General features: G+C 43.1%; 43 protein-coding genes. 25 read left to right on the forward strand and 18 right to left on the reverse strand.

Annotated elements, in window-relative coordinates:
• Window positions 1-144: 144 nt before the first annotated feature.
• The gene (locus AAE02nite_RS24180) at window positions 145-1470 is read right to left on the reverse strand and encodes an inositol-3-phosphate synthase (RefSeq protein ID WP_146904669.1); all 1326 of its coding nucleotides are present in this window, start codon (window positions 1468-1470) and stop codon (window positions 145-147) included.
• A gap of 442 nt (window positions 1471-1912) precedes the next feature.
• Entirely contained in the window at window positions 1913-2515 is a 603-nt protein-coding gene (locus AAE02nite_RS24185; RefSeq protein WP_146904672.1) for a histidine phosphatase family protein, read from the reverse strand.
• A gap of 301 nt (window positions 2516-2816) precedes the next feature.
• Here AAE02nite_RS24185 and AAE02nite_RS24190 point away from each other — a divergent pair, with 301 nt between their 5' ends.
• A complete protein-coding gene (locus tag AAE02nite_RS24190) occupies window positions 2817-3926 on the forward strand; it encodes a polysaccharide pyruvyl transferase family protein (protein ID WP_218033551.1) in 1110 nt (369 codons plus the stop codon).
• A complete protein-coding gene (locus AAE02nite_RS24195) occupies window positions 3923-5308 on the forward strand; it encodes a Coenzyme F420 hydrogenase/dehydrogenase, beta subunit C-terminal domain (RefSeq protein ID WP_218033552.1) in 1386 nt (461 codons plus the stop codon). Before AAE02nite_RS24190 ends, AAE02nite_RS24195 begins: the two co-directional genes overlap by 4 nt.
• 55 nt (window positions 5309-5363) lie before the next feature.
• Here the strand turns inward: AAE02nite_RS24195 and AAE02nite_RS24200 are convergent, their stop codons facing one another.
• The 3 genes from AAE02nite_RS24200 to AAE02nite_RS26905 form a co-directional block, all read right to left on the reverse strand.
• Entirely contained in the window at window positions 5364-6317 is a 954-nt protein-coding gene (locus tag AAE02nite_RS24200) for a glycosyltransferase family 9 protein (protein WP_146904675.1), read from the reverse strand.
• Window positions 6318-6382: 65 nt separating this feature from the next.
• A complete protein-coding gene (locus AAE02nite_RS24205; RefSeq protein WP_146904678.1) occupies window positions 6383-7267 on the reverse strand; it encodes a glycoside hydrolase 5 family protein in 885 nt (294 codons plus the stop codon).
• 369 nt (window positions 7268-7636) lie between these two features.
• Window positions 7637-7762 carry a hypothetical protein gene (locus tag AAE02nite_RS26905; RefSeq protein WP_262713479.1) on the reverse strand — a complete coding sequence of 42 codons (126 nt, stop codon included), beginning with the start codon at window positions 7760-7762 and terminating at the stop codon, window positions 7637-7639.
• Window positions 7763-8324: 562 nt separating this feature from the next.
• Between AAE02nite_RS26905 and AAE02nite_RS26445 the strand changes: the two genes are divergently transcribed.
• From AAE02nite_RS26445 to AAE02nite_RS24220, 4 genes are all read left to right on the forward strand, one after another.
• Window positions 8325-8501, forward strand: coding sequence for a hypothetical protein (locus AAE02nite_RS26445; RefSeq protein ID WP_170252684.1), 177 nt, complete (start codon window positions 8325-8327; stop codon window positions 8499-8501).
• A 77-nt stretch (window positions 8502-8578) separates the two neighbouring features.
• Complete coding sequence (locus tag AAE02nite_RS24210; RefSeq protein ID WP_146904681.1) at window positions 8579-8767, forward strand: hypothetical protein; 189 nt, start codon at window positions 8579-8581, stop codon at window positions 8765-8767.
• Window positions 8768-9040: 273 nt separating this feature from the next.
• Window positions 9041-10207 (forward strand): HlyD family secretion protein, encoded by a 1167-nt coding sequence (locus tag AAE02nite_RS24215; protein ID WP_146904684.1) that lies wholly within the window; start codon window positions 9041-9043, stop codon window positions 10205-10207.
• A 100-nt stretch (window positions 10208-10307) separates the two neighbouring features.
• Window positions 10308-12500 carry a peptidase domain-containing ABC transporter gene (locus AAE02nite_RS24220; RefSeq protein WP_146904688.1) on the forward strand — a complete coding sequence of 731 codons (2193 nt, stop codon included), beginning with the start codon at window positions 10308-10310 and terminating at the stop codon, window positions 12498-12500.
• A 470-nt stretch (window positions 12501-12970) separates the two neighbouring features.
• Here the strand turns inward: AAE02nite_RS24220 and AAE02nite_RS24225 are convergent, their stop codons facing one another.
• Window positions 12971-14116 carry a glycoside hydrolase family 88/105 protein gene (locus AAE02nite_RS24225; protein WP_146904692.1) on the reverse strand — a complete coding sequence of 382 codons (1146 nt, stop codon included), beginning with the start codon at window positions 14114-14116 and terminating at the stop codon, window positions 12971-12973.
• Between the two features lie 757 nt (window positions 14117-14873).
• Between AAE02nite_RS24225 and AAE02nite_RS24230 the strand changes: the two genes are divergently transcribed.
• Window positions 14874-15158 (forward strand): hypothetical protein, encoded by a 285-nt coding sequence (locus AAE02nite_RS24230; protein WP_146904695.1) that lies wholly within the window; start codon window positions 14874-14876, stop codon window positions 15156-15158.
• A 178-nt stretch (window positions 15159-15336) separates the two neighbouring features.
• On the opposite strand, the gene AAE02nite_RS24235 is transcribed toward AAE02nite_RS24230, so the two are convergent.
• The 6 genes from AAE02nite_RS24235 to AAE02nite_RS24260 form a co-directional block, all read right to left on the reverse strand.
• Complete coding sequence (locus AAE02nite_RS24235; protein WP_218033553.1) at window positions 15337-16203, reverse strand: rhamnogalacturonan acetylesterase; 867 nt, start codon at window positions 16201-16203, stop codon at window positions 15337-15339.
• Between the two features lie 258 nt (window positions 16204-16461).
• Window positions 16462-17181: a rhamnogalacturonan acetylesterase gene (locus AAE02nite_RS24240; protein ID WP_246151239.1), complete on the reverse strand. Its 720-nt coding sequence runs from the start codon at window positions 17179-17181 to the stop codon at window positions 16462-16464.
• Window positions 17182-17267: 86 nt separating this feature from the next.
• On the reverse strand, window positions 17268-19124 hold the full coding sequence (locus AAE02nite_RS24245) for a rhamnogalacturonan lyase (RefSeq protein ID WP_146904701.1): 1857 nt from the start codon (window positions 19122-19124) through the stop codon (window positions 17268-17270).
• A 70-nt stretch (window positions 19125-19194) separates the two neighbouring features.
• Complete coding sequence (locus AAE02nite_RS24250; RefSeq protein WP_146904704.1) at window positions 19195-20034, reverse strand: sulfurtransferase; 840 nt, start codon at window positions 20032-20034, stop codon at window positions 19195-19197.
• Window positions 20035-20202: 168 nt separating this feature from the next.
• On the reverse strand, window positions 20203-20967 hold the full coding sequence (map, locus tag AAE02nite_RS24255) for a type I methionyl aminopeptidase (RefSeq protein WP_146904707.1): 765 nt from the start codon (window positions 20965-20967) through the stop codon (window positions 20203-20205).
• A 10-nt stretch (window positions 20968-20977) separates the two neighbouring features.
• Window positions 20978-21502, reverse strand: coding sequence for a DUF7935 family protein (locus AAE02nite_RS24260; RefSeq protein WP_146904710.1), 525 nt, complete (start codon window positions 21500-21502; stop codon window positions 20978-20980).
• Between the two features lie 146 nt (window positions 21503-21648).
• On the opposite strand from AAE02nite_RS24260, the gene AAE02nite_RS24265 reads away from it, so the two are divergent.
• A complete protein-coding gene (locus AAE02nite_RS24265) occupies window positions 21649-22002 on the forward strand; it encodes a HesB/IscA family protein (protein ID WP_146904713.1) in 354 nt (117 codons plus the stop codon).
• A 570-nt stretch (window positions 22003-22572) separates the two neighbouring features.
• Here AAE02nite_RS24265 and AAE02nite_RS24270 read toward each other — a convergent pair.
• Both AAE02nite_RS24270 and AAE02nite_RS24275 read right to left on the reverse strand, forming a co-directional pair.
• Window positions 22573-23880 carry an ABC transporter permease gene (locus tag AAE02nite_RS24270; RefSeq protein WP_146904716.1) on the reverse strand — a complete coding sequence of 436 codons (1308 nt, stop codon included), beginning with the start codon at window positions 23878-23880 and terminating at the stop codon, window positions 22573-22575.
• A 153-nt stretch (window positions 23881-24033) separates the two neighbouring features.
• On the reverse strand, window positions 24034-25248 hold the full coding sequence (locus AAE02nite_RS24275) for an ABC transporter permease (protein ID WP_146904719.1): 1215 nt from the start codon (window positions 25246-25248) through the stop codon (window positions 24034-24036).
• Between the two features lie 56 nt (window positions 25249-25304).
• Here AAE02nite_RS24275 and AAE02nite_RS24280 point away from each other — a divergent pair, with 56 nt between their 5' ends.
• From AAE02nite_RS24280 to AAE02nite_RS24290, 3 genes are all read left to right on the forward strand, one after another.
• On the forward strand, window positions 25305-26540 hold the full coding sequence (locus AAE02nite_RS24280; RefSeq protein WP_146904722.1) for an exo-beta-N-acetylmuramidase NamZ family protein: 1236 nt from the start codon (window positions 25305-25307) through the stop codon (window positions 26538-26540).
• A 6-nt stretch (window positions 26541-26546) separates the two neighbouring features.
• Entirely contained in the window at window positions 26547-27473 is a 927-nt protein-coding gene (gene fmt / locus AAE02nite_RS24285; RefSeq protein WP_246151240.1) for a methionyl-tRNA formyltransferase, read from the forward strand.
• 323 nt (window positions 27474-27796) lie between these two features.
• Entirely contained in the window at window positions 27797-28285 is a 489-nt protein-coding gene (locus tag AAE02nite_RS24290) for a dihydrofolate reductase (RefSeq protein WP_146904725.1), read from the forward strand.
• A gap of 274 nt (window positions 28286-28559) precedes the next feature.
• On the opposite strand, the gene AAE02nite_RS24295 is transcribed toward AAE02nite_RS24290, so the two are convergent.
• Window positions 28560-29444, reverse strand: coding sequence for an alpha/beta hydrolase fold domain-containing protein (locus AAE02nite_RS24295; RefSeq protein ID WP_146904728.1), 885 nt, complete (start codon window positions 29442-29444; stop codon window positions 28560-28562).
• Between the two features lie 156 nt (window positions 29445-29600).
• On the opposite strand from AAE02nite_RS24295, the gene AAE02nite_RS24300 reads away from it, so the two are divergent.
• The 4 genes from AAE02nite_RS24300 to AAE02nite_RS24315 all read left to right on the forward strand — a co-directional run bounded on the left by AAE02nite_RS24300 (window position 29601) and on the right by AAE02nite_RS24315 (window position 35115).
• Window positions 29601-30926, forward strand: coding sequence for a hypothetical protein (locus AAE02nite_RS24300; protein ID WP_218033554.1), 1326 nt, complete (start codon window positions 29601-29603; stop codon window positions 30924-30926).
• 1 nt (window position 30927) lies between these two features.
• Entirely contained in the window at window positions 30928-31647 is a 720-nt protein-coding gene (locus AAE02nite_RS24305) for a DUF6320 domain-containing protein (RefSeq protein WP_146904731.1), read from the forward strand.
• Between the two features lie 184 nt (window positions 31648-31831).
• Window positions 31832-34111, forward strand: a complete 2280-nt coding sequence (locus AAE02nite_RS24310; RefSeq protein WP_146904734.1) for a glycosyltransferase family 4 protein — start codon at window positions 31832-31834, stop codon at window positions 34109-34111.
• A complete protein-coding gene (locus AAE02nite_RS24315; RefSeq protein WP_146904737.1) occupies window positions 34108-35115 on the forward strand; it encodes a glycosyltransferase family 4 protein in 1008 nt (335 codons plus the stop codon). The genes AAE02nite_RS24310 and AAE02nite_RS24315 overlap by 4 nt, the downstream gene beginning before the upstream one ends.
• Here AAE02nite_RS24315 and AAE02nite_RS24320 read toward each other — a convergent pair.
• Window positions 35104-36576: a glycoside hydrolase family 130 protein gene (locus AAE02nite_RS24320; protein WP_146904742.1), complete on the reverse strand. Its 1473-nt coding sequence runs from the start codon at window positions 36574-36576 to the stop codon at window positions 35104-35106. The genes AAE02nite_RS24315 and AAE02nite_RS24320 overlap by 12 nt on opposite strands.
• A gap of 480 nt (window positions 36577-37056) precedes the next feature.
• Between AAE02nite_RS24320 and AAE02nite_RS24325 the strand changes: the two genes are divergently transcribed.
• A complete protein-coding gene (locus AAE02nite_RS24325; protein ID WP_146904745.1) occupies window positions 37057-37254 on the forward strand; it encodes a cold-shock protein in 198 nt (65 codons plus the stop codon).
• Between the two features lie 112 nt (window positions 37255-37366).
• A complete protein-coding gene (locus tag AAE02nite_RS24330; RefSeq protein WP_146904748.1) occupies window positions 37367-37594 on the forward strand; it encodes a hypothetical protein in 228 nt (75 codons plus the stop codon).
• A gap of 60 nt (window positions 37595-37654) precedes the next feature.
• On the opposite strand, the gene AAE02nite_RS24335 is transcribed toward AAE02nite_RS24330, so the two are convergent.
• Together AAE02nite_RS24335 and AAE02nite_RS24340 are read right to left on the reverse strand one after the other, a co-directional pair.
• Window positions 37655-38722 carry a response regulator gene (locus AAE02nite_RS24335; protein WP_146904751.1) on the reverse strand — a complete coding sequence of 356 codons (1068 nt, stop codon included), beginning with the start codon at window positions 38720-38722 and terminating at the stop codon, window positions 37655-37657.
• On the reverse strand, window positions 38719-39906 hold the full coding sequence (locus AAE02nite_RS24340) for a PAS domain-containing sensor histidine kinase (protein ID WP_146904754.1): 1188 nt from the start codon (window positions 39904-39906) through the stop codon (window positions 38719-38721). Before AAE02nite_RS24340 ends, AAE02nite_RS24335 begins: the two co-directional genes overlap by 4 nt.
• Before the next feature lie 383 nt (window positions 39907-40289).
• Between AAE02nite_RS24340 and AAE02nite_RS24345 the strand changes: the two genes are divergently transcribed.
• From AAE02nite_RS24345 to AAE02nite_RS24380, 8 genes are all read left to right on the forward strand, one after another.
• Window positions 40290-40928, forward strand: a complete 639-nt coding sequence (locus AAE02nite_RS24345) for a YceI family protein (RefSeq protein WP_146904759.1) — start codon at window positions 40290-40292, stop codon at window positions 40926-40928.
• 304 nt (window positions 40929-41232) lie between these two features.
• On the forward strand, window positions 41233-41550 hold the full coding sequence (locus AAE02nite_RS24350; protein WP_146904762.1) for a hypothetical protein: 318 nt from the start codon (window positions 41233-41235) through the stop codon (window positions 41548-41550).
• A gap of 162 nt (window positions 41551-41712) precedes the next feature.
• A complete protein-coding gene (locus AAE02nite_RS24355; protein ID WP_146904764.1) occupies window positions 41713-42693 on the forward strand; it encodes a 2-hydroxyacid dehydrogenase in 981 nt (326 codons plus the stop codon).
• A 173-nt stretch (window positions 42694-42866) separates the two neighbouring features.
• Complete coding sequence (locus tag AAE02nite_RS24360) at window positions 42867-43544, forward strand: porin family protein (protein WP_146904767.1); 678 nt, start codon at window positions 42867-42869, stop codon at window positions 43542-43544.
• 28 nt (window positions 43545-43572) lie between these two features.
• Window positions 43573-43815 carry a hypothetical protein gene (locus AAE02nite_RS24365; protein WP_146904770.1) on the forward strand — a complete coding sequence of 81 codons (243 nt, stop codon included), beginning with the start codon at window positions 43573-43575 and terminating at the stop codon, window positions 43813-43815.
• A 172-nt stretch (window positions 43816-43987) separates the two neighbouring features.
• Window positions 43988-45169, forward strand: coding sequence for a hypothetical protein (locus AAE02nite_RS24370; protein WP_146904773.1), 1182 nt, complete (start codon window positions 43988-43990; stop codon window positions 45167-45169).
• A gap of 2 nt (window positions 45170-45171) precedes the next feature.
• Window positions 45172-46890: an OmpA family protein gene (locus AAE02nite_RS24375; RefSeq protein WP_146904776.1), complete on the forward strand. Its 1719-nt coding sequence runs from the start codon at window positions 45172-45174 to the stop codon at window positions 46888-46890.
• Window positions 46891-47098: 208 nt separating this feature from the next.
• Window positions 47099-47476 carry a hypothetical protein gene (locus tag AAE02nite_RS24380; protein WP_146904779.1) on the forward strand — a complete coding sequence of 126 codons (378 nt, stop codon included), beginning with the start codon at window positions 47099-47101 and terminating at the stop codon, window positions 47474-47476.
• Window positions 47477-47719: the final 243 nt, after the last annotated feature.

The following is a 47719-nucleotide window of genomic DNA, read 5'->3' on the forward strand; positions in this document are numbered from 1 at the left end:
AGGGGTGGATTATAATGTCCTAAGTCTCTGAAACAATAAACCTTACAGTTGCTTAACTGCCATTAAACAAAAGCTGAAAAAGATTCAGACCATTAAAATAGTCTGAATACTTCTTCAGCTTTAAAATAGATTACCTTCAGCGGATTACAATACCTCCGTTAGATCTTCGTAATATTCTAAGCCCAAATGCGTTATCAGGTCTTCGCCCATTAAGTGGCGCAAGGTATTTTGCAGTTTAATAAGTTGCTTAAAAATATCGTGCTCGGGGTGTAAACCGGGAGCAGTTTGCGGCGATTTAAAATAAAAAGATAACCACTCCTGAATGCCCGACATACCGGCTCTTTTTGCCAGGTCGCTGAATAAAGCCAAGTCCAGCACGAGGGGGGCAGCCAGAATTGAATCGCGGCACAGGAAGTTTACTTTTATTTGCATTTGGTAACCCATCCAACCAAAAATATCAATATTGTCCCAGCTTTCTTTATTGTCGCCGGCCGGTGGGTAATAGTTAATTCTTACTTTATGGTAAATATCGCCGTATAATTCCGGGTTTGTTTCGGGCTGAAAAATATCTTCCAGCACACTTAACTTAGAAACTTCTTTCGTTTTAAAATTATCCGGATGATCCAGTACATAACCATCGCGGTTACCTAAAATATTAGAGGAAAACCAGCCTTTTACGCCCAAAGCCCGCGCCTGTAGGCCAGGGGCCAAAATTGTTTTCATGAGGGTTTGCCCGGTTTTAAAATCTTTACCGCCAATGGGGGTGTTGGTTTGCTTGGCCAACTCAATTAAAGCCGGAATATCGCAGGTTAAATTAGGTGCACCATTCATAAACGGAACGCCCAGTTTAATGGCCGCGTAAGCATAAATCATAGAAGGGGCAATAGCCGGATTATTATTACGTAAACCTTCTTCGAAGCTTTCGATGGTTTCATGCGCGGCCGAAGGCTCCAGGTATATTTCAGTTGATCCGCACCAAACCAATACCATGCGGGAGCAATCGTTGGCCTCTTTAAAATTCTCAATGTCGTCCATCACCATCTGGGCCAAATCGGCTTTGGTAGCGGCTTGCTTTATATGATCTCCATCCAGGTTAGACACATACGACCGATCGAAAACTGCTTTCATCGGCTTGATGGCTTCCAGTTCGGACTTTACGGCGTGCAGCATCATGGGCTCAATAACCTTGGCTTTCAGGGCTGCTTCAAACACATTATCGTTATACACATCCCAACCACCAAAAACAATATCATTCAGGTCGGCCAGGGGTACAAAGTCTTTAATTTTAGGATTGCGGTTTTCGGTTCTCTTTCCTAACCGAATATTGCCCATCTGGGTTAAAGAGCCAACGGGCTGCGCCAGGTTCTTTTTTACGGCTTCTACCCCGGCAATTAGCGTGGTGGCAACCGCACCCAAACCAGGTGTTAATATACCAAGCTTTCCTTCTGCTTTTTCTATGGTATTGTGCATGTGTTTTGTTTTTGAGTAATAAAACTAAATATATCCGTTGGCTGAAATATTCCCAAAATAGCCAAATTATTCATTGTTAAACCTGCTTTTGCATCATTAATTTATTAATAAAGAAAAACAGGACAACTTAAAGCATTATATTATTATTTGCTGCATTAAAAATACTTCAAGCATACGAGTTTAAAATCAGTTAATTTTTCTACTTCTGACTTGATATTTAACTAATTAGCCGATATTAAACATAATTTTAAATATCGAATAGGAATGTTATTAAAATCTGGTAGTTTGGCAAATTGCCAATGCCTATTGCAAATAATAATTGCAGCAATCGCTTAAACCGAATCTAATCGAAAAAGTTTTATAAAATCTTAGTTAAACCAAGGCTTATGATTTACCATACTTCTATTCCGTTATTCCAGATTAATTGTTTCACTGGGGCAAACTAAATATTCAGTTCGCCGGTATGGTTTAACAGCAATATTTGGGCTGTTTCGGCGTAAACCTGAACAATACTGACCGAAGCCGGACTTATTTCGAGCCGTTGAAACATATCGAGGTGAATACCGGCAAAGTAGGCCACGGCAGCCTTAATTAAATCTGAATGGCTCACCACCGCCACCGTTTCGTTCGGGTGCTGATTTGTTAATTTCAAAAGACCGGCAACCATGCGGGTTTGGGCTTCCAGCATTAACTCGCCGCCCGGAATGCGCGTGCCGCTGCGGAAAGAATTAAAGCGGTTAAATTGCTGCTCATCGGCTAAACTCTCAAAAGCCGCATCTGTCCACTCCCCAAAATTCATCTCCAGAAAATGTTCATCAATTATAGGCCGGAGGTTTAATATTTTGGCAATGGGGGCGGCGGTTTCTAGGGCTCGCTCCAAGGGGCTGCTGTAAACAGCCGCTATAGCAGAACCAGTGAGGCGCTGCGCTAATTTTTGCGCCTGCTCCTGCCCTGCTGGATTCAACGAAACACCGGACAAGCGGCCACTCAGTCGTTTGCCAACCGAATCGGTGGTGGCATGCCGAATCAAAAGAAACTTGGTCATTTAGTAGGCTTAGTTTACTCTTTTTACTTATTTTCTCTTCCAAATTGCCAGTTATTCTTTTAAAATAAATATTTAACTCCTATATATTTTAACCTTTAAAAGCAAGTACCGCGTTTTCAGGTATTTAGTTTTAAGGTTAACTGTACCCCGGTTAATTTAATATTTATAATTAAAACCAAACCGGTACTTCTTGCGTTGGCAATGGACCAAAGCGCAAAACCAGGCATATACAAATATTCCGACCCAATTGTAAAGCTGGTAATGGCCAAACTTAATATATCTAACTTTATTCAGAAATAAATTGGATCATACGCATAAAAAGATTCCTCTTAAAATAGGTGTCTTAACTTTTCACCGTTGTATAAATTATGGTAGTTACTGGCAGGCCCGCTGTTTAACCGAAGGGCTGCAGGCCCGCGGACACCACGCCGAAATCCTCGACCATGATTCGCCGCGGGTAAACCAGACCGAATGGACTTGCGCCTTTCAACCGGTTTTGCCTACGTCCGTTCCAAAATCAGATTACCCGCTTTACCGCGAAAAAATCCTTAAGTTCTTCCAAATATTCCCCACGCTGCCTTTATCCAGGCGCTTTGATTTAGAAAATCCGGCCGCCATGGCAGAATACGATTTAGTAGTGGTGGGCAGCGATGAAGTTTGGAATTTATCGCATCCGTGGTTTGGGGGTTGCTCGTTGTTTTACGGCGATGGCCTGAAAACCGACCGTCTGATTTCTTACGCCGCTAGTTTTGGCAATTACGATGCCGCTTGGGGCATGGAACCCGCCTGGGCCGAAAAACTCCGGAAGTTTGACATGATTTCGGTAAGAGATGAAAACTCGCAGCTAATAATTAAAAATGCCCTTGGTTTTCAGCCCGAAATGGTGTTGGATCCGTGCCTGCAGTTTCCGGTAATACCGAACGAAAGAAGTTTAGACCATTTGCCGCAACAATACGTGGCCGTTTACGGGCACAACTTCACTGAGTCTTTTGCCCGCGAAATCCGGAACTGGGCCAGTACCCGCAAGCTTCCGCTGATTAGCATTGGCTACCGGAACGATTGGGCCGATGAGCAATGGCTTACCGCCGATCCGCACGATTTTGCGCAATTCATGGCTCGCTCTGAAGCGGTGGCCACCAACTTCTTCCACGGTTGCGTATTTGCCCTCCGTAATGCTAAACCCTTTGTTTGCGAATCGACACCTTACCGGCGGCATAAATTACAAGGCTTAATGACTAAAATTGGCGGCGAAAAACACTTGCTGCCGGAAGGCACCCCAACCGAAGTTTATGGTGCCCGGTTAAACGAACCTTTTGATGCCGAAATAACTCAGAAAATTGAGCGCCTGCGGCAAACTTCCAGTGCGTACCTCGATCGGGCTTTGGGTCTTAAACAACCGCAATTCGCATGATAAAACCACTTAGCCCAAAAGATATTGTTTCGTCGGGTTTGTGTATCGGGTGCGGAAGCTGCGTAGCGCAAGCTAATTTGCCCGGTACCCAAATGAAGTTTGATGGTTACGGGGAATTAAAACCTACCGGCGCCTCGGCGTGGTACCAGCGCCCATCCGAAAGCTTTACCCGCACCTGTCCTTTTTCGCCGGCCGCCAAAAACGAAGATTATTTAGCCACCAATCTTTACCCGCTGGCTAAACACCAGGATGCTGCCATTGGGCGCTTTCAAACGGCTTACGTGGGTTACGTAGCCGAAGAAGAATTTCGGTTACAGGGCAGTTCGGGCGGCATGGTTACGTGGGTGGCTAATGAATTACTGCGGCAAGGCTTAATCGATGGGGTTGCCCACGTGGTAGCGGCTAAAGATCCGCAAACCGAAGGCCGGTACTTTCACTACCGCATTTCGCGTACCGAAGCCGAAATCCAGGAAGGTGCCAAATCGCGTTATTACCCAATAGAATTAGCGCAAATATTGCAAACCATCCGGGAAGTGCCCGGCCGCTATGCTGTTATCGGCGTGCCTTGCTTTATTAAAGCCGTGCAGTTGCTCCGGAACGAAGATCCACTCTTTATGGAACGCATTCCGTTTACGCTGGGGCTTTTTTGCGGTCACATGAAAAGCGCCCGTTTTATCGAAAGTTTTGCCTGGCAAATGAATATTCCGGTAAAAGAAATTCAGCAGGTTGAATTTCGCCATAAAGATCCCAACCGTCCGGCCAACTGGTATAATGCCCAGCTCACTTTACGCGATGGCAGTACGGTTAACCGCGATTGGTGGCATTTGAAAGATGGCGATTGGGGCGCAGGCTTTTACATGAACTCGGCCTGCAATTTCTGTGACGATGTGGTGGCCGAAACGGCTGATATTTCGTTTGGCGATGCCTGGGTTGAACCTTATTCTTCGGATGGTAAAGGTACCAACGTGGTGGTGGTTCGCTCGCCGGTAGTAGAACAACTGGTTGCCGCCGCTATTCAGGCCGGCCGCCTGCAATTAGATACCGTTGACAATAAATTTGTAGAACAAACGCAAGCGGCCGGCTTCCGGCAACGTCGCGAAGGTTTGGCTTACCGGCTTACCTGGTCGCGGCAGGGCGTACAGCCGCGTAAACGCGTCAGCCCCGATTCGCAAACACTAACCCGGCAACGTAAAATTATTTACCGGGTGCGTAGCTTTATTTCGGCGGGCAGCCACCGGGTATTCTCGTACGCACGCCGGTTGCAAAAACCACAACTTTACTTTCTGTGGGCCCGCCTGGTAGCGGCAGTGTATCACGGTTTGGCTTACCACCAAGGCAATTTCAGCGAAATGAAAAAGCGTTTTGCGCAATTAAAAGGATAGGAAAAGGCAGGGACAAATCCTGCCTTTTTGGTTCTACAATTTTAAACGAGAAGTACTATTCGGGGGAATATTTTACCAAATAGTGAAGGCTGTTTTGGGCAAGGACTTCCAGCTCGCCTGCTACCCGCAGGATAAGGCTTTCCCAGTCGCCCGCACGTTCCTGCCGGAAGAGCCGCATAGTTGGATACCAGGGACTATCTTCCCGATTATCCATCCAGCGCCAATCGGCTTCGGCGTGCAGCAACGTCCAAACAGGTACCCCCAGCGCTCCGGCTAAATGAACCGGCATGGAATCAACGGAAATTATTAAATCTAAACTGCTTACCACACGGGCAAACTCGTACAAACTAAACTCGCCGGGGTTAATGCCAAACCCGTTCTGCCACCCCGCCGCTTGGGCATTGGCCTGAAGAATATAAAGCTTAATGCCAGGAACATTGGCGAGCGGCGCCAGCAGTGGAAAAGGAACAGCGCGTTGCTCATTCCAATCACCCGGTTTCCAAACCAGTCCAACGGCTAAATGCCCGTTTTCTGACGAGAGTGGTTGTGGCGGCACCTGCAAATACGGGATATCCAAAGGTATGGTATTCAGAGTAGTTCGGAAAATATGGGGCAATTCCATTATTTCCACATCTATGTCATACTCCACTTCGGGAGTGCCATCGTGCAGCGGCAGTAGTTCGTCAATGCCTTGTGCGGTTTCTAAAATTGGAATGAGTGGTGCCTGGGCCCATACAATTACTTTGGCAGCAATAGCTTTTAACAACGGTGCGTACCGGATAAACTGAATAGTATCGCCCAGGCCATGATAACAGCGTACCAGCACCCGCTTGCCTTCGAACGAACTACCGTCCCAAATATATTGAAGATGCCGCGGCCAGTGCCAGCAGGGCTGGCCGGCCCTAGATTGCAGCACCTTATCGCTAAAATGCCAGGCTTCCTCAAACGCACCACTCCGCATACAACGCATCCAATAATCTGACGTGTCCTCCTGCTTATCCTGACTCATTCGGGTTTTAGTTGGGTATTATTTTTACGATTAATTATTAGGCTGAATTAAAAATAGAATGATTTTTAAGCGTAACGGCGCATCATAGTCACGCAAAAATCGGCAAATTCTTCTACTTTTTGGGGCGGCGAGGTATGATGCGGCTGAATACCTCTGGATTCGGGCGTAAAGCAGAACGTTACGGTTAAATCAAATTCTTCCAACTTTTTCATAACATGGTCAAACCATTTATCGGCATCCGGCCGAAGCCAATCGGCCCAGCTTAAACCAGTACGCAGGCGTTTTACGCCTAATTTTCGAAGCCAATCTACGGCTGCATCCAACCGGTGATCTTCAAAATGGAACCATTGGCAAATCCCAAACTCGGGGGTATAATCCGAAAAATGCTTTAGTGCCAGTTTAGGTGTGCCATCTTCGCGCAGCAATCCCATGTGAAAGTGGCGGTAATACGAAGAGCCTTCGGCTTCGCGGTGGCGGGTAGTTGCTTCCCAGGTGCGAGGCAAATCGTACAGGCTGTACCAATGCGCCCGGTCCACGCGGCCCATTAACAATTCGGCAGTTCGGCGCAAACCAAACTCCTGCACTTCTTCTGCCCCAAAGCTCGAAATACCCACTTCGGTTACCCAAACAGGCAAGTTAGTTACTGCCTCAATTTCGGCTATTTTATCGGGCCATTCGTGTATTTGCCAGAGATTCCAGTCGAGCGGAAAGCCGTGTACAGCTACAGCATCCAGGTTTTCGAGCGCGCCGTGTTTTTCTAATTTTTTAATAAAATGCGGGTCAATGGGCGAAATACCACCCAGCACCCTTAAAATTCCCGGATTTTCGGCTTTTACGGCTTCCGCCGCTATTCTTACCATGTTACCGAAAATCTCCCATTCTGGATCAATTTCAAATGCCCAATGCGATTTATTATTTGGTTCATTCCAAAACTTAACTGCTTCAATCATATTTTAATTTGTGTCGGTTTATTCGCCGAATCACCATACGGAGATTATGCCCGGCAGTTCGGCGCGGCGGCAAATATAAAATCATTCCTGGGTTAGAATCTCAAATAAAGCACCTCTCTTCTTTACTTCAACCGCTAAATAAAACCTTAATACTAAAATTATACCGTTCCGCTGGGTTAGATCAACAAAAGGTAAACTCCTGGCTTTACACCAAGTGTAAGCTTCCTTTAATTAGGACCAATTAGAAGTAAAGTAAAATATCCATTTTAAGGATAAAGCAAAAAGCTACTACTAACGCTATAGGTACAACGACATTTCCCGCAGCTACCTGGCTCTTCTGTAATTGAATTGGGTTATCACGTGCCCTTGCTAATCTTTTACCCAACAATGCAGGCTTCGGTAATCAACGCCACCTTCATCGGCCACTTTTATATAGCTCATATCATTAGTGAGATACCTGGCAACAATACGCTCTTCTACGTCTTTTTCTTTCATTTCTGTTAACTTTTTTGTCAACCTATATTTAGGACAAGACAAAGATTAATTCTGATCAAAATCATAAACTACCTAAATTAAATTAACCATAAAAAATATTTAAAAGTCTGTTGACCTTTGAAAGAATACGCAATAAATAAGTGTATGATGATTGTCTTTGCCCATAATTTACCAAGCGTTAAGGAAACCCCACAGATAACTAAGGAGGAAGTACTACTCTTATGCCACTAGTTACTCGCTAGTATAATACCTTCCTCCTTAACTTATAAAATAATTTTATATGATGCGCACTTAACTCACCTTTCAAACAACTTTAAAAAATGTAAAATTAAGAACAATAAGCTTTGATGGCATTAGATGCTACCGAGCTACCTAAAGACATGGGTATTGCTTCACTTTTCAGAAGGGCAACCTACTTAATTATGTTTTAAGTATTTACGCTTTACCTGCTAAACCTTAATGGTAAAAAGTACTTAATCAAAATTGATAATTAACTCCTTCGATTCTCCCCCAAAGAAGCTTTAAAGTAGAATTAATAAATCAAAATTTAAAAATTAAAAACATGAAAAATTTAGAACAATTCGGCTTAGTGGCATTAGATGCTGCTGAATTACAACAAGTACAAGGTGGTAGCTTGATAGATATAGCTATTGATTTTATAAAAGGTGCATTAGGCGGTGACAAAAAACCTATTGTAGTTGAGTGTCAAGGTCCTTGTAAAGTTACAATTCCACAGTAATAAATTCAGAGAGAAGGTGGATATCTATCCGCCTTCTCTCTTTAATTCTAACCTTATATAAAATAAAAATTAAAAACATGAAAAATTTAGAACAATTTGGCTTAGAAGTATTAGATGCTGCTGAGTTACAACAAGTACAAGGCGGAGTAACTGAAGGTGGCTGCATCCAACCTTTTCCTTTTCCTTTTCTACCTCACTACCCTTATCCACCCTTTAACCCTACCCCGCCTTTTGATTATCCTACTCCTATACGTCCAGTTTTTTAAACTCGGCATGTCTTTCTTTAATTACCAGAAGTACATAAAATATTAACTACATATACGATAATTGCTGAATTGATTGTGTACTTCTGCCTCACAAACCACAGGAGCATTTAACAAGATGCCTTTATAAATAGCTTGCTTAAAGAATATAAGTAGGCTATTTATAGGTTCTATTTTCTTAGGTGCTTTTGTCTTCTGTCCTTTTCAATACCTTAAAATTAGGATAAAAATAATTTAGGTTAATCTTATCGATCCACTGATTATATCTTGTTTGTTATGCAAAATCAGCTTTATCCATCGGATGTGATTGAGTACAGCGCCGAAAGCTACTTAGGGACTATTTCCACGCGTAGTCAGGCTATCTATGTTGCTATCCTGGGCGGAATAATCCTGGCCTTTCTCAGTTTGCCTTTCATCTCTATGGATGTGGTCGTACGTACCAACGGTATTATTCGCCCTATAGCTGATAAAAGCGAACTTAAACCGTTTGTGGCCGGCACTATTGCTGCCGTGCTGGTCAAAGAGAATCAATACGTGCGCCGTGGGCAAGTAATGTTGCGGCTGCAAACTGATGGGTTAGATACCAGAATTCGGCTAAACCAAGCCCAGCAAGTACAAAAAAAACAGCACCTAAAAGACCTTTCCCGTCTGGTGGCTCTCGATACCACTTCTTTATTAAGAGCCAGAAAGTTACAATCTCCACTCTACCAACAGCAATATACCCAGTTTGTCCAGGTTCTTTCCCAACATCAAAATACGCTACGTAAGAAGCAGCAGGAACTTACCCTAACGCAAACTTTATTCCAGGAAAAAGTAGTAGCCAGGCAGGAATACGATGATAAGCAATTTGAATTGCGCAGCAGCCGGTCGGCTTACCTGGCTGCCATGGAGCAACAGCTTAGCCAGTGGCAGGCTGATTTAACCACTCATACCTTTTCCTTCACCGAACTCCAAGCCCAGGAAAAGGAACTTCAGCAGCAGAAAGAATTTTATACAATTCGCGCCCCAATCGCGGGCACGTTGCAACAGTTTACGGGAAAGTACGCGGGCAGCTACTTACAGGGGGGCGAGATGGTTGGGGTAATTTCGCCAGATTCCGGATTAATTGCGGAGTGCTATGTCTCTCCCAAGGAGATTGGTCAAATCCGACTAGGTATGCCAGCTACTTTCCAAATAGATGCATTTAATTATAATGAATGGGGGTTGTTAAAGGGGCGGGTAACGGACGTGGCCCATGATGTGGTACTATTGAATAACCAGCCGGCTTTTAAAATCACCTGCCAATTAGATGACACCTACTTACAGCTACCCAATGGCTATCGGGGCAACCTGAAAAAAGGCATGACGCTACAGGCCCGATTTTCCTTAACCCAGCGGAGTCTCTTGCAACTGCTTTTCGACAAAGCGGATGACTGGTTAAATCCTTTACAGGCAACACAGTAATATTTCTTTATCAGAATAGCTAAACAATCAATTCCTTCGCCAGCCATTCTTTTTAGCCCTGCCTACAAGAATACACCTTTCTTATTTAAAACCTTTAGCCATGAAAAAGCATATCCAGGTTAAACAACACGATATCACCGACTGCGGCGCCGCTTGCCTGGCTTCGGTGGCGGCCCATTATCATTACCACTTACCCCTTAGCCGTATCCGGCAGTATGCCTCTACCGATACGAAGGGAACCAATGTGCTGGGTATGATTGAAGCAGCCACCCGGTTAGGGTTTACAGCCAAAGGGGTAAGGGGTACTTTGGAGAGTCTCTTTAAAATTCCTCTTCCAGCCATTGTCCACGTCGTAGTTAAACAAGAACTCCACCATTTTATGGTTCTCTACCAGGTAAAGGCAAAGTACGTGTTGGTGATGGACCCAGGGGATGGGATAATGCACCGGTTAAGCCACGAAGCGTTTAAAAACCAATGGACCGGGGTTTTGATATTACTATTGCCTGATACCCAGTTCAAGACAGGCAATGAGAAAACTTCGGTTCTCACCCGGTTCTGGCAGTTAGCCCAGCCCCATCAGGCCGTGTTGCTGCAAGCATTTGTAGGAGCAGTGCTTTATACCGTGCTGGGTCTCTCCACCTCTATCTACGTGCAAAAAACAGTTGACTATGTACTAGTAGGGGGCAACAAAAACTTGCTTAATTTAATGAGTGTAGTCATGATTTTGTTACTGTTGCTGCAACTGTTGATTGGCACCATCAAAAGTATTTTCGCCTTGAAAACCGGCCAGCAAATGGATGCCCAGTTAATTCTGGGCTATTACAAGCATTTGCTGACCCTGCCCCAAACTTTCTTTGACAGCATGCGGGTCGGGGAGATTATCTCCCGGATAAATGATGCCGTTAAAATCAGAACTTTTATTAATGATGCCGCGCTAAACTTAGTTGTCAATGTTTTTATTGTGCTCTTTTCCTTTGGGCTGATGTTTACTTACTACTGGAAACTGGCCCTGATGATGCTGATTATTATTCCCTTCTACGGGCTGATTTATTTTATTACCAATAAGCTCAACAAGAAAGTACAACGAAAGCTGATGGAAGATTCTGCGGAGTTGCAAACCCAACTGGTAGAATCGTTGAATACCATGGCCACTATTAAAAGGTTTGGCCTCGAATCTTATGCCAATTTAAAAACCGAAACAAGTTTTATCAAGCTGCTGAAAACCATTTTTCAGGCTACCCAAAATGCGGTCTATTTAGGAACTGGCGCGGAGTTTATCACCAGGTTGTTTACCATTCTTATTCTGTGGGCCGGCGCTTACTCGGTGCTGAATCATACCCTTACGGCAGGAGAATTGCTTTCCTTTTACGCGTTAATCGGCTATTTTACCGGTCCGGTCAACAGTTTAATTGGCATGAATAAAACCCTGCAGGATGCCTTAATTGCCGCTGACCGGTTGTTCGAAATCATGGACCTGGAGCGCGAAGAAATAGAGAACAAGATTGACTTAAAGCGGGAGATGATTGCGGATATCCATTTTCGGGAGGTGGCATTCCGGTATGGTTCCAGGGCCACCGTATTTGAAAACCTGAACCTTACTATTGCCCAAGGCAAGGTTACAGCAATAGTGGGCGAAAGTGGCTCCGGCAAAACAACGCTGATGGCCTTGCTGCAGAACATCTACCCTTTAACTAGCGGGCATATCACCATTGGCAACTACGACCTCAAGCATATTAGTACGACTAGTTTAAGGTCCCTGGTAAGTGTAGTACCACAGAACATTGATTTGTTTGCAGGCAATGTTATCGAAAATATTGCGGTGGGGGTTTTTAAACCGGACATGGAAAAGGTCTTGCGGATTTGTGAAGCCTTGGGGATTGCTGCCTTTGTAGAAAAGCTTCCAAATGGTTTTAACACGTATCTGGGGGAAAATGGAGCCACCTTATCGGGCGGTCAAAAACAACGGATAGCCATTGCCCGAGCCCTCTACCAGGAACCCGAAATACTCATTTTAGATGAGGCAACTTCCTCGCTGGATTCCCATTCGGAGCAATATGTGCAGTCATCTATTCAGCAATTAAGAAAAGCCCAGAAAACCGTTATTCTTATTGCCCATCGCCTGAGTACAGTGATGCAGGCCGACCAGATTATTGTACTGGAGGAAGGAAAACTGGTGGAAGCAGGCACCCATGAAGAATTGCTGCTTACCGGTAAATACTACTACAAGCTTTGGGCGCAGCAATTCCGCTTTGCCAAACCAGATTTTGATTTGGTAAGTAGTAATGGGCATTAAGGATGCTTACCATTTCTTCTTAAGTTAATGATATCTAAATTATACTTGATTATAGAATTCAATTCTGGTTTTTAAGTGGGATATACTTAAAAATGAAAGACAGTAAATTCTATTATCCCCTATTTTCATCAAATCTTCATTTTAGGATTTTACATTGACATTATTAAATATAACAAGGCAATGTCGGAGGTGAATAAAGGTTATTATATGTCAGTTTGCCATCGTTGCCAGGACGAAACTCCTACCCTACGGTCCTCCTGGTTTAATACGCAAATGTTATGTCCGGCTTGTTGTGCCGAAGAGGCGGTTCATCCCCTCTATACACACGCCCAACAGGTGGAATTTGCTAAAATTCAAACCGGTGATTATCGGTTCGTCGGAATAGGCTTACCTGATGATCTACAAAGAAAATATCCCTTTAAATAAAACTTTAACCTATAACCTGTTAAGTATTTTCAGGAACCTACCATTTACTTCATCTTCATAATTTCGGTGCCGGCTAATAAAAAGCAACCCAAGCCATAATCTTCAAAATCTGGTTTGCTGTTGTAGGTCACCGGCTGCCCATCTTTGGGTTCTTTGCCGGTACCCTGCACATAACCTAAAAAGCCATTGGGGTGAACCGCCTCTTTGGCCATAGCATTCCAGGCTTTAGCTATAATAGGTTTGTAATATTTGGCATCGAGCAGGCCATTATTTACGCCCCAGGCCATACCGTATATAAATAACGAAGTACCGGTTATTTCTTTCCCACCAAAATTCGTGGGGTCATGCAGACTTACATTCCAGTAACCATCGGGCCGTTGGATAGGCAATAAAGCATTTATCATTTTCAGGTAAGTTTTCTGGTACTCCTCGCGATGCGGGGCGCCTTTGGGCATAATATCCAACACGCGCACTAGGGCTGCCACTACCCAGCCATTCCCTCTCGACCAATAACAATCTTCGCCGTTGGGCTCTTTGTAAGGCGGCACAAAATCCTTGTCGCGCCACCATAAATCGTCGGTAGGGTTGTATAAGCCATTGCCGCCCTGCACCGTTTTAGCATGGTTATATAACGCATACATTTTTTCGTAATACGCATTGTCTTTGTACAAATTACCTAAACGGGCAAAAACCGGCATCGCCATTTGCAAAGCATCTATCCAGTGCCAGTCATCTACCTTCGGGCTGTTTACCATAGCATCAACCGAATATTTAATATCCCGGATGCGTTCGGGCTTGGGGTCTAGCAGGTACAAATCGATGTAAGTCTGGCCGGCACACTGGTCGTCGGCATCGCGGGTATCGCGACCATTGCGAAGCCCCCAATTATGTTTCTGGCCCCAATCTACGGCGTAATCAATATATTTTTGCTGCTTATCTACGCCATATAAGGCCATTAAACCTTCGTAATAAACGGCGCGGGTCCAGAGATTACTCGGGCGGGTTTTATTGGTGGTTATTTCCTTTCCCGGATCGGGCCAGGTTTTCATGAAATAATCGTTGGTGAGCCGCAAAGTATTTAAAACCTGCTTCTTACTAGGCAAGCGTTGGGCCTGTACGCCAGCTACACCCCAAATAATTGCCAGGCTTAAAAGGAATATCTGCCGGAGAGAAATAAATTTATTTTTCATGGTTAGAACCTGATGTGGGTAAGAGTATTAGGTAAAATTAAGTGCTGAGGTATAGTAGGCTGTCCTGCTCTATCCTGTGAATAAATTCAATCGTTTATTTTAATTTTTCTTAAAACTATCAGTAATTGATTTAAACTGTTGTTATCTGACAATAGAAAATATTCTGCTAAATGTATTTACGCTTATTCAGAATTATTTTCGTTTCAATTGCAGTAAACTTTAATGAATTTAAGCAAAATACTTTTCTCTTATTTTAAGCCGGTCTTGTTTTCCGAAAACTAAATTTTCCGAAAACTAAATCTAGTTTTGGAAGAAAACACTTTTCGCAGGATAAACCAGGATAATTTAGGGCTGGATGTTTGTTAACATTATAACAAATAATCGGGTAAACAAGGCCGTAAAGCGTTATTAGCTGCCGGTATAAAGAATCTTCGGTAGAAAATTATAGCCTGCGAAATATTCAAATAGAAGCCAAAATTGCCGGCAAATTTGCGCTTGCCAAGGATTTTAAATTTAAAATTGTAACCATCAAAACAGAAGATAATTTCATCGTTACCGTTAAAGACAGTACCAATGTTAATCTGTAAATTTAATTGGGTGAGTTATTAAAATAGTTATCAGGAGCAAAACCAAATAAGTTTACGATAGCTACTGTTAATTTAGATATTATTTCTACATGTGCGCCTGCGTTACTATTTTCTGAAGAAAGCTTAATTAATTGTGCTACCTTTATAGGAATTGTTAAAACAACAGAAAAATGTCAGTAAAAATATTTGAAAATTTTGAGGAGCTATCAAAAGATATTCAGCAAAATTGTAAAGGCAGTAACGAAATTCTGATAGGCAGAACCAATTTCGATAAAAAAGATGTGGGCGGCTATTCGGAAGTTTTTTTAAGAATAAAAGGTAGCAACAGAAGGTACGATACAAAAATGTACGAGGTAAACGTAAATCTGCGAAATGAAATATTTACGGCTTTGGATGTGAAAGATACCGAAAACCCGTACAAAGGCGATTTTAAAGCAAGTAAATTCAAACTATAGGTTTATTTAATTTCACAAACACAAAGGGCAGCTTTCTTAGCTGCCCTTTGTGTTTGTTATAGGTCTTCAGCCGAAGATTAGCCGGTAACTAAAAATCTGAAAAATATTTATTCTACTTTTTCTACAGCGTGAAATATTTGCCTTTGGTTCTGCAGTATATTTAAAGCTATAATTTGGGCTAAGGCAAAACCTTTTTCTTGCGAGCATCTGAGTTCAGGAATTTATTTAAAGGTATATTTTTCTGTTCTTTAAGCCCCTGTATAACCGAAGCGGCATTTACCTGGGCACCGGCTTCGATGGTATGCGTGTGGTCGGTGGTGTTAAAATATTCAGCTTTTACTTTTGCTTCGCCTTCAGCTTCATACCGGTCCGAAATTATTTTGTTTAAATCGATGAAATAAGCACCGCCTTGGTTCGCGGCTTCGGCGGCCCATTTGCCGTAGTCCTGGCCATTGCGGTTGGCTTTACCCTCTTTCCAGGTGTTGCGGGGTACCGGGGATAACACAATGGCCGTAGCGCCTTTGGCTTTAACATCCGCAATATATTGCCGCAGGTACCAGCCGTAAGAGTGCACCGTTTCGTGTTTTTTGGTAATCAGGTTGTCTATTTCTTCGGATTCATCTCCGTTGCTTTTAATAGTACCGCGGGCCCTTAGTGTATCGTTTACCGGACTACTATCGTTGTGCCCGAATTGTATCATCACAAAATCACCGGGTTTAATATTTACGAGCACTTTGTCCCACAAACCCATGGTACGGAACGTGCGGCTGCTGGTACCGCCCAAAGCATTATTCCGCACCAAAATTTTAGTAGTGTCAAAATAAGCCGGCAGAAAATTGCCCCAGCCCCACAATCCACCATCGCCTTTACCCTTGCCATTTTTAACCGTGGAGTCGCCGATAAGGAATAAAGTTGGCTTTTGGCTGGCGTGGTTTGGTTGTTTACAAGCGTAAACAGCTACGGCCAAAGAAAAAAACATAACCAACCAATATTTTACCTGGGCTGCTCTTTTAAGATTATGTGCTTCCCTATTTTTCGATTTCATAACAGCTTGTACCTTTTAGGGGCAATATAGATGATTAAAAATTAGTTATATTTTGCTTTTGCTGGCGCGAGCGTTCTGCTTGTGCCTGGTTAATTCGGCCTCTGGCCGCTTGTTGAAATATTTGTTTTTATAATTAGTAATTGCTTGTAGGTCAAAAATTTATAAAACTAACAGCTTATCGGTTAGAACCCGGGAAAGAAGACACGAGCGGGACGCTCGCGCCAGCAAGAGCCAGTAAGAGTCAGCAATATTTAAAAATCAATTCTCATATTTCCGCTTCCGGATGAGGTATTTATTTAAATCTAATTTTTTATGTTGCTTTATACCCGTTACCACCGAGGCGGCATTTTCGAGGGCTCCCGCCGGGTTCGTGTGGGTGTGGTCGCCGGGGAAATATTCTTTAACTTTTTCGGGTCCCATTTTATCGTACTTATCGGCGGTGATGCGGTTTAGGTCGATGAAATACACGTCTTCGGCCTGGGCTACTTCGGCAGCCCACTTCCCGAAAGTGTCGCTGGCCCGCAATACTTTACCGTCCTGCCACTGGTTGCGGGGAATCATAGAAAGGATAATGGGCGTTGCGCCTTTGGCTTTGGTTTCATTTACAAATTTACGCAGGTACCAGCCGTAGGTATGCACCGTTTCTTCTGTACCGTTAGGCCAGGTTAGTTCTTTCGTTTCATCACCGCTGCCCCGCAAAACGCCGCGGTAACCGGCTTTGGTGGTATCGGGTGGACTGCCTTCGTTGTGGCCAAACTGCATCATCACAAAATCGCCGGCTTTTAGCGTCGACAATACTTTATCCCAACGACCTTCTTTTATAAAAGTGCGGGTGCTGCGGCCCGCCATGGCCTGGTTACTTACGTTAATCCGGGTAGTATCGAAAAGCTCGGCTATATAACTCCCCCATCCGCCGTAACCCGCGTTAGTATTTCGGACGGTTGAATCGCCAATAATATACAAGACTGGTTTGGCCACTGGAGTTTTACTAGCGAGGCACCCGCAAAATATTAAAATGCCAAGCAGCAAAAATTTAAAAATACACTTACTTAACATAACTTATATTATTTTGTCCGGCCAGGCGCAACCGAGATGGCTGGTCGTTTAATATTTTTAGTACCATTGCCTAAATAGAAACCAGGATGCGGCGGTTGATTATAAGCTACATTTTGCCAGGCGATTGCCATACGGTATTGCGGATCGTGCATGAGAGTTGGCATTCGGTGCTCCGTGGGAATAGTGGTGGTAAAGATGCGCAATTCCTGGTTATCGGTGGTCCGGAATATTACTTCTTCCCGCCAATCACCCAAAATATCGGCGCTTAAGGCTGGGGTAGATTTAGAGCCGTTGTTAGAAGTGCAGCCTTCGGCAGTAAACATACGTCCGGCCTGGTATTTGTCGATGTGGTTGCCATCCAGCAATTCGCGGGCCAGGTCGCCGTCCCACCAAATCACAAAGTTAGTTGAAGGGGGATTTCCGCCGATTTTGGCACCTTTCAGGTTGAGCAAACCTTGGGAACCGGAAAACCACATTTCGGCACCCGGATTATTTGGGTCAATATCGGCGGCTACGCCCCGGCCCACATCTTTGCCTTCGTGGCCGCGCCACAATATTTCACCGGTACGGGCATCGTACAACGCAGCGCCGGGTCCGGAGGTATTGGTTTCATTTTCGTGGATGCCAAAAACTTCAAGACCAGGCCGGTTCGGGTCTAAATCAGTAACGTGCAGGGCATCGCCGTGGCGCAAACCAGTCGTAAATAAACCGTGGCCGTTGTCGTCGACTACCATTGAACCGTAAATAATTTCGTCCTTGCCGTCTTGGTCTACATCGGCAATGCTTAAGCCGTGGTTGCCCATTCCGGAATAAGGATTCTCCCGGTTCTGCGAATCGAAAATCCAGCGGGAGGTTAATTGCTTGTTGCGGTAATCCCAGGCAGCAATTACCGAACGGCCGTAATAGCCCCGGCACATGAGCACACTGGGTAATTTGCCATCAAGGTAAGCCGCACCAGCCACAAAGCGATCGACCCGGTTGCCGGTATTATCGTTGCCGCCGTTGCCGCCTACGCCGCCCCAGCCACCTAAATCACCGCGCGCCGGAATATAATTGGCCGTAGCCAAGGCTGCGCCGGTCAGGCCGCTGAAAACCGTAAAATATTCGGGTCCTTTTAATATTTTGCCGTTCTGTTCGCGCCAATCGGCGTTGGCATCGCCAATAATTTTGCCTTTACCGTCTTTGGTGCCATCCGCAGTTTTGCAGGAGAATTCAGCGTGACCGTCGCCGTCCATATCAATCACAATAAACTGCGTGTAATGAGCACCTTCCCGAATATTTTTACCCAGATTGATTTCCCAGAGCAGCGTGCCGTTTAATTTATAAGCCTGAAAAATGGGTTCATCGGTAAAGCCATTGGCGGGCGTATCGAGGCTGCGGCCGGTCTGGTGTAATATTATTTCGTATTCGCCGTCGCCATCCAGGTCGCCGATGGATGCATCGTTGGGCGTGTACCCGGGCGGCGTTTTTAGCGGAATGGCTAAATATTGCTGTACCGGAGCTTGGGCCGGTAACGTAAAGGCAGCGCTTACCTCTTGTTCTTTACCGTTTAAAACGGGTTTTACATAATAGGCATTTGGCTGGCTGATATCGACCTTGGAATCTTGGAAATTGGTGCTTTGGGTAAGTGGTTGCGGGTTAAGTTTAACCGGTTTTTTACTACCGGTTTTCCGGTACAGGTTAAAAGCAATATTAACCGGGTCGGTACCCAGCATCCGCCAGCTTACAAACACTTTGCCTTCTCCCTGGTGAACGGCCACCACTCCCCGGCCAAGGTTTTCCATCAACCGTTGCCCCAGAACATTGGTCGTAGACCAGTTAGAAATCAGGAAGATGAGTAACCCAAGTATAAGTTTGTAAACCATCGTCCTGTTCGGGTTAAGGTTTGTTACCAGCAATTAAAGTAGTAAAATGGCCTTTTACCAAGTAACCAATTTATTCCTGGGTTGCCATTGGCCGATCGTTGCGGGACCATTCGCTCCAGGAACCAACATATAGTTTCGGAATATTTAGGCCGGCGTAATCCATGGCCAGCAAGGTATGGCAGGCGGTAACCCCGGAACCACAATGCACCACCACGTTCCCGGGCTCATGGTTTTCTAAAGCGGCGGTATATTTTGCTTTTAATTTGTCGGGTGGTAAAAAGAAGCCATTGGCATCTAAGTTGCCGGCAAACGGAATATTAACGGCACCCGGAATATGACCGGCAATTAAATCAATTGGTTCTCTTTCGCCCCGATACCGAAATCCTTCCCGTACATCAATTACCAGATAATTTGCATCCTCCCGGATTTTATCTACTTCGTCTATAGCTACTGTTTGCAGTTGCCAGCCCTTTTGCGGATACGAAGGAGCGGCTACCACTTTCTCCGAGCCAGCACTGCTGGGAAAACCAGCCTCCAACGCAGCCTGATAACCACCATCCAGTACCTGCACCGACGCGTGCCCAATGGCTCTTAGCATCCACCAGAAGCGGGCTGCCGCATTGGCGCCGTTCTTGTCGTCGTAAACCACCACATGGCTTTCGGGGGTAATGCCTAATAGGCCCAGCACTTGTGCAAACTTTTCTATATCGGGTAAAGGGTGGCGCCCCCCTTCGGCAGCATCCGGTTTTTTATTAGCCAGTTCTTCTTCCAAATCTACAAAGAGCGCCCCCGCCAAATGCTCTGCTTCGTACTTTTCCCGGGCATCCGGACCAGTACGCGCATCAACAAGCACTAGGTTTGTGGCATCTTTTAAACGGAGTAATTCTTGGGGATTTAGGATAGATTTCATAGGGAATTTGATTATTTCATCTTTCGGTAAAAATTAAAAACTTTTACCTTTCTAAAAATAATAACGGACTTAATTGGCAAAAGGATAGCTTATTAACCAGTGGAGCTACAATTGTAAAAAGAACTCTATTGATCGGTTCTGAAAACGCTCCGGCACTTTATTGGCCGCTCAGTTCCAGATTTCGTTCATGAGGGTTAAAATAATAGGTTTATCCTCCGTCACCACAATGGTGTGTTCGTGCTGGGCTACGTACCCGCCTTTGTTTCCCACCAAGGTCCAGCCGTCTTTTTGGGTATTGGCATTGGTCGAAACGGTGGAGATAAAGGTTTCGATGGCGACCACCGAATTTTTCCGGAACCTGGTTACATTATACTTGTCGTAGTAGTTGGCTATTTCATGGGGTTCTTCGTGCAGCCGCCGGCCGATGCCATGCCCGGTTAAGTTTTTAATAACTTTATAACCCGCTTTTTTGGCTTCTGTTTCGATAAGCCTCCCAATCTCGGCTACGCGCACCCCACCTTTAATATTCTGAATAGCTTTCTGCAGTATAGTTTTGGAAGCCTCAACCAAAGGCTGATGCTGGTGCACATCCTTACCCAGCACAAAAGACCCGCCATTATCCGACCAGAACCCATCCAGTTCCGCCGACACATCAACATTTATCAGGTCGCCTTCCTGTAATATTTTGTGCGCGGAAGGAATGCCATGGGCTACTTCCTGATTAATACTGATGCAGGTCCAGCCCGGGAAATTATAAGAAAGCCGGGGAGCCGAATTAGCGCCTAAATTATTAAGAATCTGGCCGCCGAAATCGTCGAGTTCTTTCGCGGTCATACCGGGCCGGGCGTGGTTTCGCATTTCTTTCAGCGTAATGGCTACCGCCTCGCTAACCCGCATCATTCCGGTTAATTCTTCTTCTTTGGTTATAGACATGTTTTATAAATTAAAAAACCTGGTTAATTTCCTGTTTCAGGAAACTGATGGCGGAGCCGGTAGGCTCTTTTTCGGTAGCCAGAATATTTTCCAGAATGCGTTTGGCTAAATCGGTACCTTTGGCATTTTCCGGTAATTCATGATATACCCGATTGATGAGCGTTACTACTTCTTCTTTAGACCGTTTTACCATTTGCCAGGCCTGGTCGCTCATATACATTTGCTGCGAAACGTTGTGGTTAAATTCTTCGCGGATTTCGGCCAGCAACACGCGCTGATATTCGGCGGCCGATTGGCCGGCACTGCTCACCCGCACCAAAATATTGCTGGGCGTAATACGTTCGAGCAATAAGCAAACCCTTTCGTAAGCCTGCAACCGGATAGGCAGCACCACTTCCGAATTTTTCATCCGTAGTTCCAGTATGCGTTTCTGGTATTCTTTCGTTAAATAATTATTTACCAAAGAATACATGCCGTACAAAACCAGGGCAGCGGGTAAAATAACTTTCAGCAGGTCAAAAATATATTCCGTCATAAATCTAGTTATTCGGTAAGATGCGTAAAAATAGAGAAATTAAGTAATGAATTATTTCGGGTAACCGCCTGTTTTGTTACTATATGTAAATTGACTGAACAAAATTGTTAAATATTAGTTAATTTTGCATAGTTAAATCTAGAACCATGGAAACAGCAACTTTAAATAAAACTGCTCCAGTTAGCTTAACGCCCCGGGCTATCGAAGAAGTTAAAATTATCATGAAAGATAAAAACGTACCCGCTGAATATGGGTTACGGATTGGGGTGCAAGGTGGCGGCTGCTCGGGTATGTCCTACCTGTTGGGCTTCGATAAAAAGAAGGATAACGACGAAACCTTTATTATTGGCGGAGTAGAAGTAATTATGGATAAAAAGCACGGCATGTACGTGATGGGTATGGAAGTAGATTTCCAGGATGGCCTGAACGCCCGTGGTTTTACCTTTAGCAACCCGCAAGCCAAAAGTACCTGCGGTTGCGGCAGCTCTTTTTCTGCTTAATATTTCTAACGCTAAGTCAAAGCATTTTAAAAATCAAAGCCACTCCCAGAGTGGCTTTTTTTATTTTATATCAGTTATTCCATTATTACTTGGTTATTACGCATAACCGTACACGATTGGTCATCCTGGGCTTGCCGAAGGAACTAATAAAGTTATATAAAAGTAGATTTATTTGTTACGACAAGCGCAATATGACTATACTATTAACGTCATTATCTGCATGATTTTATTATAGATAGGACTTTTACAAAATGGTTTTTTAACATTGTAAATCCTCTCCCTTGCCCCCTCCGAAGGGGGACTTTCAATAATTTTGCGAAAGTCCTGATATCTTTTAAATTGATTAACCTTCTTTGCAGCCATGAAAAAGCACAGAGCAATTCCCCGTGCCTTCATTCAATCATATAAACAGAAGCAGCTGTTTAGCGAATATTTAATTGCCTGGTCAGTAGCCCTTGCGTTGTGTTTTCACCGGCAAGCAGTCTGGCTAAAGCTTTAAAATTGGCAATGATAACACCACCAATGGCGACCATTCTTGCTTTTCGTTTAAATTCTAAACTGCTTCAGAAGTTAAACTTTATAAAACAGCCATTTTGATAGCTCGCGGTAGTTAACTTTTTTGCCATACATTAATATACCCACCCGATAAATACGCGCCGCTATCCAGGTGGTAAAAATAAAACCGAGTACCAAAAGCCCCATCGACAGCAGCAGTTCGGGCAAGGGCACACCAAACGGAATCCGCAGCATCATGGCAATGGGCGAGGTAAACGGAATGATCGACATCCAGAAAGCTACTGCCCCGTCTGGGTTCCGGATAATAACGGTTTGGGCTACCACAAAGGTAATAATCAGCGGAATGGTAATTGGGAGCATAAACTGCTGGGTATCGGTTTCGTTGTCTACCGCAGCGCCAACTGCCCCAAATAGGGCTCCATAGAGCAAATAACCACCTAAAAAGTAAAACACAAAACAGCCCAAAATCATCGGCAAGTTCAGGTTATCGAGGGCGGTTAATATTTCGGAAGCGCCGCTGGCTTTTACCGCCGCTGGGTTTTGTACGCCGGCACCGGCTACGGTTTGGGTTTGCGCTTCGGTTAGTTTATCTTTAAAACTGGCGGTAACCGCCGAGGTAACCACTGTAGATAAGATTATCCAGAGCAGAAATTGCGTGAGCCCCACCGCCGCAATGCCTAATATTTTACCCATCATTAACTGAAAAGGCTTCACCGACGAAATAATTACTTCTACAATTCGACTGGTCTTTTCTTCGATTACGCCCCGCATGATCTGCACACCGTAAATAAAAATAAACATGTAAATCAGGAAAGCGGCGGCATAACCGGCCCCGGTGGTAACAAAAGCATTATTATCTTTTTCGCCTTCTTTACTTAAATTAGTAGTGCTGATAGAGATGTCGGTTTTAATTTTATCCAGCACTTCCTGTTCAATGCCGGACCGCTGGTATTTCAGGGTTTCAATCTCCTGGCGCAGGCTGTTTTCGATGGCCAGTTTATTATCGAGGCTAATATTGGTTTTAGAGTAAAGCCGAATACCGGTGGGGTTATCGAGTTCGAGTTTGGGAATATACAGCAAAGCGGTATGGTCACTTTCTAGGAAAGCTGTTTTCAGGGTTTCTAAATTACCCTGTACCGGAATGTAAACCCGCTTCTCGTTGCTTTCGAATTTATCGCGGAATAGTCCGCTTTCGTCCAGCACCTGAATGGTGTTGGTTTTATCCGAAACAGTTGTTAAAAAAATAGGAATTACCAGAATGGCCGCCAGCAGAATGGGCGCCAGTAAAGTCATGACAATAAAGCTTTTTTTGCGCACCCGCACCAGGTATTCCCGCTGAAATATTAACCAGATTTTATGCATACCAGAAAGGTAAGCCGCCCTGGCAGATAAATGCAAATAAATCCGGTAAAATAGATAAGCTCGTTAACCAAAAGGCTAGTAAAGCACTTAGGACATAACCCGCAGGCCAGCCTGACTTACCGGCTAAATATTGCCCCGGACAGTAATTAGAAATTAATCAAATTTAATGGCTGCCACCGGTTTAATGCGGGTAATCATAAGGGTAGGAATAATAATGGACAACATGGTAAGAATTAACGTAATGGCATTTAACAATAATATTACCGGAAAATCCCAGTTAATCGGCACGGTATCCATGTAATAATTTTCGGGGTCGAGCGGAATAATTTTAAAGCGATCCTGCAGGTAGCAGAAAGTTAAGGCAATTACATTGCCCCAGAATAAACCTTTTAGCGTCAAACTCAATCCTTTAAAAAAGAATATTTCCCGGATTTGGGGATCGGTGGCGCCTATGGCTTTAAGTAAGCCAATCATGTTAGTCCGCTCCAGAATCATGATAAATACGGTGGATATCATATTAAAAGTGGCCACAAAAACAATCAGGATCAGAAAAATGATAACATTTTTCTTCAGCAGCTTCATCCAATCGAACAACTGGGCGTACTGGTCGGTTATTTTTTCGAGCTGCAGATCATAATCCATCTTATCGAAAACAACGTTGGCTACGGTATCTATCTTGCTGAAATCTTTCAGCACTATTTCGTAGCCGCCGGCCAGCGTGTCGTCCCAGCGGTTCAGGTCGCGGATGTGCTGCAAATCGGCTATTACGTAAGCCTGGTCAAACTCTTCCAAACCGGTTTTATAAATACCGGTAACGGTAAACCGGCGGGCCCGCGGCGGGTTTTGAATAAAATAAAAAGTAGCCTTGTCGCCGATATTCAGGCGCAGTTTATTTGCAATTTGCTGGCTAATCATAATGTCGTTGGAGGCGGCGCTATCGGTAAAGGTAATGGTTTTGCCGGCTACCAGGTTCTCGCGCATGGGTTCCAGGTCGTAGGCTTTATCTACCCCTTTTATAATAATACCCAGTACTTCGTCGGAGCCTTTGGCAATAGCCGTTTTAAAAGCGTAAGGCTGCTTTGTTTTGATTTCCGAAATCCCTTTCAAGTCTTCCTCAATAGCCCGGGTACTCACCGGATCGCCTTCAAAAGAATTATTGGTATCGTACTTGCTTACCTGTAAATGGGCCGCAAAACTAAATATTTTGCTTTGAATCTGATTTCGGAAACCTTCCAGAATAGAGAAGGAAACAATCATGATAGCCAACCCGATAGCAATGCTAATAATTGCTATTTTTGTAACCGACGCCGTAAATGATTCCGTACCGGAATCTGTTATCTTACTCGAAATATACCTTGCTATGTTCACGCGGGCTTCTTTAGAACAAATATAGGTGCCTGATTTAAATTTTCTAATTTTACTTTATGATACAGCCACTCCTGCTTTTGCTTTTATCCATACTGTTTAGCCTGGCACAATGTTCGGAACCTACCGCAGAACGCGCCGAAACCGCCGCCGTAAATCCGCCACCGGCTAAGGCGCCGGCAACTGCCACTTTACCAGTAGCGGCAATTCAAACCGGCGCCGATCAAACAAGCACGTACTTGCCTTTCTTAAAAAATAAGCGCGTGGCTATGGTGGTAAACCAAACTTCCATGATCGGCAGCAAACACCTGGTAGATTCGCTGGTGGCAGCCAAGGTAAATATTACTTTGATTTTTGCGCCGGAGCACGGTTTCCGGGGTGATGCCGATGCGGGCGCCCACATTAGTAATGCTACCGACAGCAAAACCGGCCTGCCCATATTTTCTTTGTACGGCAAAAACAAAAAGCCATCGGCCGAACAACTCCAGAACGTAGATGTACTGCTATTTGATATTCAGGATGTGGGCGCGCGGTTTTACACCTACATTAGTACCATGCATTACGTAATGGAAGCCGCCGCCGAAAATAATAAGACTGTGCTGATTTTGGATCGGCCCAACCCTACCGGTTATTACGTAGATGGCCCGGTACTGAACTTAAAACACCAGTCTTTTGTGGGCATGCACCCGATTCCGATTGTGCACGGCTTAACGGTGGGCGAACTGGCGGGTATGATAAACGGCCAGAAGTGGCTCGCCGGCCAGCGTACCTGCAACTTAAAAGTTATTCCGGTAAAAAATTATACCCATAAATCGCGCTATTCCTTACCGGTAAAGCCTTCGCCTAATTTGCCCAACGATTTAGCCATCCAGGTTTACCCCTCTATTTGTTTGTTCGAAGGCACCAACGTTAGTGTTGGCCGGGGCACCGCCACGCCTTTCCAGGTAATGGGTAGTCCATTTTACAAAAAGAAGGCTTATTCTTTTACGCCCAAATCGGTGCCGGGCGCTACCAACCCGCCGCACCTGAACCAGGTTTGCTACGGCTATAAACTAACCGAAAAAGATGTACAGGGGAAATTTAGTTTGGCTTACCTCCTGGATTTTTACCAGAACTCCACCAACCAGGATAAGTTTTTTAATAATTTCTTTAACACGCTGGCCGGAAATACCGAATTGCAAGAGCAGATAAAAGCGGGTAAATCAGAAACCGAAATACGGGCTTCGTGGGAACCGGCTTTAACCGCTTATAAAAAAATGCGCAAGCAATATTTACTTTACCCCGACTTCGAATAAGCTTTTATGCAGGATTTACGAATTATATTTATGGGGACGCCGGATTTTGCGGTGCCTACCCTCCAGACTTTAGTAGAAAATAAGTACAACGTAGTGGCAGTTATTACGGCTCCCGATAAACCCGCCGGTCGTGGTTTAAAGCTGGCGCAATCGCCGGTGAAAGAGTACGCCGTCAGCCAAAATATTCCGGTGCTGCAGCCTACTAATTTAAAAGCCGAAAGTTTTCTGGAAGAGTTGCGCAGCTACGAGGCCAACCTGCAAATTATTGTGGCGTTCCGGATGCTGCCCGAAGTAGTGTGGGACATGCCAGCGCTGGGCACTTTTAATATTCATGGTTCGCTGCTGCCGCAATACCGGGGTGCGGCTCCAATCAACTGGGCTTTAATTAACGGTGAAACCGAAACCGGCGTCACTTCCTTTTTCCTGCGCCACCAGATTGACACCGGCGACATGATTTTGCAGGACCGTATACCCATTACCGACGACGATGATTTTGGTACGGTTTACGAAAAGCTGAAATATGCCGGCGCGGCGCTGGCCTTAAAAACCGTTCGCGCCATAGAAGCCGACAATGTAACGCCACAACCCCAACCCATGAGCCACGAGTTGAAAGAAGCGCCCAAAATATTTAAGGAAACCTGCGAAATAAACTGGCATCAACCCGCTGCCCAAGTGCGCAATTTTATCCGCGGCTTGTCGCCGTACCCTACTGCCTGGACCAAGCTGGATGATAAAATATTAAAAGTATTTAAAGCCGCGTTAGTCCCGGATAACCAAACTTCGGCCGCTCCCGGCACCTTTACCTCCGACGGCAAAACTTACTTGCACGTAGCTACTGCCGCGGGCAACCTCAGCCTCACCGACCTGCAACTGGAAGGTAAAAAGCGCATGAACGTAAACGAATTCCTCCGCGGCTACCGGGTTAAACAGTAAACAGTAATTTGTTTTTCAGCAACAGTAAGTATTATTATAAATATTAATTTAAAGTCAGCTTACCCACTGGAATATATTTACAGTCTGACTGGCCGAGTGCTCCTCCTTGTTTTCAAGGAGGGGTTCGGGGATGGTTCCTTTAAGTGAGATATTCAAAAGGCCAGTTTATCACATTCGGCTAAGCTTGTAAGCGAAAACTTACATCTACCTAAAAAGCAGTTGTAGTTAAATAGCTAATTTTTTAAAGACCTAAGACCTGCGTTCCAAAATCTTTCCCTACCTTGAAACGCTTTTTATTATCCGAAAGGGTACAACTATACGAAATGATCGCATCCATTTTTGCCATGTCGGAGAACCGGGTAATTGGGAAAGACAATAAATTACCCTGGCACCTGCCCGCCGACCTCAAGTTTTTTAAAGCTACTACCCTGCACCACCCGATCTTGATGGGCCGGAAAACCTACGAATCCATTGGAAAGCCTTTGCCCCAGCGTACCTCCGTTATTATTACGCACCAGCCAGATTACCAGGTACCCGGCGCTCTGGTGGTTAACTCTTTAACCGAGGGCATTAAAACAGCGCAGGCCATTCATCCAGATATCTTTATTATTGGTGGGGCGGAAATATTAAAAGAAGCTTTTCCGCTGATCGATACCATGTACCTGACCCATATTCATGCTACATTCGACGGCGATGTATTTTACCCGGATTATAACGAACAGGAATGGCAGGAAGTCTGGCGCGAGGACCATGAACCAGACGAAAAAAACAAATACCCTTACAGTTTTCTGAAACTAAAGCGGCGTAAATAATTATTATTTAAATATTGCTATTAAAGCAGGTGATGGAGAAAAACAGTAGAATAACAAAAAACCGGGAATAGTTTATTGTCCCCAAGTCCTGATGAACCATAATACACCTCCGGAAGCTCTTTTTTAAACCTTTACCATATCAATCACTTACATCAGTAGCCTATAAGGAGCATACGCTGCAGACACCATGGAGCGAAGCTGAAATTTTTATTTAATGGTTTAAACCATTATTTAACCTGTGTTAACTTAAAAAGAAAAGCAAAGTTATTACCACTCAGTATTGTCTGACCAGGTCCATAATCTGTTGTTTCGCTTTTTTTGACTCCGGAAAGTTTAAAAGCATCCACACATGTACCATATCGGCATATTCGTAATAATTAATACAAACTCCTTTAGATTCTGCTAAGGTTTTAAACTTTCTGGCATCGGCCAGCAAAATATCTTTTGTACCAATAAAAATAGAAATTTTGCCTAAACCTTCTAATAGCCCGTTTATCGGGCTAAGTAAATAACAATCCGGGTTGGTGTCGCCGGCATAAACTTTGCCCACTGTTTGGAGGCTTTCCACTTCTAAAAAGGAGTCTTTCGGATCAATGGTTACAATATCGGGATTCGATAAAGTAAGGTCCAGCCAGGGCGAAAGTAAAATTATCTGACTGGGTTGGTTTACCTGGTCTGCTTTCATTTTTTGTGCCAACGCTAATCCCAAACCACCCCCGGCCGAATCGCCCATCAGAATAAAATCGGCGGGGTTTACTTTTAAAATCATTTCCTGGTAAAGGGCTTCCACCATCGCAAAAGTTTCTACATAAGTAAAAGCAGGCGCCAATGGATAGTCGGGAGCCGTAATAGTACAATTAATTTCTTTTACGAGTAAGGCTAAAAAATCCCAATGCGGTTTTTTAAAATTCTGGACGTAAGCGCCGCCGTGCAAATACAAAATATGCTTTCCGGCGCACTGGTGTTTGGGGCCAAGGTTAAATACATTTCTGCCATTTACCTGGTATTTATAAACCAAACAGGACTGCCTGATTTTCAAAGGTGGTTCCGGAGAGTCAAAAAAATTAAACTTGTTTGTCGCTAATTGGAACCGGAGAAAACGCTTTTTCCTGACCAGTTTCAGGAAAAGATTAAATAACTCACTTTCGAGACTGGCCAAATTATTTTAATTAAGAGGAGGTTAATTTATTAAAATTAACCTATACCCCTGGTTTAATCCGTAGATTTAAGTATACGGTAATTATTTCATTTCCAATACATAAACAGTTGATATTTACGCCGGCTAATTATTTACCTTAAAATAGAGCTTACAAAAATGGAGTATAACCGCTATTCTTTTAAAAAGGCAGCGCATACCGCCTTTCAGCAGCAATCTCCGCCGGGTGATTTTTGGTTGCGCCTGGATAATGCGGCAAAGATTTACCCGGCAGTTAAAAACCGCGAGCTAACCTCTGTTTTCAGAATTTCAGTTGAGCTGGTAGAAAAGGTAAAAGCTAAACCGCTTTTGGAAGCTATAAAGGCGCTAGAAAACAGGTTTCCCTATTTTAAAGTAGCTCTCAAAGCTGGTTTCTTCTGGTACTACCTGGAGTACAACAATTTGCCTATTCAGGTTAAGGCAGATAAAGATATACCTTGCCGGGCATTCACCGAAAAAGAATTGATGTACCGGGTACTCGTTAAAGAGAACAGAATCAGTGTTGAGTTTTCTCATATTTTAACGGATGGCACCGGGGCCTTCGAATTTTTAAAATCACTTTTATTTACCTATTTCGAAAAATGTCGCCTAATTTTAACCGATAGTTTGGCTTACGTTCATCCCAGCGAGCCAGCGGACCCGGAAGAGTATGAAGATGCTTTTCACCGGTACTTTCAAAAAAGTAGCGCCCCCTTAATTAAAGCACCGGAGGCCTTTCATTTAAACACTTCTTTAAGGCCAAAACCGCGTTTTAATGTTTTGATTGCAATTATCCCGTTAAAAGAATTAACAGAAAAGGCTAAAGCCTACCAGGTGAGTATAACCGAATATCTGGTTGCCGTGTACCTGTTTGGCTTGCAGACAATATATAACAACCAATCTCCTTTGGCGAAGCTCCGGAGCCCCAAAATAATAAGAATAGAAGTGCCTATTAATTTGCGCAAAATGTATGCGACCAAAACAATGCGCAACTTTACCTTGTACGTAATGCCCGAAATAGATTTACGGTTAGGTTATTACACTTTTGAAGAAATTACCAAAGTGGTGTACCACCAGATGCAGTTAGAAACAGATAAAAAACTGATTAATAAAATGATTTCACGTCATGTGGCCGGCGAAAAAAATCCTTTTCTCAGAAGTATTCCGCTTATTATCAAATCAATTGTTCTTTCTAAATTGTTTGCGCTTGGTACCAGCCGTTACAGCGGCGTAATTACCAATTTGGGTAAAGTAAATTTTACCCCCGAAATGAATAAACTTATTGACCGGTTTGTTTTTGTGCCCCCGCCTCCTAATAAAATATTAAAGGTAAACTGCGGCGTGGTAGGTTTTGATAACAAACTGGTGCTCAGTTTCGGAAATATTACTAAAACCAAAGAGTTGGAGCAACTTTTCTTTTCCTTTTTAACCCACCAGGGTATACCGGTAAAAATAGAAAATTACTAAAATGCCAGCACCAATCTATTGTGACCATTGTGGGGTAGAACTGGAAGCGGAAATGTTAGTGTGTCCGCTTTGCAATAATCCGGTGTCATCCAGTCTGGAGAAGCAGGAAGGTGAAGTAATAATAAGCACTATATCTTTGCCCTATGGTGGAAAAAAAATGAATCAACCCCAGAAAAAAATTACCTGGGAAGTGGTTTCTATTGTATTGTTTTGTGCTATTATTGCCACCAGCACCATAAACTTCATTATTAACAAAAGTATTACCTGGGCCGAATATCCCATCGCCATTTGCCTGATTATCTTCGCTTATATATCGGTTTTTGCTTTTCTGGCGCAAAAAACAATTGTTCAGCTATTAGTAAGCTTTTTAGTAGCCGCCGCCGCATTATTCCTGCTCGATTTATTAACCAATGGGTTAAACTGGGCACCGGCCTTAGCCATTCCTTTATTATTAGCCACCAATCTTATTCTAATAGGCTTACTTGTAGTATTTCGGTCATCCAGGGAAAAAGGCGTTAACCTGATAGGATATAGCTTTTTGGGGGCAGCGCTGCTTTGCATTTGTATTGAAGCCATCTGGAGGTTTTATTTAAACCAACCTTTTCGACTCTGGTGGAGTGTAATCGTAAGTTTATCGGTACTACCCGTTTCTTTGGTGTTACTGCTAATGCATTACCGGTACAAGAGAGGTAGAGACTTAGGGAAAACCTTTCACATATAAATTAGAAGTAGCTTTTTGCCAGGTCTCCGGATTAATACGGAATTTAATAGATTTATTACTAGGTATTTATACATATTAGCGGTAACTTCATACCTAGTCATCAGCAGCCGATTTCTTTTTTCTGAAATTATTCTCCTAGCCTGCTCTCCCCTTACTAAATGGCTGTGACTTAACTCTTGGAAAAATGAAAATAGCATATATCTCCACTTATCTACCCCGCGAATGCGGTATTGCCACCTTCAATAATAATGTAGTAAAAGCCATATTAACTAATCTGAAATTGCAGCGACAAACCTGGCAAACCAGTGGTTTTGGCGTGGCCATTAATGATTCCGAAAATATAGCTGAATACGATTACCCGGAAGAAGTGAAGTTTGTAATCCGGCAGGAGCATCAGAAAGATTATATTTTAGCTGCCAACTATATTAACACCAGCGATGCGGACGTTTGTTTACTCCAGCATGAATTTGGCATTTTTGGCGGGGAAAGCGGTATTTATATTTTGCCTTTACTGCACCGCCTGGAAAAGCCACTGATTACCGTACTGCACACCATTTTAAAGGAACCCTCTTATACCCAGAAAATCATTATTCAGCAGATAGCCCAGCAGTCGGCCAAATTATTGGTAATGAGCCGGCGGGGAATTGAATTTCTGACGAGTATATACGGCATACCACGGGAGAAAATACAATTCGTAGAACACGGAGCGCCGGACCTGGAAGCTCCCCACGAAAATCCGTTACACAGCCTTTTACCTTTCCGGAACCGGCGGGTGCTTTTTACTTTCGGGTTACTAAGCCGGAACAAGGGACTGGAAACCGTAATCCGGGCTTTGCCGGCTATTGTGGCTCAGCACCCGGAGGTTACGTATGTGGTGTTGGGTAATACGCACCCCGGCGTTTTGCGAAGTTCAGGAGAAGAGTACCGGGAGCAATTGAAATTATTGGCCATCAAACTAAAAGTTGAAAAGCACTTGGTATTTATCAATAAGTTTGTTTCAGAAGCAGAACTAATTAATTACCTGACCGCTGCGGCCATTTACATTACGCCTTACCTTAACGAAGCCCAGATTACCAGTGGAACCTTGTCTTACGCGATTGGCGCCGGCGCAGCGGTGGTCTCCACTCCTTACTGGCATGCCCTGGAATTATTGGCCGATAACCGGGGACGATTGTTCGGGTTTAAGGATTCAGAAGCTTTAGCCGAAATTGTAAATGAGCTATTAGAAAATCCGGTCGAATTAAAAGCCTTGCAACATAATGCCTACCAATACGGCTTGCAATTGCGGTGGCCAAAAATTGGCGCTGAGTATATTCAGGCCATTGAACAAGCGCTTTCCCTGCCGGAGCACGCCGAGCCGCAACTTCGCCTGATTGTAGACCCCGAAATAATTCCGACTTTCAGTTTAGCCCACGTCCGGCGGCTTACCGACGATACAGGTATTGTACAGCACGCCAAATATGGTATTCCCAATCTGAAGGAAGGCTACTGCCTCGACGATAATGCCCGGGCCTTGATTATGGCCCTCATGGCCTATCAGCAGAATAAAAGTCAGGAAGCGCTTGCCTTATTGCCAATTTACCTCAGCTACATTCATTACATGCAGCGGGAAGATGGCAATTTCCGGAATTTTCTCAGTTTTACCCGCCAGTACCTGGATGAAATTGGTTCGGAAGATTCTTTTGGCCGGACGGTGTGGGCCCTGGGCTATCTGATAAGTTGTGCGCCCAATAATTCTTACCGGGAATTTGCCGGCGAGTTATTTTCCCGCTCGGTTGTTCACTTTCAGGACCTGCACCATTTACGGGGGATCGGGAATACCATTATTGGGGTGGCTTACTATTTAAAAACCCATCCGGATGACGAAGCCATCATGCGGGAACTGATAAATTTAACCGCGACTTTAATGCGGGCCTATGAGCATCAGCGGGGAGATACCTGGCATTGGTTTGAAGAAAAGCTTACGTACGATAATGCCATTTTACCTTTGGCGCTGCTGCACTCCTGCGAAATTACCGGCGATGAAAAAGTAAAGCGGGTGGCCCAGGAATCTTTGACTTTTCTGGATGAATTAAGCTTTAAAAATGGGTTTCTTAGTCCGGTTGGTAACCAGGGTTGGTTTAGCCAGGGAGATGAAATGCCCTTGTTTGATCAGCAGGCAATCGAAACCATGGCCATGGTTTTAATGTACCTGCAAGCTTATCAAAACACGCACGAACCGGAATTCATCCAGAAAATGTTTATCAGCTACCAATGGTTTTTAGGTGAAAATATTTTGCGGGTGCCCCTATACGACCAGGAAACCAAGGGGTGCTGCGATGGCCTGCAGCAAACGGCCATTAACCGCAACCAAGGAGCCGAGAGTACATTGGCTTATTTGATTTCCCATTTAACAGTGCTGAAAGCCCTGGAATTGGAATACCAGTATGACCTGGCCCAGCAGGAATTAATACCGGCCTTATGAGGGTAGCAATACTGGCTCCCATTGCCTGGCGAACGCCCCCTCAGCACTATGGCCCTTGGGAACAAGTAGCCTCTAATGTAGCCGAAGGATTAGTTACTGCTGGTATAGATGTTACGCTGTTTGCTACTGCTGATTCTATTACCAGGGGTAAACTCGACGCCGTTGTTCAAAAAGGCTATGCCGAAGACGGAGAACAGGACGCTAAAGTGGTGGAGTGTCTGCACATCAGTAACCTGATGGAAAAAGCCAGGCAGTTTGATATCATTCATAATCATTTTGATTTCTTACCGCTCACTTATTCCAAATTAATTCCGGTACCTATGGTGACGACTATCCACGGATTTTCTTCGCCCAGGATTGTACCGGTGTATCAAAAGTATGCCGGCCACACGCATTATGTATCCATCAGTAATGCCGACCGCAGCCCAAAGCTGCCGTATGTAGCTACGGTGTACAACGGGTTGCGCGTGCAGAATTTTACTTTTAACAAGCAACCGGAAAATTATTTGTTATTTATGGGTCGCATCCACCCGGATAAAGGCACCTCGGAGGCTATTCAGATTGCCATCCAAAGCAAAAGACAGTTAATTATTGCGGGTATTATTCAGGAGGAAGAGTATTTTGCTGAAAAGGTTAAACCGTATTTAAATGACGATATTCAGTTTATTGGTTCGGTCGGTCCGGAAAAGCGAAATCAATTATTGGGTAACGCAGCGGCCTTGTTGCACCCCATCCATTTTAACGAACCTTTTGGATTGAGTGTGGCCGAAGCCATGCTGTGCGGAACGCCCGTTATAGCTTTTAACAAAGGCGCCATGCCGGAACTAATTAAACCTGACCAGACCGGTTTTTTAGTAGACAACGTAAACCAGGCCGTGGAAGCCGTCCACCAAATCAACCAGATAAACCGTGCCTCCTGCCGGGAATGGGCATTGGCAAATTTTTCGCAGGAAAAAATGACGAGCGATTATTTAGCGGTTTACCGGCATATATTAAACCGCTGATGATTTGTCCAGGAGTTTTTGCAGCAAAGCGGCAACGTCCACGGTCGCAAAAGACGAACTGTAGTCCGATAAACCGTAGGGAATTACCAGTTTGCCGTTGTGAATGATTGAGCCGCAGGAATACAGCACATTAGGTACATAACCTTCTCTTTCTTCTTTATTCGGAATCAGCAGCGGTTCGGTTAAATGTCCGATTTCTACGGCGGGATCATCCAGGCGCAACAGGCTTGCCCCCAGGCAATACCGGCGCATAGGACCTACCCCGTGGGTAATCACCAGCCAGCCGTCCTCGGTTTCAATGGGTGAACCACAATTGCCAATTTGGGTAAATTCCCAGGGTGTTTTAGGCTCTTGTATCCGGACCGGATTTTCCCAAACATTAATGTTATCCGAAAACATAATATAATTGCTCCAGCCATCAATCCGGGCCATCATCGCAAACTTGCCGTTGATCTTGCGCGGGAATAATGCCAGATTTTTATTATGCGCCCCGGCACCATAAAGGGGCATTACCCTAAAATTATAAAAATCACGGGTTTTAATTAACTTTGGCATAATAGCCGAACCATCGTAAGCCGTATAGGTCGCATAGTAAGCGAGCTTACCGTCTTCTTCGGTAAAACGTACAAAACGGGCATCTTCAATACCTTTTCGTTCAAATTCGGATATGGGAAATAAAACTCTGTCCGATATATCGGTATCTAAAGAAAAAGCCAAATCGTAATGGGCATCAGCTAACCAGAGCACTTTTTCGTATTCCCGCTTTAAGGCAATATTCGGCTGTAATTCCTGGGCATCCATCACCAATTTCCGTAGTACAGAAAAATCAAAATTCTCGCCCAGTTCTCCTTCTACACTTTTTAATATTTGCGGATTAATTTGGGTAGCAAAGGCGCTTTTGAAAAATACTTTTTTGTCATAAACGGCACTGCGCACAATCTCTGCTTCGTCGATGTAATTACCAACTGGCAGCACAACCAGGTTGGCATCTTTATCTAATAAGGCCCGGCGAAAAACAATCGAGGAAATGTGGCCTTCCCCAACCGCCCGGAAACTAATAATAATTCGTTTCTCTCCTACTTCTAATTCAGACTGGTCCGGGTCTTCCACAATAGAGGGATTAAAAAAGGCCGCCGATTCAATAGAATATTCATGCGTGAAATAAGAACCTAATAATAGTTTCTGGTAAAGTTGTAAATTTTCAAAGTCAAAGCCTGATTCCGGAAATAAGAACTGCAGTTTATCACAATGGCGGTTTAATACTTTGGTAATGTTCCGGTGTCTTTTAGAATATTCCTGTAAAATGGGCGATATAATACTGAATACTTCTTCCGGGGCAAGGCGCATGACCCGGCTTATAACCTGACGGGCTCGTTCATCACCATTAAAAAAGAAACGGGCAATTACCCGTTTCATATCTGGATACACTTTTACAGGTTTTCTCTCAATGGAAAGTCTCATAACATTTAATTTAACCGCATAATAGACAATTCCACGGTTATGGCTTAATTAGATGGTTTAAATAGACCATGTGTTAATTTCCTGTACCTGTTTCTGCTACTTCTATTAAAGGTAACCCTATTTTAGTTTGTTGGGCTTTATTATTTACAGATTAATTTGGAACTGGGCTATAGATGAGACGCAATTGCCTGATGGGGTATTAATAAATACCTGTAATGGATAAATAAAACAACCTAATTGGCTGTTTGGGTGTGAAAGGTGTTCAGGAAAGCTGCTCTTTCCAGCACCGTCAGAGTATTTTAGCCGCTTATTTACCAAAAGCAAAGAAAGCTAATGGTTGCATGTAAGGACGGCCTTCTTATAAGGATTGTATGCTTTTACAATAGGAAACTACATGTATAAAAATATTAATTTTTAATTGTAAATTATTTGGAACGTATATACCGCAAACTATGTAGTAGGTATATAAAACAATCTAATATGAATAACGGCAGGGTAAAATTCTTTAATGACTTGAAAGGGTTTGGGTTTATTAAAGATATCAATTCAGACCAGGATTACTTTGTGCATGTATCTGGTTTAATAGATGGCATCAGAGATAATGACGAAGTGACTTTTGACTTACTGGAAGGGAAAAAAGGACTAAGCGCAATAAACGTAAAACTTGCCAAGGCATAGCCTGTAAATATTCGGGTAAAGCCGGTAAAACTTTTTAACTTTTTCCGGTGCAAGGAGAGAGTTCTTTACCCAATGCAAATTTCAAATGTAATTTTTCTTAATATCAAATCAGATGAACAGAAAATATTTAGTTGATAGCACTACGCATGAGTACCTCTGTGTAGCTTTGAAAGATGGAAAAGGTTGGGTTGAGAATAACCAGAAATCCTTAAAAAGCTTTATGAGCTCCCGACCCGATAAGAACAAAGCGGGCTTCGAACTGCTTTCCGGGGAATTTAATGATAATGCTTTCTTCGAAAAGTGGATACGTAATGGCACTAATTTCCTGTTCCAATATTAGCTTCTAAATCAGAAAACCGGCTTCCAAGTTTATCAAACGCAACTGCTTTATACTCCTTTATTACTGTTTTATTTTCCGGAGTTTTTCCATCGATAAAACTCTGATGGTGCTGCCTTCTTTCTGAATCAATTTTTCGCTTTTGAAGTCGGCGAGTGTGCGGCTAATTGTTTCATTGGCGGTACCCACCATCGAGGCCAGGTCTTCCCGGGAAACTTTTATTTCGCAAGTTTCGGTGGTGGCACCATGATATTTTTCTGCCAGGTTAATTAAGGCATCGGCCACTCTTTTACGAACCGAGTTGTAAGCTAATTTAAGTAGTTGTTCCTGCTTCTCCTGAATATTGCCCGATAATAATTGAATAAATTTATTCGCAATTCCCGCATCTTTAAACAAAAGCGCATTAAACTCATTTTTGGGAATAAGATAAAGTTCTGCGGCATCCAACGCCTCCGCATTTTCAGCGTAAGGCATATTTAAAAGTACCGATTCGTAGCCTAAAAAATCGCCGGGGGTAAAAATTCCCGAAATAATTTCCCGGCCATTCTGATAAGTCATATAGGTACGTACCTGGCCACTTTTTACCAGATAAACCGTAACGGCGTGGTCGCCTTCTAAGTAAATATTCTGCTTCTTTTTGTAAGGATGCAATCGGCTGTTACCCGAAAGTTCGTTTAATAGTTTTGCCGACTTAGCCTCATTGCGTAAACCCTCGAAAGATGTTGCATTGCCGACATTGTGGATGGCCCTTCCACGCTTTTGCAAGCGGGTTTCAATGGCGTTTAACAATTCTAAATCATTAAAGGGTTTGGTGAGGTAATCATCAGCTCCCATTTCCATGCCTTTGCGCATATCGGCCCTTTCGGATTTGGCGGTTAAAAATATAAAAGGAATATCTACGGTACTTTCGTTTTTACGGAGCAAATACAAAACGCTATACCCATCCATTTCGGGCATCATAATATCACACAAAATAATATCGGGCGGGTTGGCTTGCGCCAGTTCAACTCCTTTTTTACCATTTTCTGCCGTATATACCGTGAAGTCGGCCATCGCCAGAATTTCGGAGGTACTTTCTCTGATATCCTGATTGTCTTCTATGAGCAAAACCGTCTTTTTAGCTAAACTCATAACTTCTTAAAAATTAAAGACACGGAAGTGCCTTGATGTTGGGCACTGTGGCAAACTACTTTGCCCCCCATTAATTCTATGTAACGTTTAACAATATTTAATCCCAGGCCGGTACCCGGAATATTGCCCGTATTATGGGCCCGGAAAAATGGCTCAAATAAGTTTTTCTGGTCTTCTGCCGGGATGCCGATACCATTATCCTTTACGGTAATGCATACTTCGCCGTCGTCAACTTCGGTATTAAACTCGATAAAAGTGTTCTCGCCGGAGTACTTTATAGCGTTGGATACCAGGTTAATAGCTGCATTTTTTAATAGGTTTGGATCCAGGTATACCTGGCTGATAGAACCGGTGTGCTGATAGACAATAGTTTGGTTTTCTTTAGAAATCAATTGCATTTCTTCGATAAGATCCTCCGAAAACTTTACCAGATCAAAATGCTGTAATAACATTTGAGTTTTTCCAGCTTCCAGTTTTTCCAGCGATAAAAAATCATTCAGAATTCCGGTTAGGTGGGCAACAGAATTTTTTATTTTACCGGTGTGTTTGTGAATATTTTCAGGGTCTTTTTTCTGCAGGTATTTATCTATTAATAAAGCGGAAAGCTGTATGGAGCTTAGCGGCGTTCGGAATTCGTGCGAGGCCATGGAAACAAACCGGGTTTTAAGCAAGTTTAACTCCTGTTGTTGTTCCATGGCGCGAGCAGCTTCATCTCTGGCTTTTTCCAATTCCGAGATTAAATGCTCTAAATTCTGTGTGCGGTCTTTAATTTTTCCCTCCAGTTCTTCGGTATATTTCTTTAATTTTTCTTCTGCTGCTTTTTCTTTGGATAGGTCATGAATAAATCCGGTATATATTACCCGGTTTTCATATAACACTTCGCTTACGGCCAATCGAAAAGGGAAAGTAGTACCATTCTTTCTTAAGCCTAAAACCTCGCGGCCAATTCCAAATATTCTATTTTCACCGGTATCTTGGTGCCGGTGCAGGTAACTGTCATGCGCACCTCGGTCGGGTTCCGGCATCAAGGTACAAATCTTCTTGCCTTTCAGTTCTTCTTCTTCATAGCCAAAGAGTTTCAGGGCCGCCGGATTCATGGTTTCGATCAATCCCCGGTAGTCTATGGTAATAATGCCGTCGATGGCAGTATTAAAAATAGCATGTAAAAGTTTTAAACTATCCATTTAGAAAGGAAGAAACCATGAAAAACTTGTTTTTGAAAATTTACAGATTTAATTAGAATGTAGATGGGCTATGATAGAATAGGTCTACTACAGGAAAAAGTTTCTGCTAAGAAACCGCTAATCGCTCCGGTTAGCTAAGCGTGCTTATGGGTATATATCTGTAATATACCTAAAAAACAGATAGGATCCAGATTTATCTGCAAAGAGTTTCATTGGAGTGATTATCTTTTTCTCCTAAGATTTCACGGCTGCCGGTTAAAACAGGAACCCAAACGTCCCTTTGTGTCCAAAGTCACTTTTTCCCCGCGGCTACATCATTCTCTACCTAATGAACTCACCCTACCTTTGACCTATCATTAATCCAAAATTTTAAGCTGAAGGAAATGAGAACTACCATCACCTATGCAGACTTTAAAAATGACTTTTTTAAAGCCTTGTTTATTCTATTAGCCATATTTGGTATAATGGCTATTACCATTTTATCAGTAAGAGGTCAAACACCTTACAAAATGATGACCGGATCTAATATTAAAGTTTCCGGTACTTCCAACGTGCACGATTGGAATATGCAAGCCAGCAACGTAACCTGCGAGGCGAATCTCAAAATGAAAAACGGGCAATTGCAGAATCTTAATTCCCTTCATTTTGTGCTGCCGGTAAACAACCTTAAAAGCAAAGATAAACTTATGGATACCAGAACCTATAAAGCTTTGAAAGCAAAAGAGTACCCTGAAATTTCTTTTAAATTAATAAATGCTTCTGTTGTTTCTCAGCAAAAAATAATTAATGCAACCGGAAACCTAACCATTGCCGGAGTTACTAACCAAGTAAATCTTCAAACGAGTTATGTAGAGAATTCGGATGAAAGCATTACTTGCAAAGGCACCAAATCTATTAAAATGAACGATTTCAAAATGAAAGCACCTAGCTATATGATGGGCGCTCTTAAAACGGGTAACGAAGTAACTATTGACATTCTCTTAAAACTCAAAAAAACTGAACTGCTTACAACTAAGAAATAAAATTATTAAGAACTAATAGGATGAAAAATATTTTTACGAATATTCTTTCCAGCATTTGCCCTAATAGTTTTGAGCTTGAAATCTGAACAGGTGCAAGCCCATAAAAGGTTGATAATATGCGTTCTTATGACCTAAAAGGCATAAATGCATTTGAGGAGCCTAAAGATACTATCATCGATTTTGATGGTATAAAAGTGAAATTTGGGGCCGGCTTTACGCAATCGTTCCAAGGTTTAAAGCACAAAATTAAGGAAGGTAGCTTAAGCATAATAACCATGGAATTTTTTATTAACCATAATTTCTAATGAAAACTAATAAGGCATTTGAGAATCTGAAGGCATTGAGCCTTGAATTAGATACGCTAATGAATGAAAGTGATGCGCATATTGGTGCTATTGATAATTTATGTAATAGCATTTTAAATGAAATAGACCTTATAAAGATTAATAGTACTTCGGAGTACGTGCTCCTGACAAAAAAGCAAGCCAAAGCATATATCAAAAAAGCCAAAGTAGAAATTAAAAAATATAACCAAGTAGGCTTGAGGAGTAATGGTAATTTCATGGATGTTCTAAAACCAGCACAAGCCGGCGTAAAAATTATTTTAAACCTCGACTACTAAAACCATAATAATTATTACGCCATTTAAATTATAGTTTGACAAACCTTACTCGAAGTTTGAAAAAATAAAAATGTGATGAGCATTACTTTTCTGCGTGATTAGGGTTACAGGTTAGGGGTAGGTTTTAGGTTAAATTTGTATCCTATCTAAATGCACTTACTCATGAAAGTTGTAGCCTACAGTATTAAACCTTTTGAAAAAGAATTTCTTGCCAAGGCGAACAGAAAGAAGCATGAGATAACGCTTATCGCAAATCCCCTCAGTTTAGAAACCATTGCTTATGCGGAAGGAAAAAATGCAGTAGTTGTATTTGCTAACGATGATGTTTCGGCGCCGGTAGTAAATAAGCTGGCCGATATGGGCATTAAATACATTGCCACCCGTTCGGCCGGCACCGACCACTTCGATAAAGAAGCCGCTGCCGAAAGAGGAATTAGCCTGGCTAATGTACCGGTTTATTCTTCCCATGCCATTGCCGAACATGCGGTTGCGCTAGCCTTATCCCTGAACCGCCATATTATAGCGGCCCACGAGCACGGGCAGCAATTTGATTTTAAATTAAACGGACTGATTGGTTTTAACTTTTTTGGTAAAACGGTTGGATTAATTGGCTTAGGACGTATAGGTCAGGCAATAGCCGCCATCTATAATGGTTTTGGGTGCCGGGTAATTGGTTACGATATAGCCATGCCTGATGGTTTAATTGCCATTGAGTCTCTTTCCTTAAATGAAGTGCTTCGTCAGTCCGATATTATTTCCCTACATCTCCCATTAACACCGGCCACCAAATACATTATTAACGCCGCCTCCATTGCTATAATGAAAAATGGGGTAATGCTGATTAATACCTCCCGAGGTGGTTTACTAAACACAATTGACGCCCTGGAAGCTTTAGAACAAGGCAAAATTGGCTATTTGGGCATGGATGTTTATGAGCATGAAAAAGGCTTGTTTTTTGAAGACCACCAGCAAGACCTAATTAAGGATTCATTACTCCAAAAATTAATGACGCACGCCAATGTAATGGTTACGCCGCACCAAGCCTTTCTTACAGGTGAAGCCTTACAGCAAATGGCAGATGAAACCATTAAAAACCTGGATGTATGGCAAAAGGATCGATTTGTTTTATCTGAAATTATATAGGCTTAATAATATTTCACCTATATGAATAATATTTATCCTTTCTAAATAAATATTAAAATTTCTCTAAATCATAAATTTTAAAATTTATTAAAATATTTATTACCAATACTTTGCATTAAGTATGGACCCACGTTAAAATATAATTAAACAAATCACCTTTAAATTTAGAAATCATGATAAAGTTTTATTCACTCAAAAAAGTAGCGGGACTAGGCATGGCCATTCTCCTGCTTCTAACCACTATTCCGGTAAACGCCCAAAGCGATAATCCGGGGCCCAAAATTGGCGTAAAAGCGGGGCTAAACTTTTCGCAGCTTTATGTAGAGCAGCCCAACGCCAAAGACGAAAAAATTAAGCTGGGCTTTCATTTTGGGCTATTTGGTAAAATTCCTATAACCGACTTCCTATCTGTTCAACCGGAAGTTCTCTACACCAATGTTGGTTCTAAAGTAACTTACGGTGGCTCCGACCTAGAAAATTTTCTGGGAATTGAACCCGGCGAGGTGCGGTTTAACCTAAACTACGTGCAAGTGCCCGTTGCCTTAGCCATTAATATTGGCCCGCTAAATGTCCACGCCGGCCCTTACCTAGCTTACCTGGTATCAGCTAATGTAAAAGATTTGGAAAAATCAGACTTAAGTGGCAGGGATATAAAGGACCTGGAAACAGAGGATTTTAACCGACTTGATTACGGCGTAATGGGCGGCGTAGGCTTTGATGTACAAAATGTAACCGTTGGTGCCCGCTACAATTATGGCCTCCGCAAAATAGGCAACAGTGGCTTAGCCGGCGACCTAACTGAAAATTCTAAAAATTCTGTATTTCAGATTTATTTAGGCTTTGGCATTTAACGTCCCCTCATAGTTTAATCTAAATAACATGACAAGCCTAAATCGAACAATGATTTTGAATACCCTCATTAAACACGAAACGCTCACTATTGTAGATTTAGCAAAGATGGTAAATCCTGGTATTAAACCGAAAGAAAATCATTTGCAATTGCTGTTAGATGAGATACTCGAAAGTGGACACATATGTATGCTGAATGGCATTACCCCCAGTACCTACACCATCACAGATAAAGGAATAAAGGAAGGGCAAAGACTGGCCCAGGAAGAATAAGATTGGAAAAATTGCCTGCCTTTCCTGGCAAAGGTAACCCTTTAATTAAGGGCGTGGGCTTATTGAAAAAATAGGCTTTGCTTCTGATTGATTGCTGAACCTTGCTGCCGTTGAGGTAGCAAGGTTTTTTTTCGCTTACTAATAAACTTAATATTTTTTAAACCCAAAGCTTATGAAAAGCACATCTATTTTACTCACTATTCTCCTTATCATAAGCCTGCCCACTATGGCCCAGTATAAAACAGCCATATTTAATTATGAGCGCGCTTATTTCGACGATGGCCAGCCGTTACCAGCCGAAAATAGATTTATTATATCCGGCGAAACCGGTGCCAATATTGATATTGTGGAGTTAAAAATTTACCATTCTGCTAATACGGCTAAAGCTCCCTTTTACCAAAATACCTGGGAGAGACGCGATACCAGTCCGGTAAATACATTTACGCTGCCGGTAAACCAGCCTTTACGTGGCAACGGAGAATATACCTTCGTGCTGAATTATTATACTAAAATTTCTGGCGAACAGCAGCAACAGTTATTAAGTCAGATGGATGCGGCATTGGGAGCCTATCTCGACCAGTCTTTCCGGGTAGAGCGGTCCAGCATCGACATGCAACATCCCAGAACTATGCGAACTGACCTGAACGCCATTGCGCAGCAAGGTCTTTCTTTTTACCGGAACCGGATTAATTATTCGTTTGCGGGATTTTCTGATTTAGTGTACCAAAAGCTGGAACAGTTGGGAGAACTAAAGCTGCGGAAAGCACGCTTTAATATTTTTGCCAAAAACGATGAGAACACCAAATCGGTACAGTTACGCTATGCGCAGGAGCAAATAGCAGCACTTAAAATAATGGTGAGCAAAGAGGTAGCCCAGTTTGCCGGGGTGCAACTATACGCCCTAACCGACAGCAAAAAAGTAAGTGATTATGCTACCGAAAAAACTAAAAACGCTTTGGCCATCAACGTAGGATACGGAGGCGTTTATTACACCGGTAGTTTTGATAACTTCTCCTACGATACGGCTCCTTATGCCGGTATTTCAATCCCCTTTGGTAAAGCGCCATTTGCTTCTCCTTTCTGGGCCCGCACCAGTATTTCTACAGGCGTATTTATGCAAAACATGAAGTTTGGGACTGGTAGGGTGGCCACCGGACCTTTGGTGCAGCGCCCGTTTTTTCTGGCCTTGGGCTACCGGGCCTTGCCTTTTATCCGCCTCAATGCGGGTGCTACGGTACTGCAAGACAAACAAACCAGTAGTACTAACCCGGATATAAACCTGGATAAGCTTTACATCAGACCTTTTGTAGGTTTAAGCATGGAATTAAACTTGTGGCTGAACTTAAACCGGTAATCATGAAATGTTTATTCATAATTTTATTGTGGTTTAGCAGCTTAGGTGCTATGGCGCAACATAATCTGTATAATTGGCAGCTAAAAGGTTATACCGGTACCGCTCATTACTATAACCCGGATAAGCGTACCAGCGATTATTTTAAATTAGACAACAGCTTATGGTACCAGCTCGAAATGAGCCGGAATTTAGGCAATAGCTTTGGCCTTGCTGTAAGTGGTTCTTTCGGTAAAATAAGAGGACAGCGGCCGCAAGGCGGTACCTTTATAACAGAGGCCCGTATGACTTCGGCGCGGCTTTATTTTTACACCGATAACGGATGGCTGCTTAAACCTTCGGCCTTTGTTTCGCCGTACTTTTTTGGTGGATACGGCATAAGTACTTTAACCATAAATGATAATGGGGCATCTGACGAACGGAAGTATATAGCTGTACTACCGTTTGGCATGGGGCTAAAGTTCCGGTTAGCAGAAAGGTGGCAACTCGACTTGCAAACCGAAGCGGTTTATAACACCAAGTCGCACTTAAACGCAACGGAAGGCGAACAGAATAAATACAATAATAGCTTTCTGCATACGGGTCTGTCGCTCGCGTATAGTTTTGGATTTAAGCCATCTTCCTTTAAAGCATCCCGGTTTTACACGAGTTTCCAAGACCCGCTGAACCAAGCCAGTTCTGCCCGGCTTACACCAGTGGTTTCTCCGGTAGATAGCCTGGTAAATCCGAAATTAATTATCCTACCTAAGTCGCTAGTAGTTGCGGAACAGCATAAAGGGGAGAGCACCGATGAACTTCGTTCCAGAAGAGTTGCCATTCAATCCTCAGACGCCACTTCAACTTCTAATGGAAGCCGTACGATAATCCAGCAGAACCCGGTACGGCCGGATATCCTTCGTACAGCAACCGGGCAAAAAACAGCAAAAGCGCGGGAAACAGCTGAAACGGAGTTCAACCCAGGCAGAACACAGGTTGCTTCACCTACGCGGGAAACAATACGCTTAACGGAGCAATCAAGAATATCCGAGATGCCTAAAACGATTGCTGATAGCACATCGGAACCAACTTCAAACGTTTATGAGAACGACCGCTTCAGTCAACATACAGTTAAACTGATTGAAAAGGATAGAAAAGAACTGGAAAGAGCCGATAAAGAAAACGAGCAACTGGGGTATACCCGTGATTCCTTACACAATTTATCTGTACAAGACACGCTGCTGGTAAAACAGATTAATCCATCAGATTCTGTTTTTAATGCTTTAGACGATAAAACGCTCCGGTATAGGCAACAGCAAGCTACTTTAAACGATAGTATCCTTCAACGGCTGGCATTCTACCAAAATGAATTAAGGCGCTTAGAGGCAAGTAAATCTGTAACCCCAGCTGCTATACCGAATGTAAAAAGTAGTTTTGATACAAATGTCTTTTTTAAAATTAATAGCTATGAAGTGCCGTCCCAAAGTTTCAACGAGCTGCTTTCGCTTGCTGCGCAACTAAAGGCCAATCCAGAACAAAAACTACAGCTAACCGGCTATGCCGACCAGACCGGCAAACCGCAAGACAACTTTGTATTAAGCCGGAAAAGGGTAGAAAAAGTTGCCGATTTTTTTCAAGGGCAGGGAATAGCAAAAGAGCGCATTCTGCTGCAGTACTTTGGCGAAGTTAATTCTGATGAAGCCTTGAATTCACTTAATCGAAAAGTAGTTTTAAAAACCATAGATTAGGTTTGTTTAGGATTGCTTTGGTTATCTAAATGTTCACTGAAGAGGAAATCCAAATTCTAAGGTACCAAATAAATCTCAAAGAGGCCAGCTTAAAAGACTTTAAAAGTTATAAAAAGAGGGTCTCTGTAATTATAAGTAAATAAAGGCCACCATTTCCGTTTGTTTCTGCGGGTTGCACGTTAAGCGTAATATACTTATAAATATCTCAATGTCAGTAAAAAACAAAAAGCAATTTGGTGTGTGGCTAGATTCTAACCATGCCACTATAGTAGGCAGAGAACAGGTTGACAACGGAGACTTTGTTATTCTGGCCGAGGCGAAGAATGATGGCCAGGGAAGCAATTCTAATGAAAATACCGGCAACAATGCCGAACAATCGTTGCAGCAAAAATTCTTTAAAGAAATAACTACGCACCTGCAGAATGCCGAAGAAGTACACGTAACCGGTACGGGTATTTCGCAGGAACAATTTATGCATTTTATGGCGCAAACCGCCCAGTTTAAAAACACGATAACCAACGAAAGTACTTCGCTTAAAATGGGCGACGAAAAACTAGTTGAATATATTACTCAAAAATTTAACTAAGCAAATAACGCCTTAAAAGAAAGCTGCTTCAACTATTTTGAAGCAGCTTTCTTTTTATATCCATTAGGGGGTAAGGTTACTTAGAATTTTACACCCTTTCAATTCCTTTTAAAAGTTAACTAAACTGCTATTTAAGCTATTCACCTTTATAATTAATACCATTAATATTAACGCATCTCAGTAAGCATAAGCGTGCTTGGAACATACCTTTTAAATATTTTATAACCATGAAATATATAATAC

The organism is Adhaeribacter aerolatus, from assembly GCF_007991635.1.
Taxonomy (GTDB): Bacteria; Bacteroidota; Bacteroidia; order Cytophagales; family Hymenobacteraceae; genus Adhaeribacter; species Adhaeribacter aerolatus.

Excerpts from the sequence above, each read along its gene's own strand:
- AAE02nite_RS24180 (WP_146904669.1), bottom strand. The coding sequence starts at position 1,470 with ATGCACAATACCATAGAAAAAGCAGAAGGAAAGCTTGGTATATTAACA.
- AAE02nite_RS24185 (WP_146904672.1), bottom strand. The coding sequence starts at position 2,515 with ATGACCAAGTTTCTTTTGATTCGGCATGCCACCACCGATTCGGTTGGC.
- AAE02nite_RS24195 (WP_218033552.1), top strand. The coding sequence starts at position 3,923 with ATGATAAAACCACTTAGCCCAAAAGATATTGTTTCGTCGGGTTTGTGT.
- AAE02nite_RS24200 (WP_146904675.1), bottom strand. The coding sequence starts at position 6,317 with ATGAGTCAGGATAAGCAGGAGGACACGTCAGATTATTGGATGCGTTGT.
- AAE02nite_RS24205 (WP_146904678.1), bottom strand. The coding sequence starts at position 7,267 with ATGATTGAAGCAGTTAAGTTTTGGAATGAACCAAATAATAAATCGCAT.
- AAE02nite_RS26905 (WP_262713479.1), bottom strand. The coding sequence starts at position 7,762 with ATGAAAGAAAAAGACGTAGAAGAGCGTATTGTTGCCAGGTATCTCACT.
- AAE02nite_RS26445 (WP_170252684.1), top strand. The coding sequence starts at position 8,325 with ATGAAAAATTTAGAACAATTCGGCTTAGTGGCATTAGATGCTGCTGAA.
- AAE02nite_RS24210 (WP_146904681.1), top strand. The coding sequence starts at position 8,579 with ATGAAAAATTTAGAACAATTTGGCTTAGAAGTATTAGATGCTGCTGAG.
- AAE02nite_RS24215 (WP_146904684.1), top strand. The coding sequence starts at position 9,041 with ATGCAAAATCAGCTTTATCCATCGGATGTGATTGAGTACAGCGCCGAA.
- AAE02nite_RS24220 (WP_146904688.1), top strand. The coding sequence starts at position 10,308 with ATGAAAAAGCATATCCAGGTTAAACAACACGATATCACCGACTGCGGC.
- AAE02nite_RS24225 (WP_146904692.1), bottom strand. The coding sequence starts at position 14,116 with ATGAAAAATAAATTTATTTCTCTCCGGCAGATATTCCTTTTAAGCCTG.
- AAE02nite_RS24230 (WP_146904695.1), top strand. The coding sequence starts at position 14,874 with ATGTCAGTAAAAATATTTGAAAATTTTGAGGAGCTATCAAAAGATATT.
- AAE02nite_RS24235 (WP_218033553.1), bottom strand. The coding sequence starts at position 16,203 with ATGAAATCGAAAAATAGGGAAGCACATAATCTTAAAAGAGCAGCCCAG.
- AAE02nite_RS24245 (WP_146904701.1), bottom strand. The coding sequence starts at position 19,124 with ATGGTTTACAAACTTATACTTGGGTTACTCATCTTCCTGATTTCTAAC.
- AAE02nite_RS24250 (WP_146904704.1), bottom strand. The coding sequence starts at position 20,034 with ATGAAATCTATCCTAAATCCCCAAGAATTACTCCGTTTAAAAGATGCC.
- map (WP_146904707.1), bottom strand. The coding sequence starts at position 20,967 with ATGTCTATAACCAAAGAAGAAGAATTAACCGGAATGATGCGGGTTAGC.
- AAE02nite_RS24260 (WP_146904710.1), bottom strand. The coding sequence starts at position 21,502 with ATGACGGAATATATTTTTGACCTGCTGAAAGTTATTTTACCCGCTGCC.
- AAE02nite_RS24265 (WP_146904713.1), top strand. The coding sequence starts at position 21,649 with ATGGAAACAGCAACTTTAAATAAAACTGCTCCAGTTAGCTTAACGCCC.
- AAE02nite_RS24270 (WP_146904716.1), bottom strand. The coding sequence starts at position 23,880 with ATGCATAAAATCTGGTTAATATTTCAGCGGGAATACCTGGTGCGGGTG.
- AAE02nite_RS24280 (WP_146904722.1), top strand. The coding sequence starts at position 25,305 with ATGATACAGCCACTCCTGCTTTTGCTTTTATCCATACTGTTTAGCCTG.
- fmt (WP_246151240.1), top strand. The coding sequence starts at position 26,547 with ATGCAGGATTTACGAATTATATTTATGGGGACGCCGGATTTTGCGGTG.
- AAE02nite_RS24290 (WP_146904725.1), top strand. The coding sequence starts at position 27,797 with ATGATCGCATCCATTTTTGCCATGTCGGAGAACCGGGTAATTGGGAAA.
- AAE02nite_RS24300 (WP_218033554.1), top strand. The coding sequence starts at position 29,601 with ATGGAGTATAACCGCTATTCTTTTAAAAAGGCAGCGCATACCGCCTTT.
- AAE02nite_RS24305 (WP_146904731.1), top strand. The coding sequence starts at position 30,928 with ATGCCAGCACCAATCTATTGTGACCATTGTGGGGTAGAACTGGAAGCG.
- AAE02nite_RS24310 (WP_146904734.1), top strand. The coding sequence starts at position 31,832 with ATGAAAATAGCATATATCTCCACTTATCTACCCCGCGAATGCGGTATT.
- AAE02nite_RS24315 (WP_146904737.1), top strand. The coding sequence starts at position 34,108 with ATGAGGGTAGCAATACTGGCTCCCATTGCCTGGCGAACGCCCCCTCAG.
- AAE02nite_RS24320 (WP_146904742.1), bottom strand. The coding sequence starts at position 36,576 with ATGAGACTTTCCATTGAGAGAAAACCTGTAAAAGTGTATCCAGATATG.
- AAE02nite_RS24325 (WP_146904745.1), top strand. The coding sequence starts at position 37,057 with ATGAATAACGGCAGGGTAAAATTCTTTAATGACTTGAAAGGGTTTGGG.
- AAE02nite_RS24330 (WP_146904748.1), top strand. The coding sequence starts at position 37,367 with ATGAACAGAAAATATTTAGTTGATAGCACTACGCATGAGTACCTCTGT.
- AAE02nite_RS24335 (WP_146904751.1), bottom strand. The coding sequence starts at position 38,722 with ATGAGTTTAGCTAAAAAGACGGTTTTGCTCATAGAAGACAATCAGGAT.
- AAE02nite_RS24340 (WP_146904754.1), bottom strand. The coding sequence starts at position 39,906 with ATGGATAGTTTAAAACTTTTACATGCTATTTTTAATACTGCCATCGAC.
- AAE02nite_RS24345 (WP_146904759.1), top strand. The coding sequence starts at position 40,290 with ATGAGAACTACCATCACCTATGCAGACTTTAAAAATGACTTTTTTAAA.
- AAE02nite_RS24350 (WP_146904762.1), top strand. The coding sequence starts at position 41,233 with ATGAAAACTAATAAGGCATTTGAGAATCTGAAGGCATTGAGCCTTGAA.
- AAE02nite_RS24355 (WP_146904764.1), top strand. The coding sequence starts at position 41,713 with ATGAAAGTTGTAGCCTACAGTATTAAACCTTTTGAAAAAGAATTTCTT.
- AAE02nite_RS24360 (WP_146904767.1), top strand. The coding sequence starts at position 42,867 with ATGATAAAGTTTTATTCACTCAAAAAAGTAGCGGGACTAGGCATGGCC.
- AAE02nite_RS24365 (WP_146904770.1), top strand. The coding sequence starts at position 43,573 with ATGACAAGCCTAAATCGAACAATGATTTTGAATACCCTCATTAAACAC.
- AAE02nite_RS24370 (WP_146904773.1), top strand. The coding sequence starts at position 43,988 with ATGAAAAGCACATCTATTTTACTCACTATTCTCCTTATCATAAGCCTG.
- AAE02nite_RS24375 (WP_146904776.1), top strand. The coding sequence starts at position 45,172 with ATGAAATGTTTATTCATAATTTTATTGTGGTTTAGCAGCTTAGGTGCT.
- AAE02nite_RS24380 (WP_146904779.1), top strand. The coding sequence starts at position 47,099 with ATGTCAGTAAAAAACAAAAAGCAATTTGGTGTGTGGCTAGATTCTAAC.